Below are 55519 nucleotides of genomic sequence, written 5' to 3'. Positions count from 1 at the left end.
CGACCTTGCCACGGCGGTGCCGGCGACGGCGGAGGTCGCGTTCTACGCGATCATCGTGAGCCTCGCGGTCGCCATCGTGCTCGGCACGCTCGCCGCCTACCGCCGCGGCAAGGCCACCGACCAGGTGGTGCGCGTGGTGACCCTCATCGGTCTCAGCATCCCGACGTTCTGGATGGCGATCCTCTGCTACCAGCTGTTCTTCATGAACCTGCACTGGGTGAAGGGGTCGGGGCGGATTTCGCCCACCATCACCCCGCCGCCGCGGGTCACCGGTTTCTACACGATCGACTACATCCTCGGCGGAGACTCCGTCGGCTTCTTCGACGCCGCCAGCCACCTGGCGCTTCCGGTACTGGTGCTGAGCCTGTTCACGATCGCGACCCTGACCCGGTTTGTGCGGACCTCGGTGCTGGAGGTGCTCGATATGGACTACGCGCGCGCCGCGCGCGCGAAGGGCCTGTCCGGCCGCCGCGTCGTCGTCGGGTACGTCCTGCGCGGCGCGGCGCTGCCGATCCTCACGCTCGTGGGCATCGCCTTCGGCAGCCTGCTGTCGGGCACCGTGCTCGTCGAGGCGGTGTTCGCGTGGCCGGGTCTGGGCACCTACGCCTACAACGCCTCGAAGAACCTCGACCTGCTGGCCGTGACCGGCGTCGGCCTCGTGGTCGGCATCATCTACCTCGTCATCAACCTCGTCGTGGACGTGCTCTACGGCGTGCTGGACCCCCGGGTGAGGCTGTCATGAACCTCGTGATCCCCGAGAAGCTCGCTCCGAAGCGGCGTCGGCTGCCGATCCCGCGGGCCTGGCGCACGCCGCTGGCCGTGGTCGGCACCGCCATCGCGCTGCTCTGGATCTTCGTCGCGATCCTCGCGCCATGGATCGCGCCGCACGACCCGCTCGCCCAGGATCTCCCGCGCCTGGCGCCGCCGAGCGCCGATGCCCTCATGGGCACCGACGTCAACGGCCGCGACGTGTTCTCGCGGCTCATCATGGGTGCCCAGACCACCATCCCGCTCGCCCTCATGCTCGTGGTGTGCGCGATGGTCGTGGGCACGATCGTCGGTGCCGTGGCCGGCTACCTCGGCAGTTGGGTCGACGAGGTGCTCATGCGCATCACCGACATGGTGATGGCCTTTCCGACGGTGATCCTCGCGATGGTTATCGCCGCCTCGCTCGGCCCCTCCATCATGAACGCCGTCATCGCGGGCATCATCGTGGCGTGGCCGCCGTATGCGCGCATCACCCGCTCGCTCGTGCTTGGGCTCCGCAACCAGAACTACGTCGTCGCCGGACGTCTGCTGGGCAACTCGCCGCTGCGCTCCCTCGTGCGCGACGTGCTGCCGAATATCGCGGGACCGGTGCTTGTGCTCGCCTCCCTCGACATCGGCACCGCCATCCTGCTGCTGTCCGGACTGTCGTTCCTGGGCCTGGGCGCGCAGCCGCCCACGCCGGAGTGGGGCGCGATGATCTCCGCCGCCATGCAGAACACGTCGGCGTGGTGGCTGGGCGTGTTCCCGGGCCTCGCGATCCTCAGTGTCGTCATGGCGTTCAACTTCATCGGCGACTCCCTGCGCGACGCGCTCGACCCGCTCGCTGCGCGTGAGCGGGAGGCCGAGTCGCCCACCGCCGTGGAGGTGACGGCATGAGCGCCCTCGCCATCCGTGACCTGCACGTCGAGCTCGGCCAGGGCAAGCGCGATCGCACCGAGGTGGTTCGCGGCATCGACCTCGACCTCGTCCCCGGGCGCATCCAGGGGTTGGCGGGGGAGTCGGGCTCCGGCAAGAGCATGACGGCGATGGCGATCCTCGGACTCCTGCCCGCCGGCGGCACGGTATCCGGATCCATCCTCCTCGGCGGCGACACCGAGTTGGTCGGCCTGCGCACCACGGCGTATCGGAAGGTGCGCGGAGGCCGTATCGGTATGGTCTTCCAGGATCCCTCCGCCAGCCTGCACCCGCAGATCACCATCGGCGTGCAGCTCGCGGATGGTATGCGCGCGCATCTGGGCCTGTCGAAGGCGGATGCCCGTGCTCGCGCGGCCGAGCTGCTGGCGCTCGTGCGCGTGCCCTCGCCCGAGGAGGCGCTGACGAAGTATCCGCACCAGTTCTCCGGCGGCCAGCGCCAGCGCATCGCCATCGCGATCGCCCTCGCGTGCGACCCAGAGATCCTGCTCGCCGACGAGCCGACCACGGCCCTGGACGTGACGGTGCAGGCCGGCATCCTGCATCTGCTCCGCGACCTCGCCACCGAGCGTGATCTGGCCGTGCTGCTGGTCACGCACGATCTCGGCGTCATGAGCGCCGTCGCCGACGACGTCGCCGTCATGCGCGGCGGGCTGGTCGTGGAAGCGGGCAGTCGCCGGCAGGTCTTCACGGATCCGCAGCACGCGTACACGCGCGAGCTGCTGGACGCGATGCCAGACGCGCAGGATTCGCTCGTGGACGGCGGCGAGGGAGAGACGCGATGACCGAGCAGCAGCCGAAGCGGCCCGTCCTGCACGTCGCCGACCTGGTCGTCGAGTACGGCGGCCGCGCCGCGTTCCGCGCCGTCGACGGGGTGTCGTTCGACATCGCCCCCGGGGAGGTGCTCGCCCTCGTCGGCGAGAGCGGATGTGGGAAGTCGTCCACCGCGCGTGCCGTCATCGGCATGGAGAAGCCGCACAGCGGCACTGTGCTGTACCGTGACCGCTCGGTGCAGCCGCTGGGCCTGCGCACGCGGCCGAGCGAGCTGACCGCGATCCAAATGGTGTTTCAGGATCCGAACTCCTCGCTGAACCCGCGCATCCGCGTGGCGCAGCAGATCGCCGCGGGCTCGCGCGCCGCGCGGGCGCGGAGCCTCGACACCGAGGCGCCGTCGCACTGGCTGAACGCGGTCGGTCTCTCGCCGACGCTGGAGCGCCGCTACCCGTACCAGCTGTCCGGCGGACAGCGTCAGCGCGTTGCGATCGCGCGCGCGCTCGCCGCCCGACCCGACCTCATCGTCGCGGACGAGCCGATCTCGGCGCTGGATGCCTCGGCACAGGCCTCGGTCGCCGCGATGATGCGCGAGCTGTGCGTCGCCGCCGATGCGGCCATGCTGTTCATCTCGCACGACCTGTCGGTCGTGCGCCTCATGGCCGACCGCGTCGCGGTGATGTACCGCGGCCGGATCGTCGAGTCGGGGCCGACTCCGCTCGTGTGGGAACAACCGGTGCACCCCTACACCACGTCGCTGCTGGCTGCGATCCCGCACCCCGACGGCGAGGGTGTGCTGCCGGCAGCGCCGGCGTCGGAGGCACCGGCGTCGTGGTCGTCGGAGATTCCCGAGGCACTCGAGCGCACGCGCTGACCGGCGGACCACGCCGGCTTCGCGAGTGCGGCACGGTCAGCCCGCCGGCACCGCCCCGAAACTGTGCGCCGCGATGATCGTCGCCGCGGCATCCGAGGAGGACAGGAACTCGAGCACGGCGCGTGCCGTGGCCGGGTCGGCGGAGGTCGCGGCGACGGCCCCCGCGAACACCGTGTCGATCGCGCAGTCCGGCGGCAGCACGCCGAGGATCCGCACGCCCGGCTGGCCGACCAGCTCGCTCAGCTGCTGAAAGCCCAGGTCGACCTCGCCGGAGGCCACGGACTGCGCCACCGGAACCCCGGGCCGCGCCCGCACGAGCCGGTCGCCCAGCTCGGCGGTCAGCCCCCACTCGTCGATCATGCGCACGAGCGCCGTCCCGCTCGGGCCGGTCGAGTAGCCGATGCGGGATGCCGCGCGCAGCGCGGAGCGCAGCGCCGCCGCGTCCGGGTAGGCGGTGCCGTCGGGCCGCGGTGCGGCGGCATCCGTCCCCGACGGCACCGCGACCGCCGTCTGCGACAGCATGAGCGGGGCGACGGAAGCGGCATCGACGTGCCCGTCGGCGGCGAGCCGGGCGAGGGCGTCCGACGCGAGGAAGACGAGGTCGAAGGGCTCGCCGGCGGCCACCCGGCGGGCGGCATCCACCCCGCCCACCGACTCGATCTCCACGAGCGGGAGACCGGCGCCGACCGCAGCGGCGGCGAGGTCGGCGAGCACGTGCCGCGTCGCCATGGAGGAGATCGCGGTCGTCATCGGGCGCTCTCGAACGTCTCGGCGTCGACCTCCGCGGCGGGGCCGGGCGCATAGCGCTCTCCCGACACCGTCGCCGTGTCGATGAGCGCCCCGGCGCGCGCCAGCACGGCGGGGTCGACGTCGAGCGATGCCGCTGCCAGGTTCTCGCGGGCGTGCGCGCGCGAGGTCGTCCCCGGGATGGGCACGACATGCTCGCCACGCGACAGCAGCCACGCGAGCGCCAGCTGCGCCGGGGTGCAGCCGGCCTCGGCCGCGAGCGCGCGCCAGGCCGGCAGCAGCGCCGCGTTCGCGCGCCAGTGCTCCGGCTGGAACCGCGGCATCCCGCGCCGGATGTCCTTCTCGGCGAGATCCCCGGGCGCCGCGATCGCGCCGGCGAGGAAGCCGCGCGCGACCGGCGAGAACGCCACGAGCGCGACGCCCGACGAGCGGGTGGCCTCCAGCATCCCCAGTTCGGCGTTGCGCGTCCACAGCGAGTACTCGTTCTGCACGGCCGCGATCGGCGCGACGGCCTGCGCCTCGCGCAGCCGCGCGACCGACACCTCCGACAGCCCGATCGCGCCGATCTTCCCGGCATCCATCGCCTCGGCCAGCGCGCCGACGCTGTCACCGATCGGCACGCGCTTGTCCCAGCGGTGCAGGTAGTACAGGTCGATGTGGTCGACGCCGAGCCGCGTCAGCGAGACATCCACCTGCGACCGCAGCGTCTGCGGCCGCCCGTCGATGACCTTCACGCCGTCGACGATCGACATGCCGCCCTTGCTCGCGAGGTAGACCTCCGCACGTCGCCCGGCGAGGGCGCGCCCGACGAGCTCTTCGTTGCGGCCGCCGCCGTAGAGCGTCGCGGTGTCGAGGTGCCGGATGCCGTCATCCAGCGCCCCGCGCAGCATCGCTTCGCCCTCCGCGGCCGACGGCGAGACGCCGTAGGCGTGGCTCAGCGACATGCATCCGAGCCCGACGCGGGGAACATCCAGGCCGGAAGCGGTCACTGCAGCTGCTCCTCCAGAGCCCCCAGCACGCGGTAGCAGTCGATGACCTGCTGGATCGACGAGTTGGGCTCGCGACCCTCACGGATGGCGGAGACGAACTCGCGGTCCTGCAGCTCGATGCCGTTCATGCTGACGGCGACCTGCGACACGTCGATCTGCTCGTCCGTGCCGGTGAACAGGTCGTCGTAGCGCGCGAGGTAGGTCGCGGTGTCGCCGATGTAGCGGAAGAACGTGCCGAACGGCCCCTCGTTGTTGAACGACAGCGACAGCGTGCAGATCGCGCCCGTCTCGCTCTTCAGCTGGATCGACATGTCCATCGCGATGCCGAGGTCCGGGTGGATCGGTCCCTGAATCGCGTTCGCCTGCACGATCCTCCCGGCCTGGTACGCGAACAGGTCGACGGTGTGCGCGGCGTGGTGCCACAGCAGGTGGTCGGTCCACGACCGCGCCTCGCCCTTGGCGTTGGTGTTGGTGCGGCGGAAGAAGTACGTCTGCACGTCCAGCTGCTGCACGTGGAAGTCCCCGGCGGCGATGCGCGCGTGCACGTACTGGTGCGACGGGTTGAACCGGCGGGTGTGCCCGACCATCGCGATCTTCCCGGATGCCCGGGCCACCGCGAGGGTCGCCTCGGCGTCGGCGACCGAGTCGGCGAGCGGAATCTCCACCTGCACGTGCTTGCCCGCCGCGAGCGCCGCCTGCGTCTGGCTCGCGTGCAGCCCCGTCGGGGTCGCGAGGATGACGGCGTCCACGTCGTCGCGCTCCAGCACGGCGTCCAGCCCCACGACGGCGTTCGCGATGCCGTACTGCGCCGCGACGGCATCCGCCTTGTCCTGCGAGGTGGCACTGACGACCGTCACGTCGGCGTCGTCGATCTCGGCGAGGCCGTCGAGGTGCTTCATGCCGAAGGCCCCGGCGGCCCCGACGACGGCGACGCGCACGCGGTCGCTCATGCGTGGACTGCTTCGAGGGGCTGGCCGGCGTCGGCAGCCTCGGCGTCGGCGGCCTTCGGGGTGACCGGGTTGCTGATCACGAGGTGGCCGACGGCGGTGTTCGATGCCGGCACGTGGTAGAACCGGTGGTTCACCTCGGGCGCGCCGCCGCCGAACTGGTCGTCCATCGCGCCGCGCGCGATGAGCCAGTCGACGAGCTCGATGCCCTCGGAACCGGCCTCGTCCACGTACTCCATGTGCGGCCATTCGGTCAGGCCCATCGGGTCGGCGATGAGGTGGTCGAGGAAGGCGTTGTCCCACTCTTCGTTGATGAGGCCCGCGCGCGGACCCTGCAGCTGGTGGCTCATGCCGCCGGTGCCCCAGATCTGCACGTTCAGCTCGGGACCGTCCCACTTGTCGAGCGCGCGGCGGATCGCCCGACCCAGCTCGTAGCAGCGCCGACCCGACGGCACCGGATACTGCACGACGTTGACCGGCAGCGGGATGACGCGGCACGGCCACTCCTCCACGTCGCCGAAGACGAGCGACAGCGGCACGGTGAGGCCGTGGTCGACGACCATCTCGTTGACGAGGGTCAGGTCGAAGTCGTCCTGGATGACCGACTGCGCGATGTGCGCGGCCAGCTCCGGGTAGCCCTTCACGTCGGGCACCGGGCGCGGGCCGTAGCCCTCGTCGGCGACCGGGTAGTGCGCGCCCGTGCCCAGCACGAACGTGGGGATGATGTTCGAGTCGAACGCCGTCGCGTGGTCGTTGTACACGAGGATGATGACGTCGGGCGTGTTCTCCTTGGCCCATTTGCGCGTCCACTCGTAGCCGTCGAAGACCTTCTTCCAGTACGGCTCCTCGGTCTTGCCGAGGTCCATCGCGGCACCGATCGCGGGCACGTGCGACGTGAACAGCGCGGAGGTGAACTTCGCCGGCGCGTTCTCGCGCATGACGGTGGCCTTCTCGGCCTGTGGCGGCTCCCACCCGTCGAGATCCTTCAGGCGCACGCCCTCGGGCCGGCGGCCGCCGCCGATCATCATGTCGCGGTAGGCGGCCTCGCTCATGCCGGTCATCGAGCCCGCCATCTGCTGGAAGCTCATTCCGTGCGTCGCGCCGATCTTGCTGAGGAAGTAGATGTTGCCGCCCTCGGCGATGCACGTGTTCAGGTCGACGTCGAGCACGGCCTGACGCTGCCGGGGGTTCAGCGGCCACTCGTCGAGGTACGCCTCCTGGTCGGCGAGGAAGCGCTCGCGGTTCTCCGGCTTCATCAGCGACATGCAGAACTGGTTGAGGTGATAGCCCTTGCGGGCCTGCTCGGCGTCGAAGATGGTGGTGCCGGGGACGTTCTTGTACGGTTTGTCGAGAGCCATGGTCATACTCCTTCGGATGCGGGCCGGGCGGTCTCCTCCGGCCAGTACAGACGCGTGGGGTTGTCCACGAGCAGCTTGCGCTGCAGCTCGGGAGTCGGCGCGATCTGCGGGATGTAGTCGACCAGCAGCCCGTCGTCGGGCATGTGGTCTTTCAGGTTGGGGTGGGGCCAGTCGGTGCCCCACAGCACGCGGTCGGGGAACTCCTCGACCACGCGACGGGCGAACGGCACGACATCCGGATAGGCGTGCTGCTCACCGTTCAGCGCGCGCGGACCCGTGACGGAGAGCCGCTCGGGGCAGCTCACCTTGGTCCACACGTTGGGGTTCTCGCGCAGGAAGCGCAGGAACAGCCCGAACTCCGGGCCGTCGGCATCCTTCGTGACATCGGGACGACCCATGTGGTCGACCACGACGTCGGTGGGGATCGCCGAGAAGAAGTCGTAGAGGCCGGGCAGATCCTCGGCCTCGAAGTAGATGACGACGTGCCAGCCGAGCGGGGCGATCTTCGCCACGATCTCCTCGAGGGAGTCGGTCGGAACGCGGTCGACGAGGCGCGTGACGAAGTTGAACCGCACCCCGCGGATGCCGGCTTCGTGCAGCTCGGCCAGTTGCTCGTCGGTGACGTCGCGGCGGACGGTCGCGACGCCGCGGGCGCGCCCGGCGCTGTGGTGCAGCGCATCGACGAGGGCGCGGTTGTCGGCGCCGTGGCACGTGGCCTGCACGATGACGTTGCGCGCGAAGCCGAGGCCGTCGCGCAGGGCGAACAGCTGCGCGGCGGAGGCGTCGCACGGCGTGTACTTGCGCTCGGGAGCGTAGGGGAACTGCGCGCCCGGGCCGAACACGTGGCAGTGCGCGTCGACGGCGCCCGCCGGCACGCGGAAGGTCGGGGTGGACGGCCCGTCGTACCAGTCCAGCCAGCCGGGTGTCTTCTCGAACCCCCCGCTCACGGTGCCGTGCGTCATCAGTCCTCCACGTATTCCAGGCCGGCGGCGGCCAGCGGCGCGCGCATGCCGTAGAGGTCGAGGCCCAGCACGCCGTCGCGGAACTTCTGGCGCTTGCCCTCCTCGTTGTCCTCGCGCGTGCGGCTCGCGTCGGCGACGGCTCCCACGAGCGCGCGCGGCACGACGACGACGCCGTCGACGTCCGCCACGACGACATCGCCGGGGTTCACGACGGCGTTGGCGACGACGACCTGCACGTTCACCGAGCCGAGCGTCGCCTTGACGGTGCCCTTGGCGCCTATCGCGCGCGAGAAGACCGGGAAGTCCATCTTCTCCAGATCCGCGACATCGCGCACGCCGCCGTCGATGACGAGGCCCGTGCAGCCGCGCGCGGTCAGCGAGGTCGCCAGCAGCTCGCCGAAGAAGCCGTCCTCGCTCTCGGTCGTGCAGCCGGCGACGAGCACGTCGCCGGGCCGCACCTGCTCGGCGGCGACGTGGAACATCCAGTTGTCGCCGGGCTGCAGCAGCACCGTCACGGCAGAGCCGCACAGCTTCGCGCCCGGGTAGACGGGGCGGATGTAGGGCCGCAGCAGGCCGACGCGGCCCATCGCCTCGTGGATCGTTGCGACGCCGAACTGCGACAGGCGGGCGACGTCGGCCGGGTCGGGGCGCTGGATGTTCGTGCGGACGATGCCGAGGTCGTTCAGTCGCATGGTGGCTCCTTGGCTCACAGTCCGCGGGCGGCGAGGGCCCGGTGCAGGCGGGGATAGACGCGGCGGGCGTTGCCCTCGAACACGGCGCTGCGCTCGGCATCCGTCAGGTTCGGCGTGCCGTCGACGTACCGCTTCGTGTCGTCGAAGTAGTGGCCCGTGCGCGGGTCGACATCGCGCACGGCGCCGATCATCTCGCTCGCGAACAGGATGTTCTCGGTCGGGATGACCGCCGTCAGCAGGTCGATGCCCGGCTGGTGGTACACGCACGTGTCGAAGAACACGTTGCCGAGCAGATGCTCTTCGAGCTCGGGCTTGCCGAGCGCCATCGCGAGCCCGCGGAAGCGGCCCCAGTGATAGGGGACCGCGCCGCCGCCGTGTGGGATGACGAGCTTCAGGTCGGGGAAGTCGCGGAACAGGTCGCCCCTCAGCAGCTGCATGAACGCGGTCGTGTCGGCGCCGAGGTAGTGATCGCCCGTCGTGTGGTGCACGTCGGGTTTGCAGGTGGTGCTGACGTGGATCATCGCGGGGATCTCGTACTCGACCATCTTCTCGTAGATCGGGTACCACGAGCGGTCGGTCAGCGGGGGAGCGCTCCAGTGCCCGCCCGAGGGGTCGGGGTTGAGGTTGATCGTGACCGCGCTCAGCTCTTCGACGGCGCGGGTGAGCTCGGCGACGGTCGTGGCGGGGTCGACGCCGGGCGACTGCGGCAGCATCGCCCCCATGAGGAAGCGGTCGGGGAAGAGCTCCGCCACCCGCGCGCACAGGTCGTTGCAGATGCGCGCCCACGTCGCGCTGACCGCGAAGTCGCCGATGTGGTGCGCCATGAACGAGGCCCGCGGGCTGAACACCGTGACGTCGCTGCCGCGGTCGTTCATGAGCCGCAGCTGGTTGGCCTCGATCGTCTCGCGGATGTCGTCGTCGCTGATCCGCAGCGCGGCCGGGTCGGGCGCGGCGCCCTGCCCGGCGGCGAAGGCGATCTGCAGGTCACGCCACGCGCCGAGCTGGGCGGGAGCCGTGGTGTAGTGGCCGTGGATGTCGATGATCAACGCGTGTCGTCCTTGAACTCGTGGATGCCGGTTGCTTCGACTGTAGGCGCCGGATGCGGTGCGGTCCAATAGATGTGTGGACCGGCATCCATAGATAGCATCTATACATGGAGACGGCCGACCTGAACGCGCTGCGCACCTTCGTCGTGCTGTACGAGCTGCGCAGCCTCACGGCGACGGCGCAGCGCCTGCACGTGACGCAGCCGACCGTGAGCTACACGCTGTCGCGGCTGCGGCAGCGCTTCGGCGACGACCTGTTCCGGCGCGAGGGGCACGCCATGGTGCCGACCGCGCGGGCGACGCAGCTGTTCGGTCCGCTGCACGCCGCGCTCGCGCAGATCGACGCCGCCGTCGGGGTGCCGGACGCGTTCGAGCCCAAGCAGTTCAGCGGCGAGCTGGTGCTCGGGCTCACCTCGATCGGCGAGCAGACGTTCCTGCCCCCGATCATGGCGGCGCTGTCGCGGCAGGCCGCGCAGCCGCACCTGCGGGTCGAGCGGCTCGACTCCGACCAGGTCGAAGACGGCCTCATCCGCGGCACGATCGACCTCGCCGTCACCGTCTCGCCGCTGCGCGCCGAGGGTCTGTGGAGCACGGGCGTGCGCAGCGTGGAGTACGTCGCGCTGTCGTCGGGCGCGCACCCGCTGCCGCGGGTAGGCCCGGAGATGTTCGCCGGGCGGCGGTTCGTGCGGGTGTCGGCGCGCGGGGGGCACGTGTTCCCGATCCAGCTGCTGACCGCGCACGGGCTCATGTCGCAGGTCGCGCTCACGGTCGAGGAGTACGCGACCGTGCCGGCGGTGCTGGAGGCGACCGACCTCGTGGTGCTGCTGCCGCGGCACGTCGCCGAGGTGTTCTGCGGGTGGTTCCCCGGGCTGCGCATCGCCGAACTGCCGTGGCCGGGGCGCAGCGCGCCGGTCACGCTGTACACGCGCCGCGAGGCGAGCCTGTCGCCCGTGCAGGACTGGTTTCGCGCGCTCGTGCTCGAGGCCATCGCCTCGGACGAGTATCGCGAGTAGGTCGCCCGTCAGCCGTGCTTGTTGCGGTTCCAGCTGGCCTTGGCCGGCGCGAAGGGGCTGCGCACATGGATCGACCACGTCGAGTGCGGGTGGATCGACAGGATCGCCCGCTCCCACCACGCCCGTGCCTCCTCGGACAGGTGGGGGAAGGCGGCATCCTTGTCGGTCTCGTCCTCGGGGCGGGGGCGCAGAGCCTTCCACACGAGCTGCACCTCCGGTGCGCCGGTCGGGATGCCGCCGAGGTCGAGCACCGCCCGATCCCACGGGAGCTGCAGGCGCGGGTCGCGCAGGTACATCCAGGCGCGGGCGCCGCCGTCTTCGACATTGACCTGCAGCACCCAGACGTCGTCGGCGTCGCGCCGGATGCGGACGGGCTGCACGTCGGCGCTGTCGAGATCCGCCGCCGCGAGGGGGACGGGGGTGCCCTCGAAGCCCTCGCCGGCGGTGACCCAGGCGCTGTAGCCGGCGGGGAGGGCCGCGACCAGCTTCTCCAGGTCGCCGCGGATGGTGCTCACGTCGATGTTCGCCCGCGCGCGGATCGGCGCCCCGAGCCAGCGGTCGAGCGCCGCGCCGCCCGAGAGCCACCAGCGCGCATCCGTGCCGCTCAGCACCTCGGCGACCTGCTCCGGCGTGAGCGGCGCCCAGGGGGTGTCGGCGGTCGGGTCGGGCATGGCACGAGCGTACTCGGACGCGCGGCCTCCCGTCGCCGCGGCATCCATCGTCGGACCGGGCGCGTGGCCAGTAGGCTGGCCGCGTGCTGCTCAGCGACCGCGACATCCGTTCCGAGATCGAAACCGGCCGGGTCGGGCTCGACCCGTGGGATCCGGCGATGGTCCAGCCGTCGAGCGTGGATGTGCGGCTCGACCGCTACTTCCGGCTGTTCGACAACCACAAGTACCCGTTCATCGACCCGTCCGAGGACCAGCCCGACCTGACCCACCTCATCGAGGTGGCGCCCGACGAGCCGTTCATCCTGCACCCGGGCGAGTTCGTGCTCGGGTCGACGTTCGAGCAGATCACCCTGCCCGACGACATCGCCGCGCGTCTGGAGGGCAAGTCGTCGCTCGGCCGGCTCGGGCTGCTGACGCACTCGACGGCGGGGTTCATCGACCCCGGGTTCTCCGGCCACGTCACGCTCGAGCTCTCCAACGTCGCGACGCTGCCGATCAAGCTGTGGCCGGGCATGAAGATCGGGCAGCTCTGCTTCTTCCGCCTGTCGTCGGCGGCCGAGAACCCCTACGGCACGGGGCCGTACCTCAATCGGTATCACGGTCAGCGCGGGCCGACGGCATCCCGTTCGTTCCAGAACTTCCACCGCACCGACGTCGGCACGACCGACGCGGGAGCCCTCGGCGGCTGAGCCGCCGTCGCGTTCCCCGCGGCGGGCGTGCGCGGGTGGCGTGCGCGGCGGGCGTGCGCGGGCGGCGGCATCCGCCGAGACCCACTCTGTGCATCGAGACCCGCGCCCAGGGCGGCGGTCTCGATGCACGGAGGCGGTCTCGGTGATCGGCGTGGTGGGTGAGCGTCAGGCGGTGCGGTCCTCGCGGCCGCGGGCGAACCCGGCGTCGAAGCCGCGCTCGTAAGCGTCCTGTGCGGCGTGCTCGCCGTGGCCGCCGTGGCGCTTGCCGCCACGAGCGGCGTGGCGCTCGTGGTGCGCGAAGCGCTGCCCCCGCGGGTCGAAGCCGGGAGCGAATCCGGGCCGTCCGAACCCCCTGCCCGGACCGAATCCGGGGCGGAAGCCCGGGCCGAACGGGTGCTCGTCATCGGCTCGCTCCTCGCCCTCCGGCGCGAATGCGGGCCCGAACCCCGGGCCGAAGCCGCGGAAGCCGAACCCGGGGCGGAACCCCGGTCCGAAGCCGCGGCGCCCGAACCCGCGGCGCGGGCCGCGGGGAAGGCGCTCGTCGGGGTTCCAGCCGAGCTCGCGGGCGATCGCCTCGAGGCTCGCCAGCGTCGTGGCGAAGTCCCCGTCCGACACGGCGCCGCTTACGCGACTGCGGATGCCGGCGACGCTCTCGCTCAGGCGCGCCATCGCCGCGCGGCCCTCGTCGGTGAGCGCCCAGCGGCCGTCGGTGTCGACGATCCAGCCGCGCTCGATGAGCCCGTGCAGCTTCTTGGCGCGTAGGCGCGCGATCAGCTCCGGAGCGACGACGTCGCCGTCGATCAGGTTGAGCAGGCGCCAGTCGCGCCGGGTGATGCCCTCGGCCTCGAAGACCGTGGCGAACTCGCGGGCGAGCAGCCGATCGACGGCACGCAGCCAGTAGCCGAGCGGACGGGGGGAAGTGTCTGTGGTGTTCTCGGTGTTCATGAGAAGTCCTTTCATCGGGCGGCCGGCTCCGGAACGAAGTCCGGTCAGGCGGCGGGCTGCAATTTGCATGTCAATCAACATGTATATGCAGTATGACATGCGTTTCGGGAACATGTCAAGTTGCATGTAAATTCGAGGTATGACGGATGCCACCGCCCACGACCTCGACGCCATCGCCGCCGCGCTCGCCGCCCTGCGTGGACGCGGCCCCGGTCTCCGCGGCTTCGGACCGCACGGCCTCGGACCGCACGGCCTCGGTGCACAGGTCTTCGGTGCACAGGGCTTCGGGTCCAACGGATTCGACCCCCGCGACCCCCGCGACCCCCGGAACCACCGGAACCCCGGCGACCCGCGCGGCGGCGACGAACAGCACCGCGGCCGCCCTGCGCACGACGCCCCGGGGGAGCGCGGCGGAGGGGGCGCCGGCCCGGGCTCCTGGTTCGGCCCGGGCGGCCCGGGCGCTCGCGGCGGCATGAGCGGTCCGGCGCGGCTGCGGCTGCTCGAGGCGCTGGCGGCGGCATCCCACCCCCTCTCGGTCAGCGAGGTCGGCGAGGCGATCGGCGTCGATCAGCCGCGGGCGTCGCGGCTGATCCAGCAGGCCGTCGACCTGGGGCTGGTGCGCCGCGAGGCCGATCCCGACGATGCCCGCCGCACCCGCATCGCCCTCACGGATGCCGGCACCCAGCTCGCGCGGGGGTTCCGCGGTCAGCGCCGCGAGCACCTGGCGCAGGCGCTCGCGTCGTTCACCGACGACGAACGCGCCGAGCTCGCGCGGCTGCTCGGCAAGCTCGCCGCGGGCTGGCCGCAGGCCTGAGCCGCGGCATCCTCGCGTCGCTTCGCGTCACCTCCCGTCGCCCCACCCCGCCCCGCCCTCCGCCTCCTCGCGTCGCCTTCCGTCGCCGCGCCACGCCCTCCACCCCGGAGTTTCGGACGCTTCAGGCGTCCGAAACTCTTCCTCAGGCCGTTTCGGACGCTTCAAGCGTCCGAAACTCGCGCCGGTCCGCGCTGAGCCCGGGCCGCGCCGCGCCGGGCCGCACCGCATCGCGCCGGGCCGGATGGCGCGGGGCCGCGCCGCGCCGCGCCACGCCCTCCCATCCTCCACCCCGGAGTTTCGGACGCTTCAGGCGTCCGAAACTCTTCCTCAGGCCGTTTCGGACGCTTCAAGCGTCCGAAACTCGGTCCGGTCCGGGCCGCGCCGGTCCGGGCCGCGCCGCGCCGGGCCGCATCGCGCCGCGCCGGGCCGCATCGGGCCGGGCTGCATCGCGCGGGGCCGGGCTGAGCCGCGGCCGAAGCGCGCGCGCCGCGGCTACGACGTCCGCTCGTGCTTCGGCAGCTTGACGAACAGCAGCAGCACGAGGCCCAGGGCCAGGATGATGACGATCCCGAGGATGCCGAAGTGCGTCGCGCCGAACCATCCGATGAACAGCGCCCACAGCAGCGGAGAGAGGAAGCTCATCACGCGACCGGTCGTGGCGTAGAGGCCGAACACCTCGCCCTGCATGTTCCACGGGGTGACGCGCGCCAGCAGCGACCGGCTCGAGGCCTGAGCGGGCCCCACCGCCGCCGACAGGATGATGCCGCCGATCCAGAACACGGTCTTGCCGCCGTCGCGCGCGAGGAAGACGAACAGCGCGCTCGCGATGAGGATGACCAGTGCGGCGATGATCACGGCCCGGGCGCCGAAGCGATCGTCGAGCCTGCCCGCGATGATCGTGGAGACGCCGGCGACGAGGTTCAGCGCGATGCCGAAGATGATCACCTCGTTCGGGCTGAAGCCGAACGAGACGGCGGCGAGCACGCCGCCGAAGGCGAAGACGCCCGCGAGCCCGTCGCGGTAGACGGCGCTCGCGATCAGGAACCAGAACGTCGGCCGGTGCTCGCGGAACAGCCCCGCGACGTCCTTCGCCAGCACGGCGTAGCTCTCGAAGAAGCCGACGTGCTCGCGGTCGTCGCGCGCCGGCGTCTCGGGCACGTGGAACACGAACGGCAGGGAGAACACGACGGTCCACACCGCCGCGCCGACCGCGATCAGCCGATACGCGAGGCCCCCCGAGACGTCGAAACCGAACCAGTCGAGCTGATTCAGCACGACCACCAGGGCCAGTGCGACGATGCCGCCGATGTAGCCGAGCCCCCAGCCCAGACCGCTCACGCGACCGATCGTCCGAGGGGTCGAGACCTGCACGAGCATCGCGTTGTAGTTGACGCCCGCGATCTCCGAGACGACCGAGCCGAGCGCGACGACGGCCGCGCCGAACCAGAAGAACTGCGGATCGGCGTAGACGAAGAACAGCGTGAACTGCAGGAGCGCGAGCACGGCGGTGGCGCCCACGACCCAGCGCTTCTTGTTGCCGCGCGCGTCGGCGCGCTGCCCCAGCACGGGAGCCAGGAGCAGGATCAGGATGCCGGCGGCGAACGAGACCCATCCGTACGCCGCCGCGAGGTCGGAAAGACCCCGGCAGTATGCCGTCGCCTCGTCGGCGGCGCGCGAGCAGACCAGCGAGCCGTCCGCGTTCTGCTGCGCGACGTCATCCGGCAGGAAGTAGTCGGAGACCAGGTACAGCGACACCCAGACGAACGTCAGGATGACGGAGTTGAAGGGCTGCGTCGCCCAATCCCACAGGGCCCACGACACCACCCGTTTGCGGGGGACCGGGGTGTCGTCCGGGACCGACTGCATGGCCGCGGTGGACAGGTTCGGGGCTCCAGGCTCGGGGAGATCGCTGCCGCTCACACGGCTTACGGTACGGGAGAACCGGCGCGGATGTCATGATATTCGCATGCCAGTGCATGTCGAGCGTGCCGAACTGCCCGGAATCGGGGTTCGTCACGACATCCTCACCAAGGGCGGACGCCGCCTCTCGGTCGTCAACTATCGTGACGGCGAGCGTGAGATCGCGATCGCCGACGAGGACGATCCCGACCGCGCCGCCGACATGATCGAGCTCACCGACGACGAGGCCATCGCCCTGTCCGAGGTGCTCGGCGGATCGCTCATCCTCACGCAGATGGCGGGGCTGCGCGAGCAGATCGCCGGCCTGCACATGGAGCACATCCCGGTGCGCGCAGACTCGCCCTACGTGGGCCGTACGCTGGGCGATACCCGTGCCCGCACGCTGACGCGCTGCTCGGTCGTCGCGCTCGTGCGCGAGCACGGCGTGCTGCCGGCGCCCGAGCCGGCCGACCGGCTGGATGCCGGCGACGCGCTCATCGCCGTCGGCACGCGCGAAGGACTCGACAAGCTCGTACGAATCGTAGGCGGAGACTGACATGGAAGGAGGAGCGCTGGATCTCATCGAGATCGGTGCACTCCTTTTCGGCATTGCACTTCTCGCGCGGGTGGCGCTGCGGCTGGGCATCTCGCCCATCCCGCTCATCCTCATCGGCGGGCTCGCGTTCGGCCACGGCGGCCTCATCCCGTTCGACCAGTCCGAGGCGTTCATCGAGGTCGGGTCCGAGATTGGCGTCATCCTTCTGCTGCTGATGATGGGGCTGGAGTACAACGCGCGTGAGCTGTTCGGCAACCTCCGCTCGTCGAAGTACGCCGGGTTCATCGACATGCTGCTCAACGCCCTGCCGGGCGCCCTCATGGCGCTGCTGCTCGGCTGGGGGCCGGTCGCCGCGCTCACCCTCGCGGGCATCACGTGGGTGTCGTCGTCGGGGGTCATCGCGCAGGTGCTGCACGATCTCGGCCGCATCACCAACCGCGAGACGCCGGTCATCCTCTCGGTTCTCGTCATCGAGGATCTCGCCATGGCGTTCTACCTGCCGGTGCTCACGGCCGTGCTCGTCGGGCTCGAGCTCGGGCCGGCGGCACTGACGGTCGGGATCGCACTGGCGTCGGTCGGGCTCATCCTCTACCTCGCGTTCCGGCACGGCCGGCTCGCATCGCGGCTGCTGTGGTCGAAGGACGACCAGGTGCTGCTGCTGTCGGTGCTCGGCGTCGCGCTGCTGGTGGCCGGCGTCGCGTCGGAGGTGAAGGTGTCGGCTGCGGTCGGGGCGTTCCTCGTGGGCATCGCGATCTCGAGCAACACGGCCGCTCGGGCCGAGCATCTGCTGGCGCCGCTGCGCGACCTGTTCGCGGCGCTGTTCTTCCTCTTCTTCGGTCTGTCGACCGACCCCCTCGATCTCGTGCCTATGCTCGTCCCGGCGTTCGTCCTCGCGGTCATCACGATGGCGACCAAGCTCGCGACCGGATACCTCTCCGCCCGCCGCGCCGGCATCGGCGAGGCCGGCCGCTGGCGCACCGGGTTCGCGCTGCTGCCGCGCGGCGAGTTCTCCATCGTCATCGCCGGGCTCGCGGTCGCCTCCGGCGCCGACCGATCGCTCGCGGCCCTCGCCACCGCGTACGTGCTGATGACGATCGTCGCGGGCCCGCTGCTGGCCCGCATCCCCGACACCGCCGCGTTCTCGGCGTGGGCCGGTAAGCGCCAGAAGGCGCGCCGCGCGCGGCAGCAGGCCGCGGCATCCGGCGCATAGCGACCGCCGCGCCCTACAGGACGCGCTTGGCGATCGCGGCGATGTCGTCGTCGAGCACGTCGATGCGGGCGTTCACGGCGTCGAAGCGGGCGTTCATCTCTGTGCGCAGGCCGTCGAAGCGGGCATCCATCTCACCCCGCAGGCTGTCCATCTCACCCCGCAGGCTGCCCATCTCGCCCCGCAGGCTGCCCATCTCGCCGTGCAGGCCGTTGAAACGGGCATCCATCTCGCCGTGCAGGCCGCCGATCGCGGTCGTCAGCGTGCGCATGATGAGGTTCGTCGACAGTGTGAGACCGCCGAGCATGATCGTCGCGAAGATGCCGATGAGCACCCAGCTCTGCGGTTCGGTCACGATGTCCACCCTTCCATGATGCGCGTGGATTCACGATGATGCCACCGCAACGGTCGCCGTGGTGACGAGTTCGGCCGAAATGTGGACAGATTCCGCAATCCCGCACCTGTGCAGGAGGAGTCGGCATCCTGAAGAGCGCAGTCGTGCCCCGTCATGGGCTGCGGTGGATGCCGGTGCCCAGACCATGCTCGACCGGTTCTCGCGCGCGGCTCAGGGGTGATCCAGTGCGATCATCGCGGTCGCCGCGTCGCGGGGGATCGTGACGTCGAGGCCGGTGAGCTCGGTGAACCGGGAGAGACGATTCAGGACGGTGTTGCGGTGACAGAACAGCCGCTGCGCGGTGCGTTGCACGCTGCCGGTGGCGAAGTACTCCTCCAGCGTCTCGACGATACGGTCGCGTTCGTACGGAGGGCACGAAGCCCACCGGTCGGCGACGACGGGCCGGAGATCGACCTTCTGGTCGATCAGTGCCCGCCGGGCGAGCAGCGGGATGCTGTGCTCCAGATCGACGATCTGCTGCCGCAGAGCGTCTGTCGCATCGAGCACGCCCAGGAGGGTCCGGGCGGTGCCGGGGACGGCGGCCAGTCCTCGCACGCCGCGGGCGCGGGAGGCGCGAATCTCCTCCAGAGCGATGGCGGCGTCGCCGGCCGACGACGGCCAGAACACGACGGTGGCGCCGCTGAACCGGTGCGTGAAGACCGGTGCGGAGCGGGGCAGCCTCTCGACCGCGGCGGCGAGGCGGTCCTGCGAGTCGGACTGATCGGCGACGACGACGGTGAAGTGATCCGCGGCATCGCACCCGATCTGGAATGCGACGGTGCGGGCGAGCGATTCGTGCGGGACGGCGAACAGCCGGCCGATCGTCGCCTGGCGCAGGTTGGTCTCGTGCTGCGCCAGGCGAGAGGTCTCGCTGTTGTACGACGACATGACCGCGGCGGTGAACCGATCGATGATGCGCCAGGTGGGCTCCACCTGCGCCGTGAGGACGACGGCATCGCGCGGCCCGCAGATTTCCAGGAGCCCGCCCCAGATCACGCCGAAGTCGAGCTGCAGCGCGATCGCCACCGACTCGGCCGGCACGCGCTGGAACGCCCGCCGCCGGCCGAGGTCGCCGGCGGCGGCGTCCAGCCGATCGCCGCCGTGTCCGTCGCGGATGCTCTCGATCAGCAGCCCGATGCACGTGACCGCCGTCTCGCGCAGTTCCTCATCGCCCACGCCGCTCGATTCGGGCTCGTAGCCGGGCACCGCGCGCACGCGTCCGACGTACTGCGCGGCCAGATCGGGAACGAGCGCGTGCAGCTCGTCGATGAGCTCCCTCCAGCGGGTGGAAATCGATCCGCCCTCGGCGATCGTGCCGGTGCTCATGGGCGGCGTTCGCCGTCTCTGTGCAGGTGAACAGTCATCTTTCTCCTTGCTCGCGCTTGACACGAGTCTGACAGGAGTTGCTGAGCCGGCTCTCTCCTCCCTCTTGTGCGGTTGCACAGTCAGGGGCATTGAAGACGTGGCGTGCGTCTAGATGAGTGAGTCCGATCGTTTTCAGTGGTCGTAGGCGATGAGGGATCGTTTGTTGGGGGCGTCGGTGAGCCAGTTGTGCCAGATTCCGGCGGCGAGGGCGAGGAGGCGGGCGGCGACGCGGGAGTAGACCCCTGCGGGTGTTCTGCCGCCGTGGTCTTCGAGGGTGAGTTGTCCTTTCAATGTGTCGAACACGGACTCGACCCATTGCCGGATGCCGCCGAGCTTCCCGAACCTGGGGTTCTCGTCCTTCCGGTCGGGACGGATCAGGTGTCCGCCGAGTTCGTCGGTGATGAAGGCCTCGAACTCGCGGCCCGCGAACCCCTTATCGCCGACGATCACCTGTCCAGGGCGGACGAGATGCTGGTCGTGCCGGAGTAGTGCCTCGGTGACCTCGCGTTCTCCGATCTTCGGGTTCGCGAGCCCCCAGATCACGGGCATCCCGTCGGGAGTGCAGACAAGGTAGAGCCGGAACCCCCAGAAGTATCGGGAGTGGGATGCACAGTACCCGTAGCCGGCATGCCCGGCCAGGTCGGAGCGTTTCACGGTCTCCCTCGACGCGGCGCAGGGCACCGGGGTCGAGTCGACCAGCCGGGTGATCTCACCCCAGGACGGGGTGTCGCGAGCGAGCTCGGTGATCACCGCCGACAGCAGCCCAGTGGCTTGCCGGACGCGTTTGCCCCATCCGGACTGTCCAGGCAGGTTCGGGAACATCCCGATGAAGTGCTTCCGTGCGTGCCGGATCCACTTACGGTCCGACGCAATCCCGAGCAGATGCTGCGCGACCAGCAGACACAACAGCTCGACGTCGTTGAGCGCGGGCTTACGGCCCGGTGAACGATCCCGGGTGAAGCCGATCGCTGGAAGGATCCGGTCATCGAGGTGGACGTAGAGTGTGATCAGGAGGGTGTTGAGTTCAGTTTTCACACACCGGGGTTAACACCCTCCGCCTCGCATTAACAGCGTCCACGCCGCGTCAGAGCCAAACAAGCCAAACGGACTCACTCATCTAGTGACTCCCCGCCCGTGCGCCGACATCATCGGTACAACCCGATGAACGGAGTGCGATGAGCCCCACCCAGCACGACCCTCTCGCCGCGAGCTTCCTGCACGATTTCGCGACGATGAGCACGTTCGGTGCGACACCCGCGGGCGGCGTCGATCGGCAGGCGGCCTCCCCGGCGGACATCGCGCAGCGCAACTGGCTGCACGGGCTGCTGGAAAGCCACGGCATCGACGTGCGCTACGACCGCATCGGCAACCAGTTCGGCCTCGTGGAGCTCGCCCCGGGTGCGGCGTACGTCGTCGTCGGCTCGCACATGGACTCGCAGCCCACGGCGGGTCGGTTCGACGGTGCCTACGGGGTCATGGCGGCGGCGCACGCGGCGTTCCGGCTCATCGACGAATGGGCCCAGACCGGCCACGCGCCGCGCTACAACATCGCCGTCGTCAACTGGTTCAACGAGGAGGGCTCGCGGTTCATGCCGTCGATGATGGGCAGCTCCGTCTACACGGGGGTTCTGCCGCTCCCGGAGGCGCTCGCGACGACGGACCCCGGCGGCGTCACCGTCGAATCGGTGCTGGGACAGGCCGGGTTCCTCACCGAGTGGGAGGGGCCGGATGCCGTCTCGTGCGCGGAGATCCACGTCGAGCAGGGTCGCATCCTGGAGAACTCCGAAACGACGATCGGCCTCGTCACGGCCACCTGGGCCGCGAGCAAGTACGAGATCATCATCGAGGGTGCGCAGGCGCACTCGGGCGCGACGGTCATGGAGGATCGGCAGGATGCCCTCTACGCCGCATCGCTGCTCGTCGTGTTCGCACGGCAACTGGCCGACCGTTTCCCCGGTCAGCTGCACACCGCGGTGGGCAAGCTCGACGTGTACCCGAACTCTCCCGTCGTCGTGGCTTCGCGCGTGCGACTGCTGCTCGATCTGCGCTGCGCCGACGAGAGCGTCCTGGCGCAGGCCAACATCGCGTTGCGCGCCGAATGCGCCGAGATCGAGCGGACGGCGAAGGTGCGCGTCGAGCAGCGCCTCTCCCACGAGTGGGGGATCGACCCGTTCCAGCCCGCCGGGGTCGAGCTCGCTCGCGAGGTCGCCGCGTCTCTCGGGCACACCCACGGCGAGATCTTCACCGTGGCCGGTCACGACTCGGTCAATATGAAGCGCCGCGTGCCCACCGTCATGCTCTTCGTGCCGTCGGTCGACGGGGTGTCGCACAACGAGGCGGAGTTCACGCGCGACGACGACCTGTGCGCGGGAGTGGACGTATTGACCGAGATCGTGCGGCGCCTCGCCGACGGGGCGCTGACCCGGTGAAGAAGTGACGGAGACGAACATGACGGAAACGGCCGCCCCATCGGGGATGAACGAGGGACGCTTCCACCGCATCCTCGCCCCGCAACCCTCGCCGGCGTTCGAGTCGGAGTCGGAACTGGTTGCGGGATGGGGGCGCAAGTGGGGCGCCGCCGACGAGGTGAGCCGAGTCCGCACGATCATGCTGCGCCGGCCATCGCGACTCCTCGAGCGCGTCGCCCAGCTCGGCGAGTCGGCGTGGGAAGCCGACCTCGACGCGTACCTCGATCCGCAACGGCGCTGGTACTGGACGGGGCGCGAACTGCCCGACCTGGAGCGCGCGCATCGAGAGCACGACGCGCTCGCCGCGACGTTGCGCGACCACGGCGTCGAGGTCGTCTACGCACCCGATCTCGACGAGTTCTCCAAGAGCGTGTTCACGCGCGATCCGCTCGTGACGGTGCCCGGGGGCGCGATCATCCTGCGGCTCGCACCCCGCATGCGCCGCGGGGAAGAGCAATCGGTCACGCAGACGGTCGCCGCCGCAGGGCTGCCGATCCTTGCGACGATCGGCGGCACCGGCGTCGCGGAGGGCGGCAGCTTCATCAAGGTGCGCCCGGATCTCGCGTTGTTCGGCACCTCGGTGCGGTGCAATCCGGAGGGATACCGGCAGCTCGCGCGCATCCTGGAAGACCGCGGCATCCGCTGCGAGCGCTACCAGATGCCGGGGTACCAGATCCATCTCGACCTGTGCATGGCGATGATCGACGACGACCTCGCCGTCGTGAACCCGAGCATCGCGCCGTACGACCTCATGGCGCGGCTGTGGGAGCTCGGCATCGAGACGGTCGATGTCGCACCCGGCGAGGACTGGGCCTGCAACCTGCTCACGCTCGATCGGCGCAAAGTCCTGTTCCCCTCGCATCTTCCGCGCACCGCCGAGATCCTCGCGAACCGGCACGGCGTCGAGGTGATCGCGATCGACTATCGCGAGATCAACAAGAACGGCGGTGGCATCCATTGCTCGACGATGGAGCTGCAGCGTGACTGGTGACCGCGCGGGCGGTGATGCCGGCGCAGGGCAGTCCGGCGCGCTGATCGCTGCCGAGCTCCACCGCCCCGACTTCGCCGCGCTCGCCGGCGCATTCGACTTCCCGCCCACGAGGCATCGCTCCAGGGCGCAGGCGACACCCTTGCCCGCGCTATCCGCGAACCCGGCCCCTCGGTCGTGGTCGTGAAAGCACCGCTGCGCATGTTCGCACCCACGCATCACACCTGATCTCGAACGAAGGACACCGCAATGACCATCGACATCATCATCATCATCGTCTACCTCGTCGCCATGCTGGCGTTCGGATTCTGGGGCAAGACGCGAACGAAGAACTCCAGCGACTTCCTCGTCGCCGGGCGAAGGCTCGGCCCCGGGTTCTACACCGGGACCATGGCCGCCGTCGTGCTGGGAGGCGCGTCCACCGTCGGTGGCGTGGGTCTCGGCTACACGTATGGGATCTCCGGGATGTGGCTCGTCGTGGCCATCGCGGTCGGCATCATCCTGCTGAGCCTGTTCTTCGCCGGTCCGATCCAGCGGCTGAAGGTCTACACGGTCGCGCAGATGCTCCAACTGCGCTACGGCGTCAACGCGACGAGCGCCTCGGGGATCGTCATGGCGATGTACACGCTCATGCTCACGGTGACCTCCACCATCGCGTACGCCACGATCTTCAACGTGCTGTTCGGCACGCCTCGGCCCGTCTCCATCGCCATCGGCGCGGCCATCGTGATCATCTACTCGTCCATCGGCGGCATGTGGTCGATCACGCTGACGGACATGGTGCAGTTCATCATCAAGACGATCGGCGTCTTCTTCCTCCTCCTTCCCTTCGCGTGGTTCGGCGCGGGCGGCATCGACGGGATCATGGAGCGCCTCGGCGACGCCGCCCCGTCGTACTTCGACCTCGGCACGATCGGTGTCGACACGATCGTCACCTACTTCGTGATCTACTCGTTCGGCATGCTGATCGGGCAGGACATCTGGCAGCGCGTCTTCACGGCGCGCACGCCGCGGGTGGCGCGCTGGGGTGGCACGGCGGCCGGCGTCTACTGCCTGCTGTACGGCGTCGCCGGCGCACTCATCGGCACGGCCGCGGCCGTGCTGCTCACCGACGGCGAGGCCAAGGACGACGCCTACGCGGCGATCGCCGAGAAGGTGCTCCCGGTGGGCCTGTCCGGCATCGTGCTCGCCGCGGCGGTGGCTGCCATGATGTCGACCGCCTCGGGCGCGCTGATCGCCTGCGCGACCGTGACGCGCGCCGACGTCGTCCCGTTCCTGAGCCGACTGCTCAAGCGGAGCGAGGCGGACGGGGCCGAGGGCGGCAACCCCGAGCACGAGATGCGCGCCAACCGCATCTACGTCGTGGCCATCGGTGTTCTCGCCACGGTCATCGCGATGGCGCTCAGTGATGTCGTGACCGCGCTCACGATCGCCTACGACATCCTGGTCGGCGGACTGCTCGTGCCGATCCTGGGCGGTTTCGTCTGGAAGCGGGCGACGGGCGCCGGCGCTCTGGCGGCGATGGGTGCGGGCACGCTTGCGACGCTCGTCACGATGGCCTTCACCGATGTGCTCGCGAACGAGCCGATCTATGTCGGCCTCGGCGCCAGCCTCGCCGTCTACATCGCGGTGAGCCTCATGACGCCGCGCACGCCGGTGGCCGTCCTGGAGATCTGGGACGGGCGTCTCGCGGGCACGACGGTCGCCGAGTCCGACGACCCGCTGCGCGCCGTCCACTCGCAGGCCATCGACATCGTCACCGAGCGCTCCGACGGGTAGCCGCGCGGGGGCGTCGCGGCGCGATTTTGTGCGACCGGCGGCGGGGGACACGACCCCGGCCGCCGGTCGCCGTCGTGGTGCGGGAGGAGTCGGCATCCTGAAAACTTGATATGAGCTGTATCAACTTCATTTGACACGGCGGATGCCGGCCGTTATCGTGGAACCCGGACAAAGTTGAGCCGCATGGGCTCAACGTCGAAGACTTTCCACGAAAGGAACCACCATGGCACGTGCAGTGGGTATCGACCTCGGGACGACCAACTCCGTCGTCTCCGTCCTCGAGGGCGGCGAGCCGAAGGTCATCGCCAATGCCGAAGGCTTCCGGACCACCCCGTCGGTCGTCGCCTTCACCAAGGACGGCGAGGTGCTCGTCGGCGAGACCGCCAAGCGCCAGGCCGTCACCAACGTCGACCGGACGCTCACCTCGATCAAGCGCCACATGGGCACCGACTGGAAGACCCAGTCGATCGACGGCAAGAACTACACGCCGCAGGAGGTGTCGGCCCGCATCCTGCAGAAGCTCAAGCGCGACGCCGAGCAGTACCTCGGCGACAGCGTGACGGATGCCGTCATCACCGTCCCGGCGTACTTCAACGACGCCGAGCGTCAGGCCACGAAGGAGGCCGGCGAGATCGCGGGCCTGAACGTCCTGCGCATCATCAACGAGCCCACCGCGGCGGCCCTGGCCTACGGCCTCGACCGCGGCAAGGAGGACGAGCTCATCCTCGTCTTCGACCTCGGTGGCGGCACGTTCGACGTGTCGCTGCTCGAAGTGGGCAAGGACGACGACTTCTCCACCATCCAGGTGCGCGCCACCGCCGGTGACAACCGCCTCGGCGGTGACGACTGGGACCAGCGCGTCGTCGACTACCTGATCAAGCAGTTCAAGGACACCAGCGGCGTCGACGTCTCGGGCGACAAGATCGCCCTGCAGCGCCTCAAGGAGGCCGCGGAGCAGGCGAAGAAGGAGCTGTCGAGCTCGACGAGCACCTCGATCAACCTGCCGTACCTCTCGCTCACCGAGTCCGGCCCGGTGTCGCTGTCGGAGACCCTGACCCGCGCGAAGTTCGAGGACCTCACGAAGGATCTGCTCGACCGCACCAAGAAGCCGTTCGCGGACGTCATCCGCGAGGCCGGCATCACGGTCGACAAGATCGACCACGTCGTGCTCGTGGGCGGTTCCACCCGCATGCCCGCCGTCAGCGAGCTGGTCAAGCAGGAGACCGGCAAGGAGCCCAACAAGGGCGTCAACCCCGACGAGGTCGTCGCCGTGGGCGCGGCCCTGCAGGCCGGCGTCCTCAAGGGTGAGCGCAAGGACGTGCTGCTCATCGACGTCACCCCGCTGAGCCTCGGCATCGAGACCAAGGGCGGCATCATGACCAAGCTCATCGAGCGCAACACGGCCATCCCGACCAAGCGCAGCGAGACCTTCACGACCGCCGACGACAACCAGCCGTCGGTCGCCATCCAGGTCTTCCAGGGCGAGCGCGACTTCACGCGCGACAACAAGCCGCTGGGCACGTTCGAGCTGACCGGCATCGCGCCGGCACCGCGCGGCATCCCGCAGATCGAGGTCACCTTCGACATCGACGCGAACGGCATCGTGCACGTGTCCGCCAAGGACAAGGGCACCGGCAAGGAGCAGTCGATGACGATCACGGGCGGCTCGTCGCTGCCCAAGGACGACATCGAGCGCATGGTGCGCGAGGCCGAGGAGCACGCCGCCGAGGACAAGAAGCGCCGCGAGGCCGCCGAGGTCCGCAACCAGGCCGAGACCCTGTCGTACTCGATCGACAAGCTCATCAAGGAGAACGAGGACAAGCTCCCCGCCGAAGTGAAGGACGCGGTGCAGGCCGACGTCGACGCGCTGAAGACGGCCCTGGCCGGCGATGACGACGACGTCGTGAAGAACGCGTTCGACAAGCTCAACCAGTCGCAGTCGCAGCTGGGCGAGGCGATCTACGCCTCGCAGCAGGCGGCCGGCCAGGAGGCCGACCCCAACGTGGGTCAGCCGGGCAACGGCGAGACGCCGAACCCCGAGGAAGACGTCATCGACGCCGAGGTGGTCGAAGACGAGGACGACAAGAAGTAAGAGAATCAGAACATGACGAAGGACTTCGAGAACGAGGTCCCCGGTGAGGAGGGGTCGGATGCCACGGCATCCGGCCCCGAGTCGCAGGAGGACGAACTGACCGTCGACGACATCCTCGACGCCGCGCAGACCGACGAGGCCGCGGTGGCGGAGGCATCCCCCGAAGACCGGGATCTGCTGCTGGACCTCAAGCGCCTGCAGGCGGAGTACGCGAACTACCGTCGCCGCACCGAGGAGCAGCGCCACGTCGAGATCGACCGCGCCAAGGGCGCCGTCGCGAAGGGTCTGCTGCCCGTGCTCGACGACCTCGACCGCGCCGACAAGCACGGCGACCTGGTCGAGGGCTCGCCCCTGCTGGCGATCGCCGAGAAGCTGCGCGGCGTCGTCGCGAAGCTCGGCATCGAGCGCTACGGCACGGCGGGCGAGCCGTTCGACCCGCAGCAGCACGAGGCGATCTTCCACGCGCCCAACCCGGGTGACGTCGCGGACGGCACGATCCTCGACGTCGTCGAGGTCGGCTACCGCCTGGGTACGATCGAGCTGCGTCCGGCCAAGGTCGTCGTCGCCGGTCCGGCCGACTGACGGAGGGAGGGGACATGGCCAGTCAGGACTGGTTCGACAAGGACTTCTACAAGGTCCTCGGCGTGTCCAAGGACGTCTCCGAGGCCGACCTGAAGAAGACGTACCGCAAGCTCGCGCGGCGGTACCACCCCGACTCGAACGCCGGCGACGCCGCGGCGGAGGCGAAGTTCAAGGAGATCAGCGAGGCGTACTCGGTGCTCTCCGACACCCAGCAGCGCGAGGAGTACGACCAGCTCCGCGCGATGGGCGCCGGCAACGCGCGTTTCACCGCGCCGGGTGCCGGCGGCGGGTTCGAAGACGTCTTCAGCCGGTTCGGTCAGTCGCGCGGCGGTTCGTATCAGGATGCCGACTTCGACGACCTGTTCGCCATGTTCGGCCAGCAGGGGGGAGCGCGGTTCGGCTCCGGCCGGTTCGGGCAGTCCAGCGGCGGGTTCCGCGGCTTCGGCGGCCCGCAGCGCGGCTCGGACGTCACGGCGCGGACGACCCTCGACTTCCAGACCGCCGTGCGCGGCGAGACGATCACGCTGCAGGGCGAAGACGGCAAGCCGTTCAAGGTGAAGATCCCCGCCGGGGTCTCCGACGGGCAGAAGATCCGCCTGCGCGGCCGCGGCCGGCCCTCGCCCGACGGCGGCGAGGCGGGCGACATCGTCGTGAGCGTGACCGTGCGCCCCCATCCGGTGTTCACGCGCGACGGGCAGAACCTACGCGTCACCGTTCCGGTGACGTTCACCGAGGCGGCGCTCGGCGCCACGATCGAGGTGCCGACGCTCGGCGGCGACCCGGTCAAGCTGCGCGTCGCGCCGGGCACGCCGTCCGGGCGCGTGCTGCGCGTCAAGGGCCGCGGCGTCGCAACGGCCAAGAGCACCGGCGACCTGCTCGCCGAGGTGCAGGTGGTCGTGCCGTCGCACCTGGACGAGAAGGCGAAGGAGGCGCTGGAGCGGTTCCAGGGCCTCGAACCCAAGGAGAACCCGCGCGCCGACCTCATGGCCCGGTCGCGGGAGTAGGACGCCGACGAGATGACCGCCCAGCAGCCCGACGAGGAGGCGCCGATCTTCGCGATCGCCGTCGCCGCCGAGCTCGCCGGCATGCATCCGCAGACCCTGCGGCAGTACGATCGGCTGGGGCTCGTCGTGCCCGGACGCACCCCGGGCGGCTCGCGGCGCTACTCGCTGCGGCACGTCAAGCAGCTGCGCGAGGTGGCGGCGCTGTCGGCCGAGGGCATGAGCCTGCCGGCGATCTCGCGCCTCATCGAGATGGAGAACACCGTGCGGATGCTGCGGCGCCAGATCTCCGACCTCGAGCAGCGCCTGCGCGACGAGGTGTCGCAGCGCCGCGGCGCCCGCGTGTTCGCCGCCGGGACGACCGGGTCGGTCGTGACGCTGCGCCAGGGCACGCGCGTGCGCCGTGCCACCGACGTCGTCGTGTGGCGCCCCGCCCGCGACGGCGACGACGGCATCCCGCGCTGACAGCGCGGGTGACGCGTCCCGCCGGCGCGAGCGGTCAGGCCCGGCCGTGCTGGGCGAGGAAGGCCCGGTAGTCGGCGCGGGAGAGGTCGGCGTACGCGTACGACCAGTCCACGATCGCGTCGCGCACCTCGCGGCCGCCGCCGACGTAGCCGACCACTCTGGCGGCGTGGGGCGACTGGCTGTGCGCCCGCGCGAGGACGGCCCCGCACGCCTGCGCGTACCGCCGGAACGGGGCGTCGTCCAGCCTTTCGACCTCGATGCCGCCCTTCATGTCGCGGAACTGGCGCACGTAGAAGTCGTAGCGCTCACGCATGTGCCCCAGGAACGGGTCGGAAACGCCCTGCAGCACCCGCTGGAGGGCCACGACGCGCGCGCCCTCGCCGCCCGCGTCGATGATCTGCTCCAGCTCCGGCGGCTGCGGCCAGCCGCCGTACTCCGCGAGCACGCTGCGCCCCGCCTCCTTCGACTGCAGCAGCAGCGCCCGGCCGTCGCCGTCTTGGAAGACGGTCACGTAGCAGCGCGTCCCGACGCTGCCGACGCCCACGACGCGCCGGGCCGTGTCGGCCGGAACGTGCTGCGAGACGACGAGGCGCACGTCGACGGCGGCCGAGGCGAGGTACTGCTGCACGGCGTCGGTGATGCGCTCCTGGACGTCCGGCTCGACGTGCGTCATCGTCGGCGGCTGCTCGACGAAGCGCAGCCGGCCGTCGTCGCCGATCGCGGTGAGCTTGCTCGCCGCGCGCTCGCCGGTGCGCCGGGTCGCCTCCTTGATCGCCGCCTTCAGCACTTTGCGGCTCTGCGGGTCGGCGGTGGCCATCGTGCCCTCCGCGTCGAAGTGCTCGTAGTAGCGCGCCACCGCGCTGCGCTGCGACCCGGCGTCGAGTGCGCGGGCGTAGACAGTGACGGCATCCTTCGCGGCGGCGCGCACGATCGCCGGATCGCGGTCGGTCGCCTGCCCCGCGACGATGATGCTCGTCGTGAGCCGCTTCACGTCCCACTCCCACGGCGCCCACGCGGCCTCGTCGAAGTCGTTGAGGTCGAACACGAGGGTGCGCTGCGGCGAGGCGTAGAAGCCGAAGTTGGACACGTGCGCGTCGCCGCACGATGCGACGGGGATGCCGCTGCTCTCGCCCCGGCCGAGGTCGGCAGCCATGAGCGCCGCCGTGCCCCGGTAGAACGCGAAGGGGCTCGCCGCCATCCGCTCGACCCGCAGCGGCACGAGCTCGGGCACGCGCGTCGCGTTCTGCGCGTCGAGGATGCCGAGCGGGTCGCGTCCCCCGGTCGGAAGCTCCGCGAGGGCCCGGCGCGGGGCGGCGGCGCGTGCGGCGCGTCCTGCCTCGCGCTGCGCTGCGCGAGAGGGCGGGCTGCTCGGATCGATGCTGTTCATGCGCCCATCATGCACCACCGCTCACCCGAATGCGTGCCCCGCGTGCGAACCTCCCGAGAGGGTGCGGTCGACAGCAGCAGGCTGCCCGCGCCGCCACCGGGCTCACGCGTCGTGGGCGCAGCGGAAGCCGATGTGGCTCATCCCGGTGTCTTCGGCCTGCGCGGACCGGGCCGCGGGACGGAACCGCAGGCAGTAGTCGGGCGAGCACAGGTGCGACCCGCCCTTGAGCACGCGGCGCGGCATCGCCGCGAACCCCGGCTCGGCGAGGAGGTTCGCTCGTGCGCCCGTGTCGACCGCGCGGTCGACGGGGCGCTGGTGGCGCGGCGCGTAGTAGTCGCTCGTCCACTCCCACACGTTGCCGATCATGTCGAACAGGCCGTACCCGTTCGCCGGATACGAGCCGACGGGGGCGGCGTCGCCGACGCCGCGGTTGTCGTAGGGGAAGCGGCCGAGCCACGTGTTCGCGAGCACCCGGCCTCCGGGATGGGGCTCGTCGCCCCACGCGTACCGCGCGCCGACGAGCCCGCCGCGCGAAGCCCACTCGTGCTCGGCCTCGGTCGGCAGGCGCTTGCCGACCCACGTCGCGTAGGCGGCGGCATCCTCGTAGGCGACATGCACGACGGGGTGTGTCTCGCGCCCGTCCAGCGACGAGGCGGGCCCGAACGGATGCCGCCAGCTCGCGCCCGGCTGCCACCGCCACCACTGCCGCCAGTCGCTCAGGTCGACCGGCCCCGCGGTCGGGGTGAACACCATCGATCCCGGCACGAGGTCGGCCGGGTCCGCGCCGGGGAACTGACCCGCCTCGAGCGCACGTTCGGCGACCGTGACGTACCCGGTGTCGGTCACGAACGCGCGGTACTGCGCGTTCGTGACCTCGAACGGGTCGATGAAGAAGTCGGCGACCTCGCGCTCGTGGACGGGGCGCTCGTCGGGGTAGTGGTCGTCGGAACCCATGCGCAGCGTGCCGCCCGGGATCGACGTCATGCCGTCCACGGCAGTCGCGCCGAGCGCGTGCGCGTCAACCGAGGAGCTTCGCCTTGGCGGCGGCGAACTCGGCGTCGTCGAGGATGCCGGCCTCCTTCAGCGCGGCGAGCTTGTGCAGTTCGGCGACGAGGTCGAACCCGCCGGCCGGTGCTGCCGGCGCGGGCGCCGCAGCGGCCTGCGCCTGGGCGACGGCGGCCTGTGCCGCCGCGTCGATCTGCGCCTGCTGCTGCGCGGCCGCGTACTGCTGCTGCGCCAGCTGCTCCTGCGCCTGCCGCTGCTGACCTGCGGCGACGCTCCCGCTGACGGCGGAGGCGGTTCCCGCGACGACGGCGGTGCGGGCGGCGAGGCCGATGAGGCCGGGGCGACCTGCTCTTCTCATTTCTTCTCCTCAGTCATCCTCGCCGACGGCGTCGACGAGTCCATTCACGACGGATGCCGGGATGCGCTCGACGCTCAGCACCTCGGCGCCGGAGGCCGCGAGCTTCTCCGAGACCGCCGTGGCCCAGGTGAGCTCGAGCGCGACGACGGCCGCAGAGGTGCCGGGGGCGAGGTACGCGGCGAACTCGTCGAGGTCTTCATCCCCGGCCAGGCCCGGTGCGGCCAGTTCGAGGTCGCTGTCGACCTCGGTGGCGGTGACGTCGCCGGCATCCGACTTCGTGATGACGACGAAGTCGAGAAGGCGAAGAACGCCGGCGTCGAGCTGGTCGCCGAGAGCCTGGAGAACAGCCTGTGACGGCTGGCTGTCGGCGAGCGCGACGAGATAGAACTCGACCGGGCCGAACGTGAACTGTGCCATGGATTTCCCTTCCGCTCTCAAGTCTGGTCGCTCGGGGGCCGTACCGCCACACGACGGGCCGGAAATACCTCCTCGGGGGTGAGCGCTCGCGATCGCCACACGCCCGGGCCACCGCGGCGGGCGCGGAAGGCCTCGGGTAGACTCGACGGCGGCGGCGCCGTGATCTGCGGCCTGCCGCCGACGCACAGATTGGCCCCGTACCCCGTGACCGACTCCGCGACATCCGATCAGTCCGCCGCGCATCGCCCACTCACCGTCGTCATCGCCGCCGACACGTTCGCTCCCGACGTCAACGGCGCCGCCCGCTTCGCCGAGCGCCTCGCCGCCGGGCTCGCCGGCCGCGGCCACGATGTGCACGTCATGACCCCGAGCGTCACCCACATCGCCCACGGCACGTTCCGCGAGACGATCGAGGGCCAGACCATCACGGTGCACCGCCCGCCGGGGTGGCGCTGGTATCCGCACGACTGGCTGCGGTTCGTGCTGCCGTGGATGGCCAAGCACTACTCGCGACGCGTGCTCGACGAGGTGCCCGCCGACGTCGTGCACAGCCAGTCGCACATCATCCTCGGCCGCGCGCTGACCCGCGTCGCGCACCGGCGCGGCATCCCCGTCGTGGCGACCAACCACGTCATGGCCGAGAACGTCATCGACTTCACGACGCTGCCGCCGCTGCTCGACAAGGTCGCGCTGAAGCTCGCCTGGGACGACGCCAAGCGCACCTTCGACATGTCGCGCGCCGTCACGACGCCCACGGGCAAGGCGGCGGAGTTTCTGGAGAGCACGATCGACATCCACGGCGTCATCCCGATCAGCTGCGGCATCGACAAGCGCAACTACACGCCCGACCTCACCCCCCGCGCCCGCAGCCGGGTGCTGTTCGTCGGGCGCCTGACGACCGAGAAGCACATCGACGTGACGCTGCAGGCCGTCGCGAAGCTCGCGCCCGAGCTGCCCGACATCACCTTCGACATCGTCGGCGGCGGCGACCAGCGCCGCAACCTGGAGCAGCTCGCGCAGCGCCTCGGCATCCGGGATCGGGTCACCTTCCACGGGCGCGTCGACGAGGCGCAGCTGCGCGCCGCCTACACGAGGGCCGACGTCTTCGCGATCGCGTCGATCGCCGAGCTGCAGTCGATCGCGACGATGGAGGCGATGGCCTCGGGGCTGCCCGTCGTCGGCGCCGACGCCGTCGCCCTCCCGCACCTCGTGAACGACGGGGTGAACGGATACCTCTTCGTGCCGGGCGACGTCGACGACCTCGCCGACAAGCTGCGGACGGTGCTGACCGCATCGCCCGAGGAGTATCTGCGGATGCAGCGGGCCTCGCTCGCCGGCGTCGAGATCCACGACATCGAGAAGACGCTCGACACGTTCGAGAAGCTGTACCGCGGCGAACCGCTGGACTGACATGCGGCTGCTCTTCGACGCCCGGTACCTGCGCACCGACTTCCACGACGGCATCAGCCGGTACACGGCCGAGCTCGCCGCGGCGACCGTCGCGGCGGCGCCGTCGCGCGGGGTCGAGGTGGTGTTCCTCATCCACGACGATGCGCAGCGGGCCTTTCTGCCGTCGGGCGCCCGGGTGCTGAAGATCCACGCGCCCACCGCGCTGCGCGAGCCGTTCACGGCGCTGCTGCTGAACCGCTACCGCCCGGATGCCGTCTTCTCGCCCATGCAGACGATCGGCTCGCTCGGTCGGCGCTTCGGCCTCATCCTCACCCTGCACGACACGATCTACTACCGGCACCGCACGCCGCCGCGCGACCTGCCGTGGTACGTGCGACTGGGCTGGCGGCTGTTCCACCTGTCGTACGTGCCGCAGCGGCTCACCCTGGACGCCGCCGACATCGTCGCGACCGTCAGCGAGACGAGCGCGGCGGAGTTCGCCCGGGTGCGACTGACTCGCCGTCCGGTCGTGGTGATCCCCAACGCGCCGCAGCGGCTGGCGGCGCTCTTGCCCGGCGATGCGTCGGTCGTGCCGGGGGCTTCCCACCTCGTCTACATGGGCTCGTTCATGCCCTACAAGAACGTCGAGACGCTGCTGCGCGCGATGGCGGATCTCCCCGGCCGCACGCTGCACCTGCTGTCGCGCATCTCGCCGCAGCGGCGCGCGGAGCTGTCGGCCCTGGTGCCCGCCGGAGCCTCGGTCGTGTTCCACGGCGGGGTTTCCGACTCCGAGTACGCGGCGGTGCTGGCCGACCGGGCCGTGCTGGTGTCGGCATCCCTCGACGAAGGTTACGGGCTGCCGCTCGCCGAGGCGCTCGAGCTCGGGGTGCCCGCCGTGGTGACCGACATGCCGATCTTCCGCGAGGTCGCGGGCGACGGGGCGCTGTACGCGCCGGGGACGGATGCCGCGGCCTTCGCCGGTGCCATCCGGTCGCTCGACGACGAGGCGCTGCGTGCGGCGGTCGTCGCCGCCGGAGCCGAGCACATCGCCCGTTTCACGTGGCCGCGTTCCGCCGAGGCGCTGCTCGACGCCCTCGAGGCGCTGCCCGCCCGCTCTTCCTGACCCGCCCGCTCTTCTTGACCCGCCCGCTCTTCTTGACCCGCCCGCTCTTCTTGACCCGCCCCCGCTCTTCCCGACCCGCCCCCGCTCATTGCGCGTCGGCTCATTGCGCGCCCGGCCCACTGCCGCCCCGACCCACCGGCGCGCCGGCGAGTTTCGGACGCTTCAAGCGTCCGAAACTCCCCTGAACGCTGTTTCGGTCGCTTGAAGCGTCCGAAACTCCGCGCACGCTTCGGGCGCTTCGGTCGGTCGGTCGCTTCGGTCGGTCGGTTCGGTCGCGGCATATTGCGGGTGTGGCTGCGGTGCACCCGCAGATCGCCGCGACCGAACCTTCGTTCTCCTGTCACAAAGTGCCGCGTCGGGCGACCGTTTGCGACGGGGAGCGGACGATGGAGCGGGGCGAAGCGGACGAGGGAGTGGTCAGCACGGGTGAGGAAGGGTCAGCACGAGCACGAGCACGAGCACGAGCACGAGCACGAGCACGAGCACGGGTCAGGGGAGCCGGGTGGGGTCGGTGGGGATGCGGCGGTAGCCGTCGTGGGCGAGGGCGCGCACGGTGCCGGCGATGCCCGCCACGGCGAGAAGCGCGAGAGCGATGATGAAGGCCATGGCAGAAAAGCTATGCTCAACTTGAATCCGCCAAAAGTGGCAGAACTGACGGTATGTGTATGATTTCTGCCATGAAGACTGTCGCGTGCATCGTCCAGCCCGGCTTCGCGCCGTTCGAGTTCGGACTCGCGTGCGAGGCGTTCGGGCTCGATCGCGCCGACGACGGCATCCCGAACTTCGAGTTCCGCATCGTCACGCCCGAACCGGGCTCCATCCGCAGCAACATCGGCTTCACGATCAACGTCGAGGATGACCTCGCGTTCGCCGACGAGGCCGACCTCGTCGTCGTCACGCCGATCCCGCGCGAGGCGTGGAACCGCGTCGACGAGCGGGTGCTCGACATCGTCCGCCGCGCCGTCGACCGCGACGCCTGGGTGCTGACCGTCTGCAGCGGATCGTTCGTCGCGGCCGCCGCCGGCGTGCTCGACGGGCGGCGCGCCACGACCCACTGGAAGTACGCCGATGCCATGGCGCGCATGTACCCGCAGATCGACGTCGACCCCGACGTGCTCTTCGTGCACGACGGTCGCATCATCACGAGCGCCGGCACGGCGGCGGGGCTCGACGCGTGCCTGCACCTGCTGCGCATCGAGCTCGGCGCCGAGATGGCCAACACCATCGCGCGGCGGATGGTGGTGCCGCCGCAGCGTGACGGCGGGCAGGCCCAGTTCATCGAGACTCCGCTGCCGGTGACCGCGTCGCTCTCGCTGTCGCCGGTGACCGACTGGGTGCTGGAGAACCTCAGCCTCGACCTGTCGGTCGACCAGCTCGCGGCCCGCGCGCACATGTCGCCGCGGACGTTCGCCCGCCGGTTCAAGGCCGACTACGGCACGACGCCGGCCGCGTGGCTCGCGCGCCAGCGCACCATCCACGCGCAGCGGCTGCTGGAGCAGACCGACCTGGGGCTGGATGCCGTCGCCTTCGAGAGCGGCTTCGGCTCGGCGGCCGTCCTGCGCCAGAACTTCACCCGGATGCTGGGCTTGAGCCCGATGGCCTACCGCGCCCGCTTCGCGTGCCGTGACACCGAGGAGTTTCGGTCGCTTGAGGCGACCGAAACTCCCACAGACGCCGTTTCGGTCGCTTGAAGCGACCGAAACTCGTGCGCGCGCTGCGACGCGGACGGCCTTGCCGCCGGCATCCTGCCTTGCTAAACTTGAGCCTAGGCGACTCAAGTTTGAGCGTCGCGGATTTCAAGGAGCACAAATGAACGCACAACCCCAGCCCGGGCAGGAGGAGCAGAGCGCCCTCGAGCAGTTCGGGATCAACCTCACCGACCGCGCCCGGCGGGGAGGGCTCGACCCCGTCATCGGACGCGACAGCGAGATCCGGCGCGTCAGCCAGGTGCTCACCCGCCGCACGAAGAACAACCCCGTGCTCATCGGCGAACCCGGCGTCGGCAAGACCGCCGTCGTAGAGGGTCTCGCCCAGCGCATCGTCGCCGGCGACGTCGCCGAGAGCCTCAAGGGCAAAGAGCTCGTCACCCTCGACATCTCCGCCCTCGTCGCGGGCGCCATGTACCGCGGCCAGTTCGAGGAGCGCCTGAAGAGCGTCCTCAAGGAGATCACCGAGTCGGACGGCCGCATCATCACCTTCATCGACGAACTGCACGTGCTCATGGGCGCGGGCGGCGGCGAGGGGTCGGTCGCGGCCTCGAACATGCTCAAGCCCATGCTCGCCCGCGGCGAGCTGCGGCTCATCGGCGCGACGACCCTCGACGAGTATCGCGAGTTCATCGAGAAGGATGCCGCCCTCGAACGCCGTTTCCAGCAGGTGTATGTGGGCGAGCCGAGCGTCGAAGACACCGTCGCGATCCTCCGTGGACTCAAGGGGCGGTACGAGGCGCACCACGGGGTGACGATCGCGGACAGCGCGCTCGTGGCCGCGGCATCCCTCTCGAACCGCTACATCCCGAGTCGCCAGCTGCCCGACAAGGCCATCGACCTCATCGACGAGGCGATGAGCCGCCTCAAGATGGAGATCGACTCGAGCCCCGTCGAGATCGACCAGCTGCGCCGCAAGGTCGACCGCATGAAGCTCGAAGATCTCGCGCTCAAGAAGGAGAAGGACGAGGCGTCGAAGCAGCGGCGCGCGAAGCTGCGCGAGCAGATGGATGCCGCCGAGGCGGAACTGGCCGTGCTCGAAGCCCGGTGGGAGCGCGAGCGCGCAGGCCTCAACCGCGTGGGCGATTTGAAGAAGCGGCTCGACCAGGCGCAGACCGATCTCGAACGGGCGATCCGCGAGGCCGATTACGCGCGCGCGTCGAAGCTGCAGTACGAGACGATCAAGCGCCTCGAGCAGGAGATCGCCGACGCCGAGCGGGCCGAGGCCGTCGCCACCGACGAGCCGCGCATGGTCAACGAGCAGGTCACCGACGAAGACATCGCCGCAGTGATCGCGGCGTGGACCGGCATCCCGGTGGGAAAGCTGCTGCAGGGCGAGAGTGAGAAGCTCGTGCACCTCGAGGCCGAGCTGGGCAAGCGCCTGATCGGCCAGAAAGACGCGGTGAAGGCCGTGTCGGATGCCGTGCGCCGCTCGCGCGCGGGCATCAGCGACCCGAACCGGCCGACCGGATCGTTCCTGTTCCTCGGCCCGACCGGCGTCGGCAAGACCGAACTGGCGAAGGCGCTCGCCGAGTTCCTCTTCGACGACGAACGCGCCATGGTGCGCATCGACATGAGCGAGTACGGCGAGAAGCACTCCGTCGCGCGGCTCGTCGGCGCGCCTCCCGGATACATCGGCTACGAGGCCGGCGGCCAGCTGACCGAGGCCGTGCGCCGCCGCCCCTACTCCGTCGTGCTGCTCGACGAGGTCGAGAAGGCGCACCCCGAGGTGTTCGACATCCTGCTGCAGGTGCTCGATGACGGACGGTTGACCGACGGCCAGGGCCGCACCGTCGACTTCACGAACACGATCCTGATTCTCACGTCCAATCTCGGTTCGCCGATCCTCATCGACCCGCTGCTGACGGTGGAGCAGAAGCGCGAGCAGGTCTCGGCGCTCGTGCGCCAGGCCTTCCGCCCCGAGTTTTTGAACCGGCTCGACGACGTCGTGATGTTCGCGGCGCTGTCGGAGGACGATCTCGCGCAGATCGTGGAGCTCTCGGTCGACGCCCTGCAGCGACGTCTGCGCGACCGTCGGCTGACCCTTGCCGTCACTCCGGACGCCCGTGCGTGGCTCGCCGAGCGCGGGTACGACCCGATCTTCGGGGCGCGGCCGCTGCGGCGCCTCATCCAGTCGGAGATCCAGGATCGCCTCGCCATGGCGCTGCTTTCCGGCGGCGTGCGCGACGGCGACGTCGTGCGGGTGGATGTCGCGGCCGACGGCTCGGCGCTCGTGCTCACCAGCGCGGGGTCGGGGGAGGCGGACGACGACGTGATCGTCGCGGAGGTGCTCGACGACTGAGCTGGTCACGCGGCGGTGGTTGGCGCCGGTGTGCTGCCAGGCATCTTCAACTCTCCGTGACGGATCGATCACTTCCCACCGTGTGCGCGATCAGGCGCACTCGTTGATGTGCTCGATCGGGCACATCAAGCAGAGCCGATGAGAATCAGAACGGCACGAGAACTCGGTGGCTTCGTGCGCGACGAGCGGGAGAAGGCCGGGTGGTCGCGGCAGGCGCTCGCGGAGCGGTCTGGAACGAGCCGCGAGTGGATCGTGCGCCGGGAAGGCGGCGAGTCGAGTGTGCGCATGGATCGCGTCTTCGACGTATTGAGGGCACTCGACGTCGTCGTTGATCGGGAGAAGCGGTTCGGATGAGCATCGACGCGCTGAACGTCTTCCTTGACGGGGAGTGCTCGAGCAGAATGCCGGTGGCACCGTGACGTTCTCGTGCGACGACGGCCAGACGCCACGCCGCTGTCGCTGTCGATGCCCGTCTCGCGCGCGCGACACCCGCAACGCGCGGTTCTCCCCTTCCTTCAGGGGCTGCTGCCGGACAGTGCCGGGCGTCTCGACGAGCTTGCCCGTGAGTTCCACACGTCGTCGGTCAATCCGTTCGGGCTCTTGTGTAACGTCGGCCGAGATGTTGCGGGCGCGCTTGTTCGAGTAGGTGTAAGAGTAGGAATATCCTCACATCTTCGCTTGTGGGAAAATTACCACATCGCGTAGAGTGGGTATATTCCCACCTTGGAGGTGCGCGATGCCATCGCTCCAGGCCCGCAAACTCACAGACCTCGCGGCCGTCATCAAGGCCACGCGTGAAGACGCCGGCATCAGCCAGTGCGAGCTGGCCGAGCGGCTCGGGTTCTCGCGTGACTATATGGTGGAACTCGAGTCGGGCAGACCGAACACCTACACGACCCGCCTGTTTCGGGTGCTCCACGAACTCGGCATCACGCTCACCGTCGACTACCCCGACGACCATGCCGAGTCTTGACCTCTACCTGCACGAACAGCGGGTCGGTGTCGTCGAAGCGGCCGGTCGTGACCGCACGCGCGTGCAACTGGCGGTGGACCGCGACTACCGCCCCGAGATCCTGCTCAGCGAATCGTTCGCAGCCCTCCCGGGGCGCCGACCCTCGGCGGACGCGGTGTCGAACTTCCTCGGCGGGTACGTGCCCGAAGGCAACCACCGGGAGCGGATGGCGGCAAAGCGACGCATCGACAAGGACGACCTGTTCGCTCTGCTCCGCGAGTTCGGCGGATCGATCGCGGGCGCCGTGACGCTGCGACCGCCCGACGAGCCGTCACACCACCGGCCGACGTATGAGCCGCTCGAGGACCGCGCCCTCGCAGCCAAGCTCAGGCAGGCACTGGAGGAGAGCGACCAGGGTCTTCCCGACGACAGCCGTTCGACTCTTCCCGGCTACCAGCCCAAGGTGCTCGTCGCGGACTTCGGCAAGGGATGGGTGTACCCGCACGGGCGGGCGCACTCTACGCACATCCTCAAGCCCCAGGTGCCCAGTCGCCCCACCCGCATCTTCGACGAGCACTACAGCCACCTGCTCACGCGCCGGCTCGGGCTGTCGACCTACGCGAGCGAGATCCGGAAAGCCGGCCGCACGACCTACCTTGCGATCGAGCGGTTCGACCGGATGATCATCGACGGCGAGGTGCGCCTGCACCACCAGGAGGACCTTGCCCAGGCGCTCGGGTTGGACTGGCGCGACACCGACGTGAAGTTCCAGGAGCCAGACTGGCCGAACGACCCGAAGCGGGCGACCGGCCGGCGCATCGCCGAACTGCTCGGCTCGATCCCCGGCAGAGTCGCCGCCGTCGAGCAGTGGGTGCGGCAACTCACCTTCCACATCGCGATCGGCAACAACGACGCCCACGCGAAGAACGTCGCCCTCATGCACCTTGCCGGTGGCACCGAACTCGCTCAGGTCTACGACGCGCTGCCGAACCTTTTCCAGGAGGGTCTCGTGAAGTGGGACATGGCCCTCGCGATCGACGGCACGTTCGACCACCGGCGGATGTCGGTTGCGCGACTGCTCGCCGAGATCACGTCCTGGGGTGTGCTGCCTGAGCGGCGCGCCGCCGCCCTGGTTGACGAGACGCTGGCTCAGCTGGCCGCGGCCATCGATGAGGTGCAGCCGCCACAGGGCGTGTCTCCGGGCATGGTTGCGGCGATCCGATGGAACCTCGACCGCCTGACCGCCGGCTCGGAGATCAGCGAGCCGAAGCGGTAGCCTGCGTCTACCCTGGCTCGGACTTCGCGCGCTTCCGGTCGTACTCCAGGTGCTGCTGCATCGCGATGACCATCTCCTTGGAGTGCTGCACGACGGTCGCCTTTACGACATCGATGAGGAACGGCACCGAGGCGAGGCGAGCCTGACTCATCATCGTGACCGAACCGCGCGACGTTCGAGAGCTGCTCGAGCAGATGCTCCTGGCTGCGGATATACCAGCGCATCGACATCACCGCCTCCTCGTCATCCGCCGATGCGGTGCTCGCGACGGGCCCAGTCGCGGCGGCCGTGCTCCTGGGTCCACGCGGCGATCAGATCGTCCGTGCGCGCGTCGATCCCGGGCGCATCCTCCTGTCGGCCGGAGCGCATCAGGCGAAGGATCGTGACATGTCTGCGTGGGCGGCGACGGGACGCCGGTCAGATCAAGGATGCGATGATCTTCGGCGTGCCGTTCTCGCGAGTGGCGTGGAAGTTGCCGACGGTGTACTCGCCTCCCAGCGTCTCGACGATACGCAACGGCTCGCCGTCCACCGTGATCTCGTTGCCCAAGCGCACCTGCGCGCGACCGAAGCGGCGCAGGATCGGCTCGAAGTCGAGTGAGGTGTTGCGGCTGATGATGTCGAACGACTGGAACGACGCGCCGTTCACCTGTGGCACGGCGCGCACCTGCAGGTGAGGGGAGAACGACACGCCGCGCCACGCGGACGGGTCGGCCGTGTCGTCGAAGACGAGTTCCGCCTCGAATGCGGTCGTGCCCTCGAGCGCGACTCGTCCCCGAGCGCCGGATTCGTCATCGGTCAGCGAGATGACGGCGAAGTGCTTCGGGTACCCCCACAACTCGCGTCCGGCCGTGACCGAGATGTGGCTGTCCTCCCACTCGAAGTAGTAGGTGCCCCCGTGGTGACCGTCGTACTCGACAGCGAGGACGACGGCTGCGTCGTAGTAGACCATCCCGCTGTTGTTCGTGAAGTCGGCAATCGACACGAGGAACCGGTCGTCGGCGAGCTCGAAGGGCAACGGATCGAGCAACGCGCGCAGCTGGGCCTCGTCGCCACGGCAGTAGATCGAAAGGCTGCGCAGTCCGGGGCAGTCATAGGTCTGGTCGCCGGGGCCGTAACCGAGGAACTCGAAGAATGAGGTGGGGTCGTATTGCTTCATGCTCGTCTCCGATCGACGGGTTGACGGGCGTCGCGGCGCTCGTCACAATGAGAAGTAATCGGTAAGCGATAACCAATATACAGGAGTCCCCATGCGCGTCATCATGGTCGGTTGCGGCCGCATCGCACAGATCGCCCACCTCGTCGCCATCGATCGTGTCGAGAGCGTCGAACTCGTCGCCGTGGTCGACCCGAGCGCCGAACTGGGCAGGCGGGTGGCGCAGCGCTGGGGAGGCGTGCCGAGCTTCACAGCGACCGCCGACGCCTACCGTGACATCGTCGCCGACGCCGTCGTTCTCGCCGTGCCCGACCGCATGCATGCACCGCTGGCGAGAGAGGCGATGGATGCCGGGCTGCACGTGCTCGTCGAGAAGCCGCTCGCCGGCGGTATCTCCGACGCCGAGGCGATGCGCGATGCCGCTGTCGAGACCGGACGCGTGCTCAGGGTCGGCAACATGCGCCGGCACGACCCCGGGGTCGTGCGCGCCCACGAGGCGGTGCGTGATCGGATCGGTGAGATCATCTCCTTCTCCGCGTGGTACCGGCCGTCGATCTTCGACACCGACGAGTTCTGGCAGAACATCATCAAAGACCCGCAGATCACGACGCTGGAAGCCGGGTTCAAGTCCGACAAGGACCGCTACTGGCCGTACACGTACGGATCGCACCTGTGGGACACCGTGCGTTTCGTCCTCGGCGATGTGGCGTCGGTGACGACGAGTTTCCACCGCATCGGCACCCACGCCAGTTGGCAGTCGCTCATCGCCTTGCGCGGCGGCGCCATCGGTACCGCCGATCTCACCTGCTACGAGCACGGCGACGGTGGGGAGGGTCTTCATGTGCGCGGCACGGAGGGCACGGTCACCCTCGACCTCCACAACCCCTTTCTCTGGCGCGCCGCCGACGTGTCGGTGCACACCGATGCCGACCGCCTCGTGCACGTGAGCCCGCTGACCTACGCCAACGCGTACGAACGCCAGCTGCGCAGCTTCGAGGCCGCCGTCGCCGCGGTGACCGGCACCGGCGACGCGGAAGGCACCTGGGGCCGGCCCGCCACCCCCGACGACGGCGTGCGGACCGTGCGGCTCATCGAGGCGATGAGGCAGTCGGTCGACACCGGCGCGCGCGTGGAGCTGTCGTGAGTCTGCAACTGGGCGCCTTCGCGCGCATCTGGCGGCGGGGCTCCGCGGGCGCCATCGCGCAGGCGATGGCCGGCGAAGGGCTCACCGTCGCCCAGTGGAACTTCTCGGCCCTCGGCCTGCCCACCATCGATGCCCATCGCACGGCCGAGGAGCATGAACGGGTGCGCGGAGCGTTCCAGGCCGCGGGGGTCGAAGTGTGGGGCCTGTCGGCGAGCTTCAATCTCATCGAGCCCGACCTTGCCGAGCGGCGCCGCCTCGTCGAGGGGGCATGCCGCATGATCGGCATCGCCGGCGCGCTGGGCGTCACTGCCGTCACGGTCCTCACTGGATCGCGCAGCGACGACGGCTACTCGTTCGATCCACGCAACCGTGAACCGGATGCCTGGGAGGCGATGCTGCGTGCGCTCGAACCGCTACTGGCGGCGGCGCAGACCGCGGGCATGCTGATCGGTGTCGAGCCAGAGGGGGGCAACGTCGTGCGCGACGCCCGGTGCGGGCTCAGACTCTTCGACGAGTTCGGCGCCGACGCCCCCATCGGGTTCATCATCGACCCCTGGAACCTTGTCGAGGGGGATCTCTTGCCCGGCGCCCGCCAACGGTCGGCGGAGGTCGTCGTGGCCGAGGCGTTCGAGTTGCTGGGGTCTCGCGCCATCTGCCTGCAGGCGAAGGATCCACTGGGGCTGCAATACCCGCAGTTCGGCCTCGACTACCGCCAGGTGGCGCAGTGCCACTCGATCCTGGATCCCCGGCTGCCGGTCGTGATCCAAGACGTCGAAGAAGCGGACATCCCGCGCGTCGTGCGTGAGCTGCGCGCGGTCTGGAGCCGACCTGCCGGGCAGCAGAGCACGGCCGAAGCGACCTATTGACAGGGCGGGGCCGAGAGGACAAACTGTCACCTAGCAGTAGGTAATCGGTCACCGATTACTCACGGAAGATCGTGAAACGGAGCACATTCGATGAAGAAGCTGTACAAGATCGCCCCCGTCTTCGAGGCCCGACTGTGGGGTGGGCAGGCGATCCGGGAGAAGTTCGGCTATGTGACCGATCTGCCCAACATCGCCGAGGTGTACAACGTCGTCGCGCTTCCCGGCCACCTGGACAACGAGGTAGAGACCACCGACCTGACGCTCTCGGAGTTCTTCGCCGCGTATCCCGAGCTGTTCGACTGCGACTGGGATCGCGTGCCGGTCGAGACCTGCATGGCGTACGCCGAGCAGACGCTGTCGGTGCAGGTCCACCCCGACGACGAATACGGCCTGACCCACGACGGCATGCGCGGTCGCCCCGAGGGCGTCGTCGTGATCGACGGCCTCGAAGACAACCGCGTGCTCATCGGGCATCACGCGCAGACCCGCGAACAGTTCGAAGAGTGGGCCAACGCGCAGGAGTGGGATCGGCTGTCGCGCTACATCAATCTGAGGAAGGACGACTTCGTCAACATCCCGGCCGGCACGCTGCACGCGTTCGGCGCCGACTCCATCGCCGTCGCCTTCTCGCCGAACTCCGACATCACGTACCGCCTCTACGATTTCGACCGCATTGATCCCGCCACCGGGCGCACGCGCGATCTGCACGTACAGCAGGTCTTCGACACCGTCACGGTGCCCGATGACCAGGTCGTGGCGGTGACGCCCATGCCGGTCGATGAGAACGGCTGCGAGGTCACGCTGTACCACGACGATCCGGGCAGCTACACGGCCGGTCGGGTGCGCACCTCCGGGCGGGGCACGTTCACGCGCCCGGAGTTCGTCTTCTTCACGTGCGTCGCGGGCTCGGGCCGCATCGATGACATGCCGATCGCCGCGGGCGAGACGGTCTTCGTGCCGGCCCACTACGACGCCGTGACCATCGAGGGTGACCTCGACCTCATGTACGTGTCGTACAAGAACGCGGAACTGTGAGGTAGAGCCATCCGCTTCTTCGTCCTGGTCAGTCACGCGGACCTCGCCGCGGGCCTCAAGAGCGCTGTCGAGATGGTCGCCGGACCGCGCACCGACGTTCTCGCGCTCGGGATGCAGGCGGACGGCGGCGGGTCGCGTCGTTTCGAGGAACAGTTGCGCGCGCTGCTCGACCGGGTCGCTGCCGCCGACGAACTGGTCGTCTTCGCCGACCTTTACGGCGGGTCGCCGCTGACGACCACACTGGGGGTGCTGTCCGACCGTGGGCTGCTGTCCGGTGCTCGGGTCTTCGCTGGGGCGAACCTGCCCATGGTGCTCACGGCGGTGCTGTCCACCGAGGTGATGGATGCCGCCGCGCTCGGCGAGGAGATCCTCGCTGCGTCGCAGCAGGGATTCGTCGACGTCGTGATCGACGCCGCCCAAGCGCCGTCGTCAGACGACGAGGAGATCTAGCCGAGATGAGCATTTCATTCCTGCGCGTCGATGACCGAGTCATCCATGGCCTGATCACGACCCGGTGGGCGCGCGAGGTGCCGTGCGACGGACTGGTGGTCGTCGACGACATGATCGCGGCCAACCCCGTCCTCAAAGAGATCTACTCCGGAGCGACGAACCTGCCCACCTTCGTGTGGACCACGCAGGAGTGGGCGCAGAAGCGTGACCGTGTGCTGGAGAGCGTTCGGCGCTACTTCGTGATCACGAAGGAGCCGATTGGGATGAGCGAACTACTGCTCGCCGACAGCTTCGAACCCGGTATCGACCGCGTCGTCATCGGCCCGCTCAACGAGCGTCCCGGGACGACGAAGCTCGGCAAGAGCCAGTACCTCAGCGAAGAGGAAGTGGATGCCGTCGAACGCATGCACCAGGCCGGTTACCGGATCTGGTTCGCTCTGCTCAGCGACGACGCCGAAGGCTACTGGCCGAAGTTCCGCCCGCTTTTTGGGCTCACCTGAAAAACACACAGAAAACGGAGGTCGTCGCAGTGGAGATCACCTGGATCCAAGCAGTGTTGCTTGCGCTCTGCGCGCTGTTGTTCAACGATGTCGGTGCGCTGGGGCCGACCATCGGCACATTCACGTTCGCCCGACCCCTGGTCGGCTCCCTCCTGGTGGGCCTGATCGTCGGTGACGTGTCGAGCGCGATCCTGGTCGGTGCTGCCATGCAGATCATCTACATCGCACTGATCACACCCGGCGGCACGGCGTCGGCAGATGTGCGAGCGGTCACCTATATTGGCATACCCCTCGCTCTGGTGTCGATACACAGTTCGGGGCTCGAGCCAGGCTCTTCCGCCGCGAACGGGCTGGCCGTGTCGCTCGGTGCGCTCGTGGGATCCGTCGGCACCATCATGTACTACTCGACGGCGACCGTGAACATCTACCTGCCGAGCGCGGCCTGGCGCGGAGTCGCGAACTTCCGTCCCAACCGGCTGTACCTGGCGAACTTCGTGCTGCCGCTCGGGACCCACTTCGTCATTTCGTTCCTCCCGACGCTGTTCATCACGAAGTACGGTGCCGATGTCGTGCAGAACATCCATGAATGGCTGCCGATCGACAGCCTCTTCATGAAGACGATGTTCATCGTCGGCATGATGCTGCCGGCGGTCGGTATCGGCATCCTTCTCAAGCAGATGGTGGTGCGCGCCGTCGACCTGCTCACCTTCTTCTTCGGGTTCGTCCTGGCCGGATCGATGGGCATCAACATCGTCGCCGCAGCGATCGTCGGGGGCATGATCGCCTTCATCAACTACAAGATCCACATGAGCAAGGCGACACCGGAGACGGCAATGCGCGAGCTCGTCGAGGAGGAGATCTGAGATGACCACCGAAATGCTCCGCTCGGATGCCGAGCGCAGGTTGAGCAAGAAGGCTCTCAACCGATCATTCTGGACTTGGTACCACGGCAGCATCACCGGCTACAACCACCAGGTGATGGAGGGGATGAGCTTTGCGACGGCGATGGTGCCGATCGTGGAGGATCTCTACGACACTGAAGAAGAGAAGCGCGACGCGCTGCAGACGTACCAGCCGCTGTTCAATACCGAGATGCACATGGGCTTCGCGGTCGTCGGGATCACGGCAAGCCTCGAGGAGAGCAAGGCCCGGGGCAATGAGGCCGTCACACCCGACATGATCAACGGTGTGCGCACGAGCCTCATGGGGCCGCTGGCCGGAATGGGTGACTCGCTCATCCCGGGCACATACGTCCCCATCCTGCTGAGCATCGCGCTGGGGCTGTCGGCCGGCGGCTCGGTGCTGGGGCCGCTGTTCTACATCATCGCGTGGAACGTCACGATGCTGCTGTTCGTACGCTTCCTGTTCACGCGTGGTTACCGGCTCGGCGTGAACTCCGCCAAACTCCTCGTCGGCCGGCAAGCCATGGCCATCCGCGAATCGATGGTCATGCTCGGAAGCATCGTGATCGGCGCGCTGGCGGCGACCTGGATCACCATCACGACGAGCTTCACGATCGACCTCGGCGGCACTCACGTGGTCGACGGCGAGGAGGTGGCCAACCAGCTCCATCTGCAGGACACGCTCGACGGCATCCTGCCCGGACTGCTCAGTCTGCTGCTGGTGCTCTTCGCCTGGTTCCTGTTGGCGAAGCTGCGGATCAGCCCACCGCTGGTGATGCTGATCTTCGCGGTCATCGCGTTCCTGGGCGTGCTGCTCGGGTTCTTCGACCCGGGCCTGACGAGCTACTGACATGGCGTCGGATCGCATCGTCGAGCGGCTCGGCCAGGACATCCTGGCCGAGCACGCTCGGTTGCGGACGGTCCGGTGCATGCTGCTGTGCGCGACGGCCCTCTCGATCATTTCGGTGATCGCGTCGGCCGCCCTGCTTGCCGGATGGACGGGCGAGGGTGCCGGCACCCGGACGCTCGGCTGGGTCGCCGCCGGCGTCTCTGCGGTCGCCGTGCCGCTGTGCGCCCTGTTGGCGACAGGTGTGCGTCGGGGCCGCCGATATGTCCTGGCGATGATCGCGGAGTACGACCGTCTGCGTGCGCGTGCAGGAGCCGCGCAGTGAGGGCCGTCATCTTCGATATGGACGGTGTGCTCTTCGACAGCGAGCCTGTCTACCTGGCGTTGTTCTACGACTACCTGATCAGTCAGGGATCGACGCTGGCGAGAGAAGACCTGCACGTGGTGGTGGGCTCGTCGTCGCACGTCGTGTATGAGGACATCGCCCGCCGGTCGGGCACGGGTCTGGATGCCGCGACGCTTCGCGCCGGACTCGTCGAGCGGGCCGAGGCCGCCGACATCGACTATGGGCGCATCCTCGACCCCGACGCGACCGGCGTGCTCGACGGACTGCGGCGCCGCGGTCTGCGCGTCGCGCTCGCCTCGTCGGCACCGAGACGCTTCATCGACCTCGCGTTGCGCGCCGGCGGCATCGCCGACCGGTTCGACCTCGTCGTCAGTGGCGAGCAGTTCCGGGAGAGCAAGCCGAACCCCGAGATCTATCTGCACACGCTGCGGGCGCTGGACGTCGATGCGCGGCAGGCGCTCGTCGTCGAAGACTCGCAGTACGGCATTATGGCGGCGGCGGGCGCCGGTATTCGCGTCGCGGCCGTCCGCGATCACCGATTCGGCATCGATCAGAGCGCTGCAGACTTCCACATCGATCGGCTCACCGAGGTGTGGGGAATCATCGACAACGATGAGCGCGGCACGTGAGCTCGCGCGGGAGAGGGAGAGAAAATGACGTCGACCTTCGAGTCGCTGACTGACGGTATCGAGTTCGGCCTGGACGGTGAGCGGCTGTGTTTCGCCGACACCGTGCGCATCACACAGGAGGGGCACCGCACCGTCGGCGCGATGTCGTCCTTGTACCGCCATGTCGATCCTGCCGACGAGGCCGTGCTCTACGACACCTTCTACGATGTGCGCGACGAGGCCGACGAAGACCGGATGCTGTCTGGCAAGCTCGCCTACTCGCTCACATCGATCCGGCAGGCGCCGGTAGGTACGGAATCGGCCAAGACGCATGGCCATGTGCACTCATTCGAACCCGATGGATTTCCCCCCGCCGAGGCCTACGAGGTGCTGAGCGGCTCGGGCGTCTTCTTCTTGCAGGATCTTCACGCCGGCCCAGCGAGCCGCATGGTCGTCGCGGTGCACGCCGAGAAGGGCGACGTGGTGGTGATCCCCGGGGGGCTCTACCACTGCAGCGTCAACGCGGGCGAGGGCCGGCTGGTGTTCGCCGATCTGTGCCGCCGCGGCATGAGTGACGTCTACGGCGACGTGCGCGAGTTCGGCGGATTCGCCTATCTGCGTCACCTCGACGGGGAGTATGAGCCGAACCCGCGATACGCGGATGTCGCCGGGCTGAAGCATGTCACCGCGGAGGAGTGGGCGGGTGGGCGGATCGGCTCGCTGTACACGACGCTGCGGGATGATCCCGCACAGCTGGCATGGTTGTGGGACCGTGACGAGTTCGTCAGCCGGTTCCCGCACCTCGCCGAGTACGCCTACCCCGTGGGGCTGGCGCAGCCCTGAAGGGCGTCAGCTTTCGGCGTGTTCGCCCTGCTCGTGCCGGCGGAGGATCTCGGCGGCGACGGCGAGATCCTCCCAGGACATGCCGCAACTCTTGAAGACGCGCGGGCGTGTGAAGTCGATCTGCTCCCCGGGGGCGAAAAGCTGCGCGAGTGTGCGCAGCTCATCAGGCCGCAGGACGCCGGAGTCGATCGCCTGGTGGATGTCGCCGGCCTCGGTAAGGGCCGTCTCGAGCGTCTCGACATAGATCGATGCGCGCGAGATGATCGTATCGTCGAGCTCTCGGTGAGTGAGCTGGTACGTACCCATCGCGGCGATGGCCGCACCGGAGGAGACGAGGGCGCCGTCGAACAGCGGTGTACGTGCCGAGGTGCAACAGGCGATGACGTCTGCCTGCCGAATCGCGGGTTCGAGCTCGCCGACCTGTACGGAGCCGTCGGGGAACTCTTCAGCGAGCGCCTCGGCCTTGCGGCGGTCGCGTCCGACGACGGTGAACTCGCTGAAGCGGCCGAGGCCCATGAGCGTGTGCAGGTGTGCCCGGGCTTGCGTGCCCGTGCCGATCACCAACACGCGGGAGGCGGTGGGCGCGGCCAGGCGTGTGAGCGCGAGGGCGCTGACGGCCGACGTGCGCAGCGCCGTGAGAGCCGTGCCGTCGATGGTGGCGTGCAGCGCGCCGGTGGCCGGATCTACCACCAGGTACGTCCCAACGATCGCATCGCGTTGAGACGTGGTGGCGGCGCGGATCGAGAGCACCTTGATGCCCAGCCATCGTGCGTCAACGGCAGGCATGACGGCGAGAGTGCCCGCGCCGTCGGGCTCGGGGAGCATTGTGCGCGGTGCGTCGCTCTCGCTCGCGCCGGCAACCACGGCGTCGCGCAGCGCCTGTACGGCGCCAGCCGGCGGCAGCAGACGGAACACCGATGCTGCGTCGAAGGCGAGCAGTGGATGGACGGCCCCGTCGACGGTCATCGCATAGTCCTAACTAGTCGGTAGCCGATTACCGACTAGTTAGGACTATAGAGGAATGCCGCGCGGAACGAAAGGAAAGCGGCCGTATAGGCGCGGGTGTTGAGCGCGGGCCGCGCGGCGTACGGCCCGCGCTACTGCGCGATGCCCGACGACCAGTCGGAGCGGATGTGCGCAAGGTGGCGCGTCATCGCCGCCTCGGCGGCATCCGGATCGCCGGAATTGATCGCGTCGACGATCTCGAGGTGTTCTTCGCTGGTCTGCACAAGTTTGCCCGCTGCTGCCAGGGCGTGGATGCCGTAGAGGCGCGTCTGGTCGCGCATGTTCTCGACGATCCTGCTCAGGCGAGTGTTGTCAAGGTGTGCCAGAAGACCGAGATGAAAACTGCGGTCCGCGTCGAGGAACTCGGGGATCTCCTCGGCGCGCGCTTTCTCGATCGTCAGCTGCGCCAGTGGTCGGGAACTCTCGACGTTGATCTTTCGGGCGGCGAGTTCGCGCATAGCGCGGGCTTCGAGCCACAGGCGCACCTCGTACACCTCGTCGAGGTCATGATCGCTCATGGGCAGGACGCGAAAGCCGCGATTGCGTACGACTTCGAGGATGCCCTGCGAAACGAGCTCGAGCATGGCTTCGCGAACGGGGGAGTTGGACACGTTCAGGCGGCTCGCCATCGCCGCGGCCGAGATGATGTCGCCGGGCCGGTATTCGCCTGCGACCAGTGATTGGCGGACGATGGCCAGAGTCTGCTCGCGGAGATTCGAAACCTGCATGGTCACAGCTTTGCACCGGATGGAGCCTTGACAACACATTGAATGCGTCTACTCTGAGTGGCGAATGGTTACCGCTAACCGATAACCAAGCGGCAGAGGCAAGCGCGGGCCGGGCTTCATCTCGCGCCGAGAGAGGATGCAACTGTGCCCTTCACGCTTCACACCGTGCGTTCCCGGCATCTCGCGGGCAACGCCTGGGGCGATTCCGCCGATCGCGACCTCGTGGTGTACGTGCCGCAGCGGTCTGCGCAGGGCATGCGCCCGCGCCTCGTCGTGCTGCTGCACGGGTATAGCGGGCACGCCGTCAACTGGCTGAGTCCCGATCAGTTCCGCGGTTCGTCGATCAGGCCGGCGCTGGCGGCCTTGCTCGACGATGTGTTCGCCGACCCGGCCGTGCAGCCGGCGATCGTCGCGATGCCCGATGGCTGGACGCGGCTCGGCGGCGGGCAGTGGCTGAACTCGCCCGTCAACGGCGATTTCGTCGGGTATGTCGCAGAAGAGGTCGTCGGCGTCGTCGAAGAGGCGTACGGCACCGACCCCGATCCGGGCTCGCGCGTCGTGCTCGGCCACTCGTCGGGCGGGCTCGGCGCATGGGAGCTCGCGACGACAACCGACCGATTCGGAGCCCTCGGCGTGCTCGCCGGCGACGCGTTCTTCGAGCGCACTCAACTGGGCATGGTCACCGAGTTGCTGACACGGTACCGGGAGGAGGAGATCGATCCCTCCGACATTCCGAATGATGCGGCGCTTCCGCTCGCACTCGCCGCAAGCTACGCGCCCGATCCCACGGCGCGATTGCGCGGGCGGTTGCCGTTGGACTGGCGCACGGGCGCCCTCGTCGACGAGGTCTGGGCACAGTGGCTCGCGTACGATCCCGTCGTCAACGCGGCCGCGCGTCGCGATCGGCTCGCGGGGTTGCATGGCATCCTGCTGGACGTGGGAGCACGTGACGAGTTCGCCGCTCAATTGGGGCATCGCACGCTGTCAGCGCGGCTGGACGGGCTCGGCATCCGTCACGACGCCGTGGAGTTCGATGGCACCCACTCCAGTCATACGCACGAGCGTGTTGCGCGTGCGATCGGCGACCTGCTGCGCTCCCGCGCACCCTGGGCGAAGGGGATCGTGGCGTGAGGGTCGTCGTGGTCGGAGCGGGAATCGTCGGTCTGTCGACGGCGTACTTCCTCGCGGGCGACGGTCACGAGGTCGTGCTGCTCGACCGCGCCGAGCCGGGTGCGGGCGCCTCGAGCCACAACGCCGGCTGGCTTGCCCCGAGCATGGCCGTGCCGGTGACCGCGCCCGGAGCCCTCGGGCAGGCGATGCGATGGATGCTGCGACACGACACTCCTCTATACGTCCGTCCGAGGTGGGATCTCCGCTATGCCGCGTTCCTGCTGCGACTGCTCGCCTCGTGCCGGGCGGCGCCCTACGCGGCCGGCGTGCGCGCGCTCGCCCCGCTCGCGCAGGGCGCGCTTGACGCATACGACCAGCTTCGCGACGAGGGTCTCGCTGTCGAGCTGAGCGACCGGCCGCTGACGATGCTGTTCACGGACCCGGCGCAGCTCGACGCTCATGTCCGTGAGGTGCGCGAGCTCGAGCGCTCCGGCGCCGCGATCGCCTGGAGCGTGGACGATGCGGAGGAGCTGCGTCAACGAATCCCCGGCGTCTCGCAGTCGGTGGTCGGTGCCCTCGACACGTGGGGAGATCGCGTCGTCGATCCGGCGGTGCTCGTGAGGGAACTGACCCAGGCTTGCCGCCGCCGCGGGGTAGAGGTCGTCTGCGGGGTGGACGCGGCCTTCGAATCCACCCGGTCTCGGCCGCGCCTGCGGCATCGCGACGGCGTGATCGCCGGCGATGCCTATGTCGTCTCGGCCGGGGTGTGGAGCGACCGTGTCGTCCGTCCGCTCGGGCAGAGGCTTTCGCTCGCGGCCGGCAAGGGATACGGGTTCGACCTGCCCGTCGTGCCCGAGCTCGCCGGAGGGCCGCTGTATCTCGCCGAGGGGCGGGTGGCGATGACGCCGTACCCCGACCGGCTGCGACTTTCGGGCACGATGGGATTCGGAGCGGCCGATCACCGTATCGACCGCCGTCGGGCGGCAGGGATTCTGGCATCCGCCGACCGCTACCTACCGGGATTCGGGTTGGCGGCTGCGGCCGGTGAGCCATGGACGGGTCTTCGTCCGATGACGCCCGATGGGGTTCCGATCATCGGCCGGCTGCCGGCGACACGGTCGGTCGTCGTCGCGACGGGGCATCAGATGATGGGGGTGACGCTCGGACCGGTGACCGGACGGCTCGTCGCCGGACTGATCGCGAGCGACCGCGACGAGATCGACCCCGCCTACCGCGTGCGCTGACGCCACACGCGCCGCGGTTCGGGTCATCGTCACCACCGGGGGCGGTATGGGCAAGCTGGCCGCAGGGGGATGTCAGAGGGTCGCGAGAGACTCTTGCTATGGATCTCCCGTCTGAGGCGCCCGCCGAGGGGCAGCGCTGCGTTGCGCTCCCCGCGCGCCTCGGCGAGAGGTGGAGTGCAGCCGAGTACGCACAGCTGGTCGACGAGATCCGCTCTGGCTTGACCGTCGACGAGATCGCCAAAGCGCATGGTCGACCGCCGGGCGGCATCACCGCCGCCTGCAACCGACTCCTGCCGACGGAGCACCGGTCATCCAGTCGTCGGCACGCCCCCACAGTGCTGAGCCTTTATCTTCACGAGCATCCGGACGCGCCCCTCGCAGCGATCCCACTCCTGACGTCCAGAAGGCACCGCAAGCCCCGATACGAGGAGTGCATGCCGCTGCCGGTGCCCACCAGTCGGGGTCTGGATTTCGGCGCACAGCTCGAGCCGGGAGACGCCGCTGCTCTCGCCTTCGAAGCCGTGTCCTGGCTTGACGGGCGACCGCGTGAGAAGCAGGTGCTGCGCATGCGCCTCGGCTTCCAGGGTGCACCCCGCACGTTGGCGGAGATCGCTGGACGATTCGGTGTCAGTGGCGAACGTATCCGCCAGATCGAGGCCAGAGCGCTCGCCCTCCTCGTTCGCCAGGCGCGCAAGCCCGGCACCCCGGGGGCGACCCTCGCTGCGCTCCTTCACCTGCCCATCCCGGATGCGTTCGATGAAGCGTTTGCCGAGCGCGTCGCCACGATCGTCGCCTCTGAGTTCGAAGCCCCGATCGGCGTCGCCATCCCGTTTCTGCTGTGTGCTGCCGGCATCGCCTCCCCGGCTGCGCGCCGGGTCGCGTTCCTCGCCCGCGCAGCCGAGGAACGCCGCCGGGAGCTTGAGAAGGAGCAACTGCGAACCGCTGCCGCCGAGCGCCGCGCCGCCACTGTGGTCAGCCGCGCTGATGCGGTGGTCACTCGCTGGAGCGCGCACGCGTCGTGGCCCGCCACCGTGGAACCTCCACCCGAGCGGGGAACACTTCATGCGCTGCGGCTTGACGGCCCCGGTGAGCCAGCGGGAAGCTTCCACTCCCAGAAGCTCGATCGCGACGTGCTCTACGAATCGGGCCTCGAGCTCGTCGCGCTCACCGTCCTGGAGAACAGCTCCGAGGTCGCCTGGTACCAGGAGCAGCCGCTGACTATCCCGTACACATGGGAAGGTCGTCAGCGTGTTTACTACCCGGACATCCTCGCCGCGACCCGCGCGGGCCGGTGCCTGCTCATCGAGGTCAAGCCACTGATGAACATGCCCGTCGCCGTCAACCGTGCCAAAGCCGCCGCCGGGCGGGCCTACGCGCACCAGCTCGGCTGGGGTTGGATCACCGTCGATGGCATCCACACAGAGCGGGACCTCGAAACCCACGCCATCCCCGCTGAGGCGCGGCACGCCATCGCTGCCGGGCTCGAGGCCCACCACAGCCTCGGCTGGCGCGAGATCCTCGAACTGCGCACCGAATCCGGGGTCAGCCCGCGCGACATCGCTGCCTTCATCATCCAGACCGGTGCGCAGTTGACCCTCGAGCCTCGCTACCGTATCTCCGCTTCACGATGACCGGCTGGCACTGATGATTCGGTGACGTCTTACGTGATCCCGCCAGCAACTCGTCGACCCGGTCGGCCCTCGTGGCTTCGTCGCACCGCTCGACGGCGGGTGCCTCAGGAATCCGCATCCGCAGTCGTCGCCGCGGGCAGTTCCCGCATCCGCCAGAACGGGCCGATGGCGACGAACAGTGCCGCAAACAGCTCGC

60 protein-coding genes (2 of these 60 running past the window's edge) are annotated in these 55519 nt (G+C 69.4%); 37 read left to right on the top strand and 23 right to left on the bottom strand.

Going from position 1 to position 55519, the window contains the following annotated elements; translation table 11 throughout:
* The 4 genes in view from QM720_RS04850 to QM720_RS04835 are tightly spaced (each overlapping or abutting the next) and all read left to right on the top strand, a layout consistent with a single transcriptional unit that may run on beyond the window.
* Nucleotides 1-742 carry the 3' portion of an ABC transporter permease gene (locus tag QM720_RS04850; protein ID WP_415125028.1) on the top strand. 326 nt of this gene lie to the left of the window's left edge, so the window shows 742 of its 1068 coding nt (coding positions 327-1068); the start codon falls outside the window, past its left edge; its stop codon occupies nt 740-742.
* Nucleotides 739-1644 (top strand): ABC transporter permease, encoded by a 906-nt coding sequence (locus tag QM720_RS04845; RefSeq protein ID WP_415125027.1) that lies wholly within the window; start codon nt 739-741, stop codon nt 1642-1644. Before QM720_RS04850 ends, QM720_RS04845 begins: the two co-directional genes overlap by 4 nt.
* Nucleotides 1641-2465, top strand: a complete 825-nt coding sequence (locus QM720_RS04840; RefSeq protein WP_415125026.1) for an ABC transporter ATP-binding protein — start codon at nt 1641-1643, stop codon at nt 2463-2465. The genes QM720_RS04845 and QM720_RS04840 overlap by 4 nt, the downstream gene beginning before the upstream one ends.
* Nucleotides 2462-3325, top strand: a complete 864-nt coding sequence (locus QM720_RS04835) for an ABC transporter ATP-binding protein (RefSeq protein WP_415125025.1) — start codon at nt 2462-2464, stop codon at nt 3323-3325. Before QM720_RS04840 ends, QM720_RS04835 begins: the two co-directional genes overlap by 4 nt.
* A 36-nt stretch (nt 3326-3361) precedes the next feature.
* On the opposite strand, the gene QM720_RS04830 is transcribed toward QM720_RS04835, so the two are convergent.
* The 7 genes from QM720_RS04830 to QM720_RS04800 are packed head-to-tail and all read right to left on the bottom strand — an operon-like array spanning nt 3362 to nt 10066.
* Nucleotides 3362-4075 carry a substrate-binding domain-containing protein gene (locus QM720_RS04830; protein WP_415125024.1) on the bottom strand — a complete coding sequence of 238 codons (714 nt, stop codon included), beginning with the start codon at nt 4073-4075 and terminating at the stop codon, nt 3362-3364.
* A complete protein-coding gene (locus QM720_RS04825) occupies nt 4072-5061 on the bottom strand; it encodes an aldo/keto reductase (protein WP_415125023.1) in 990 nt (329 codons plus the stop codon). The genes QM720_RS04830 and QM720_RS04825 overlap by 4 nt, the downstream gene beginning before the upstream one ends.
* Entirely contained in the window at nt 5058-6011 is a 954-nt protein-coding gene (locus tag QM720_RS04820; RefSeq protein ID WP_415125022.1) for a Gfo/Idh/MocA family oxidoreductase, read from the bottom strand. The genes QM720_RS04825 and QM720_RS04820 overlap by 4 nt, the downstream gene beginning before the upstream one ends.
* Nucleotides 6008-7366 carry a protocatechuate 4,5-dioxygenase subunit alpha/beta gene (locus QM720_RS04815; RefSeq protein WP_415125021.1) on the bottom strand — a complete coding sequence of 453 codons (1359 nt, stop codon included), beginning with the start codon at nt 7364-7366 and terminating at the stop codon, nt 6008-6010. The genes QM720_RS04820 and QM720_RS04815 overlap by 4 nt, the downstream gene beginning before the upstream one ends.
* Nucleotides 7367-7368: 2 nt before the next feature.
* On the bottom strand, nt 7369-8328 hold the full coding sequence (locus QM720_RS04810) for an amidohydrolase family protein (protein ID WP_415125020.1): 960 nt from the start codon (nt 8326-8328) through the stop codon (nt 7369-7371).
* Entirely contained in the window at nt 8328-9020 is a 693-nt protein-coding gene (ligK, locus tag QM720_RS04805; protein WP_415125019.1) for a 4-carboxy-4-hydroxy-2-oxoadipate aldolase/oxaloacetate decarboxylase, read from the bottom strand. The genes QM720_RS04810 and ligK overlap by 1 nt, the downstream gene beginning before the upstream one ends.
* A gap of 14 nt (nt 9021-9034) precedes the next feature.
* The gene (locus tag QM720_RS04800; protein ID WP_415125018.1) at nt 9035-10066 is read right to left on the bottom strand and encodes an amidohydrolase family protein; all 1032 of its coding nucleotides are present in this window, start codon (nt 10064-10066) and stop codon (nt 9035-9037) included.
* A 107-nt stretch (nt 10067-10173) separates the two neighbouring features.
* On the opposite strand from QM720_RS04800, the gene QM720_RS04795 reads away from it, so the two are divergent.
* The gene (locus QM720_RS04795; protein ID WP_415125017.1) at nt 10174-11079 is read left to right on the top strand and encodes a LysR substrate-binding domain-containing protein; all 906 of its coding nucleotides are present in this window, start codon (nt 10174-10176) and stop codon (nt 11077-11079) included.
* 8 nt (nt 11080-11087) lie between these two features.
* On the opposite strand, the gene QM720_RS04790 is transcribed toward QM720_RS04795, so the two are convergent.
* On the bottom strand, nt 11088-11750 hold the full coding sequence (locus tag QM720_RS04790) for a nucleotidyltransferase domain-containing protein (RefSeq protein ID WP_415125016.1): 663 nt from the start codon (nt 11748-11750) through the stop codon (nt 11088-11090).
* Between the two features lie 83 nt (nt 11751-11833).
* Between QM720_RS04790 and dcd the strand changes: the two genes are divergently transcribed.
* Complete coding sequence (gene dcd / locus QM720_RS04785; RefSeq protein ID WP_415125015.1) at nt 11834-12439, top strand: dCTP deaminase; 606 nt, start codon at nt 11834-11836, stop codon at nt 12437-12439.
* 165 nt (nt 12440-12604) lie between these two features.
* On the opposite strand, the gene QM720_RS04780 is transcribed toward dcd, so the two are convergent.
* Complete coding sequence (locus tag QM720_RS04780; RefSeq protein WP_415125014.1) at nt 12605-13384, bottom strand: MarR family winged helix-turn-helix transcriptional regulator; 780 nt, start codon at nt 13382-13384, stop codon at nt 12605-12607.
* Between the two features lie 139 nt (nt 13385-13523).
* Between QM720_RS04780 and QM720_RS04775 the strand changes: the two genes are divergently transcribed.
* Entirely contained in the window at nt 13524-14198 is a 675-nt protein-coding gene (locus QM720_RS04775; RefSeq protein ID WP_415125013.1) for a MarR family winged helix-turn-helix transcriptional regulator, read from the top strand.
* 492 nt (nt 14199-14690) lie between these two features.
* Here the strand turns inward: QM720_RS04775 and QM720_RS04770 are convergent, their stop codons facing one another.
* Nucleotides 14691-16118 (bottom strand): MFS transporter, encoded by a 1428-nt coding sequence (locus tag QM720_RS04770; protein WP_415125012.1) that lies wholly within the window; start codon nt 16116-16118, stop codon nt 14691-14693.
* A 46-nt stretch (nt 16119-16164) separates the two neighbouring features.
* Between QM720_RS04770 and QM720_RS04765 the strand changes: the two genes are divergently transcribed.
* Together QM720_RS04765 and QM720_RS04760 are read left to right on the top strand one after the other, a co-directional pair.
* The gene (locus QM720_RS04765; RefSeq protein ID WP_415125011.1) at nt 16165-16653 is read left to right on the top strand and encodes a cation:proton antiporter regulatory subunit; all 489 of its coding nucleotides are present in this window, start codon (nt 16165-16167) and stop codon (nt 16651-16653) included.
* A gap of 1 nt (nt 16654) precedes the next feature.
* Entirely contained in the window at nt 16655-17863 is a 1209-nt protein-coding gene (locus tag QM720_RS04760) for a cation:proton antiporter (protein WP_415125010.1), read from the top strand.
* A gap of 13 nt (nt 17864-17876) precedes the next feature.
* Here the strand turns inward: QM720_RS04760 and QM720_RS04755 are convergent, their stop codons facing one another.
* From QM720_RS04755 to QM720_RS04745, 3 genes are all read right to left on the bottom strand, one after another.
* Nucleotides 17877-18215 (bottom strand): hypothetical protein, encoded by a 339-nt coding sequence (locus QM720_RS04755; protein WP_415125009.1) that lies wholly within the window; start codon nt 18213-18215, stop codon nt 17877-17879.
* A 210-nt stretch (nt 18216-18425) separates the two neighbouring features.
* Nucleotides 18426-19580: a PucR family transcriptional regulator gene (locus QM720_RS04750; RefSeq protein ID WP_415125008.1), complete on the bottom strand. Its 1155-nt coding sequence runs from the start codon at nt 19578-19580 to the stop codon at nt 18426-18428.
* Nucleotides 19581-19751: 171 nt separating this feature from the next.
* The gene (locus QM720_RS04745; protein WP_415124060.1) at nt 19752-20654 is read right to left on the bottom strand and encodes an IS982 family transposase; all 903 of its coding nucleotides are present in this window, start codon (nt 20652-20654) and stop codon (nt 19752-19754) included.
* Between the two features lie 140 nt (nt 20655-20794).
* Between QM720_RS04745 and QM720_RS04740 the strand changes: the two genes are divergently transcribed.
* The 7 genes from QM720_RS04740 to QM720_RS04710 all read left to right on the top strand — a co-directional run bounded on the left by QM720_RS04740 (nt 20795) and on the right by QM720_RS04710 (nt 28994).
* Entirely contained in the window at nt 20795-22048 is a 1254-nt protein-coding gene (locus QM720_RS04740; protein ID WP_415125007.1) for a M20 family metallo-hydrolase, read from the top strand.
* A gap of 19 nt (nt 22049-22067) precedes the next feature.
* Nucleotides 22068-23078 carry a dimethylarginine dimethylaminohydrolase family protein gene (locus QM720_RS04735; RefSeq protein WP_415125006.1) on the top strand — a complete coding sequence of 337 codons (1011 nt, stop codon included), beginning with the start codon at nt 22068-22070 and terminating at the stop codon, nt 23076-23078.
* Nucleotides 23079-23324: 246 nt separating this feature from the next.
* Nucleotides 23325-24854: a sodium:solute symporter gene (locus tag QM720_RS04730; protein ID WP_415125005.1), complete on the top strand. Its 1530-nt coding sequence runs from the start codon at nt 23325-23327 to the stop codon at nt 24852-24854.
* A gap of 223 nt (nt 24855-25077) precedes the next feature.
* Nucleotides 25078-26946: a molecular chaperone DnaK gene (gene dnaK, locus QM720_RS04725; RefSeq protein WP_415125004.1), complete on the top strand. Its 1869-nt coding sequence runs from the start codon at nt 25078-25080 to the stop codon at nt 26944-26946.
* A gap of 12 nt (nt 26947-26958) precedes the next feature.
* A complete protein-coding gene (locus QM720_RS04720) occupies nt 26959-27528 on the top strand; it encodes a nucleotide exchange factor GrpE (protein ID WP_415125003.1) in 570 nt (189 codons plus the stop codon).
* A gap of 14 nt (nt 27529-27542) precedes the next feature.
* The gene (locus QM720_RS04715; RefSeq protein WP_415125002.1) at nt 27543-28532 is read left to right on the top strand and encodes a DnaJ C-terminal domain-containing protein; all 990 of its coding nucleotides are present in this window, start codon (nt 27543-27545) and stop codon (nt 28530-28532) included.
* Nucleotides 28533-28544: 12 nt separating this feature from the next.
* Nucleotides 28545-28994: a heat shock protein transcriptional repressor HspR gene (locus QM720_RS04710; protein WP_415125001.1), complete on the top strand. Its 450-nt coding sequence runs from the start codon at nt 28545-28547 to the stop codon at nt 28992-28994.
* Nucleotides 28995-29028: 34 nt separating this feature from the next.
* On the opposite strand, the gene QM720_RS04705 is transcribed toward QM720_RS04710, so the two are convergent.
* The 4 genes from QM720_RS04705 to QM720_RS04690 all read right to left on the bottom strand — a co-directional run bounded on the left by QM720_RS04705 (nt 29029) and on the right by QM720_RS04690 (nt 32161).
* Nucleotides 29029-30381: a DUF2252 domain-containing protein gene (locus tag QM720_RS04705; RefSeq protein WP_415125000.1), complete on the bottom strand. Its 1353-nt coding sequence runs from the start codon at nt 30379-30381 to the stop codon at nt 29029-29031.
* A gap of 102 nt (nt 30382-30483) precedes the next feature.
* Entirely contained in the window at nt 30484-31365 is an 882-nt protein-coding gene (locus QM720_RS04700) for a formylglycine-generating enzyme family protein (RefSeq protein ID WP_415124999.1), read from the bottom strand.
* A 34-nt stretch (nt 31366-31399) separates the two neighbouring features.
* The gene (locus QM720_RS04695; RefSeq protein WP_415124998.1) at nt 31400-31744 is read right to left on the bottom strand and encodes an SHOCT domain-containing protein; all 345 of its coding nucleotides are present in this window, start codon (nt 31742-31744) and stop codon (nt 31400-31402) included.
* A 9-nt stretch (nt 31745-31753) separates the two neighbouring features.
* Nucleotides 31754-32161, bottom strand: a complete 408-nt coding sequence (locus tag QM720_RS04690) for a DUF6325 family protein (protein WP_415124997.1) — start codon at nt 32159-32161, stop codon at nt 31754-31756.
* A 204-nt stretch (nt 32162-32365) separates the two neighbouring features.
* On the opposite strand from QM720_RS04690, the gene QM720_RS04685 reads away from it, so the two are divergent.
* The 8 genes from QM720_RS04685 (at nt 32366) to QM720_RS04650 (ending at nt 40909) form a co-directional block, all read left to right on the top strand.
* Nucleotides 32366-33571 (top strand): glycosyltransferase, encoded by a 1206-nt coding sequence (locus tag QM720_RS04685; RefSeq protein WP_415124996.1) that lies wholly within the window; start codon nt 32366-32368, stop codon nt 33569-33571.
* A gap of 1 nt (nt 33572) precedes the next feature.
* Nucleotides 33573-34673 (top strand): glycosyltransferase, encoded by a 1101-nt coding sequence (locus QM720_RS04680; RefSeq protein WP_415124995.1) that lies wholly within the window; start codon nt 33573-33575, stop codon nt 34671-34673.
* A 677-nt stretch (nt 34674-35350) separates the two neighbouring features.
* The gene (locus QM720_RS04675; protein WP_415124994.1) at nt 35351-36364 is read left to right on the top strand and encodes a GlxA family transcriptional regulator; all 1014 of its coding nucleotides are present in this window, start codon (nt 35351-35353) and stop codon (nt 36362-36364) included.
* Nucleotides 36365-36482: 118 nt separating this feature from the next.
* Nucleotides 36483-38681, top strand: coding sequence for an ATP-dependent Clp protease ATP-binding subunit (locus tag QM720_RS04670; RefSeq protein ID WP_415124993.1), 2199 nt, complete (start codon nt 36483-36485; stop codon nt 38679-38681).
* 138 nt (nt 38682-38819) lie between these two features.
* Entirely contained in the window at nt 38820-39035 is a 216-nt protein-coding gene (locus tag QM720_RS04665; RefSeq protein WP_415124992.1) for a helix-turn-helix domain-containing protein, read from the top strand.
* A 72-nt stretch (nt 39036-39107) separates the two neighbouring features.
* A complete protein-coding gene (locus tag QM720_RS04660) occupies nt 39108-39386 on the top strand; it encodes a HipA N-terminal domain-containing protein (RefSeq protein ID WP_415124991.1) in 279 nt (92 codons plus the stop codon).
* A gap of 31 nt (nt 39387-39417) precedes the next feature.
* On the top strand, nt 39418-39654 hold the full coding sequence (locus QM720_RS04655) for a helix-turn-helix domain-containing protein (RefSeq protein ID WP_415124990.1): 237 nt from the start codon (nt 39418-39420) through the stop codon (nt 39652-39654).
* Nucleotides 39641-40909 (top strand): type II toxin-antitoxin system HipA family toxin, encoded by a 1269-nt coding sequence (locus QM720_RS04650; RefSeq protein ID WP_415124989.1) that lies wholly within the window; start codon nt 39641-39643, stop codon nt 40907-40909. Before QM720_RS04655 ends, QM720_RS04650 begins: the two co-directional genes overlap by 14 nt.
* A gap of 7 nt (nt 40910-40916) precedes the next feature.
* Here the strand turns inward: QM720_RS04650 and QM720_RS04645 are convergent, their stop codons facing one another.
* The 3 genes from QM720_RS04645 to QM720_RS04635 form a co-directional block, all read right to left on the bottom strand.
* Complete coding sequence (locus QM720_RS04645) at nt 40917-41060, bottom strand: hypothetical protein (RefSeq protein ID WP_415124988.1); 144 nt, start codon at nt 41058-41060, stop codon at nt 40917-40919.
* 92 nt (nt 41061-41152) lie between these two features.
* On the bottom strand, nt 41153-41278 hold the full coding sequence (locus QM720_RS04640; RefSeq protein ID WP_415124987.1) for a hypothetical protein: 126 nt from the start codon (nt 41276-41278) through the stop codon (nt 41153-41155).
* A gap of 48 nt (nt 41279-41326) precedes the next feature.
* Complete coding sequence (locus QM720_RS04635) at nt 41327-42067, bottom strand: acetoacetate decarboxylase family protein (RefSeq protein ID WP_415124986.1); 741 nt, start codon at nt 42065-42067, stop codon at nt 41327-41329.
* A 91-nt stretch (nt 42068-42158) separates the two neighbouring features.
* Between QM720_RS04635 and QM720_RS04630 the strand changes: the two genes are divergently transcribed.
* The 10 genes from QM720_RS04630 to QM720_RS04585 all read left to right on the top strand — a co-directional run bounded on the left by QM720_RS04630 (nt 42159) and on the right by QM720_RS04585 (nt 49605).
* Nucleotides 42159-43208, top strand: coding sequence for a Gfo/Idh/MocA family protein (locus QM720_RS04630; RefSeq protein ID WP_415124985.1), 1050 nt, complete (start codon nt 42159-42161; stop codon nt 43206-43208).
* Nucleotides 43205-44074 carry a sugar phosphate isomerase/epimerase family protein gene (locus QM720_RS04625; protein WP_415124984.1) on the top strand — a complete coding sequence of 290 codons (870 nt, stop codon included), beginning with the start codon at nt 43205-43207 and terminating at the stop codon, nt 44072-44074. Before QM720_RS04630 ends, QM720_RS04625 begins: the two co-directional genes overlap by 4 nt.
* A 90-nt stretch (nt 44075-44164) precedes the next feature.
* Nucleotides 44165-45109 carry a class I mannose-6-phosphate isomerase gene (locus tag QM720_RS04620; RefSeq protein ID WP_415124983.1) on the top strand — a complete coding sequence of 315 codons (945 nt, stop codon included), beginning with the start codon at nt 44165-44167 and terminating at the stop codon, nt 45107-45109.
* Between the two features lie 9 nt (nt 45110-45118).
* Entirely contained in the window at nt 45119-45559 is a 441-nt protein-coding gene (locus QM720_RS04615; RefSeq protein WP_415127807.1) for a PTS sugar transporter subunit IIA, read from the top strand.
* A 5-nt stretch (nt 45560-45564) separates the two neighbouring features.
* Complete coding sequence (locus QM720_RS04610) at nt 45565-46059, top strand: PTS system mannose/fructose/N-acetylgalactosamine-transporter subunit IIB (protein WP_415124982.1); 495 nt, start codon at nt 45565-45567, stop codon at nt 46057-46059.
* 29 nt (nt 46060-46088) lie between these two features.
* The gene (locus tag QM720_RS04605) at nt 46089-46922 is read left to right on the top strand and encodes a PTS sugar transporter subunit IIC (RefSeq protein WP_415124981.1); all 834 of its coding nucleotides are present in this window, start codon (nt 46089-46091) and stop codon (nt 46920-46922) included.
* 1 nt (nt 46923) lies between these two features.
* On the top strand, nt 46924-47811 hold the full coding sequence (locus QM720_RS04600) for a PTS system mannose/fructose/sorbose family transporter subunit IID (protein ID WP_415124980.1): 888 nt from the start codon (nt 46924-46926) through the stop codon (nt 47809-47811).
* A 1-nt stretch (nt 47812) separates the two neighbouring features.
* Nucleotides 47813-48133 (top strand): hypothetical protein, encoded by a 321-nt coding sequence (locus QM720_RS04595; protein WP_415124979.1) that lies wholly within the window; start codon nt 47813-47815, stop codon nt 48131-48133.
* Nucleotides 48130-48783, top strand: coding sequence for an HAD family hydrolase (locus tag QM720_RS04590; RefSeq protein WP_415124978.1), 654 nt, complete (start codon nt 48130-48132; stop codon nt 48781-48783). Before QM720_RS04595 ends, QM720_RS04590 begins: the two co-directional genes overlap by 4 nt.
* A gap of 24 nt (nt 48784-48807) precedes the next feature.
* Complete coding sequence (locus QM720_RS04585; RefSeq protein WP_415124977.1) at nt 48808-49605, top strand: glucose-6-phosphate isomerase family protein; 798 nt, start codon at nt 48808-48810, stop codon at nt 49603-49605.
* A 6-nt stretch (nt 49606-49611) separates the two neighbouring features.
* Here the strand turns inward: QM720_RS04585 and QM720_RS04580 are convergent, their stop codons facing one another.
* Nucleotides 49612-50571, bottom strand: a complete 960-nt coding sequence (locus QM720_RS04580) for an ornithine cyclodeaminase family protein (protein WP_415124976.1) — start codon at nt 50569-50571, stop codon at nt 49612-49614.
* A gap of 131 nt (nt 50572-50702) precedes the next feature.
* On the bottom strand, nt 50703-51338 hold the full coding sequence (locus QM720_RS04575; protein WP_415127805.1) for a GntR family transcriptional regulator: 636 nt from the start codon (nt 51336-51338) through the stop codon (nt 50703-50705).
* Nucleotides 51339-51482: 144 nt separating this feature from the next.
* Between QM720_RS04575 and QM720_RS04570 the strand changes: the two genes are divergently transcribed.
* From QM720_RS04570 to QM720_RS04560, 3 genes are all read left to right on the top strand, one after another.
* A complete protein-coding gene (locus tag QM720_RS04570) occupies nt 51483-52469 on the top strand; it encodes an alpha/beta hydrolase-fold protein (protein WP_415124975.1) in 987 nt (328 codons plus the stop codon).
* Nucleotides 52466-53692, top strand: coding sequence for an NAD(P)/FAD-dependent oxidoreductase (locus QM720_RS04565; protein ID WP_415124974.1), 1227 nt, complete (start codon nt 52466-52468; stop codon nt 53690-53692). Before QM720_RS04570 ends, QM720_RS04565 begins: the two co-directional genes overlap by 4 nt.
* 98 nt (nt 53693-53790) lie before the next feature.
* Nucleotides 53791-55323, top strand: coding sequence for a sigma factor-like helix-turn-helix DNA-binding protein (locus QM720_RS04560; protein ID WP_415124973.1), 1533 nt, complete (start codon nt 53791-53793; stop codon nt 55321-55323).
* A 104-nt stretch (nt 55324-55427) separates the two neighbouring features.
* On the opposite strand, the gene QM720_RS04555 is transcribed toward QM720_RS04560, so the two are convergent.
* On the bottom strand, nt 55428-55519 hold the 3' end of the coding sequence (locus QM720_RS04555; protein WP_415124972.1) for an MFS transporter. The gene runs 1210 nt beyond the window's last position; the window shows 92 of its 1302 coding nt (coding positions 1211-1302); the start codon falls outside the window, past its right edge — the gene reads right to left on this strand; it ends in the stop codon at nt 55428-55430.

Source organism: Microbacterium sp., from assembly GCF_047602155.1.
In the GTDB taxonomy this organism is placed as follows: domain Bacteria; phylum Actinomycetota; class Actinomycetes; order Actinomycetales; family Microbacteriaceae; genus Microbacterium.
The sequence above is the reverse complement of the archived record's forward strand: the minus strand, read 5'-3'. Positions and strand labels throughout refer to the sequence as shown.

Coding starts and splice junctions, on each gene's coding strand:
- QM720_RS04765 (WP_415125011.1), top strand. CDS start 16,165: ATGCCAGTGCATGTCGAGCGTGCCGAACTGCCCGGAATCGGGGTTCGT.
- QM720_RS04630 (WP_415124985.1), top strand. CDS start 42,159: ATGCGCGTCATCATGGTCGGTTGCGGCCGCATCGCACAGATCGCCCAC.
- QM720_RS04645 (WP_415124988.1), bottom strand. CDS start 41,060: ATGAGTCAGGCTCGCCTCGCCTCGGTGCCGTTCCTCATCGATGTCGTA.
- QM720_RS04675 (WP_415124994.1), top strand. CDS start 35,351: ATGAAGACTGTCGCGTGCATCGTCCAGCCCGGCTTCGCGCCGTTCGAG.
- QM720_RS04840 (WP_415125026.1), top strand. CDS start 1,641: ATGAGCGCCCTCGCCATCCGTGACCTGCACGTCGAGCTCGGCCAGGGC.
- QM720_RS04705 (WP_415125000.1), bottom strand. CDS start 30,381: ATGAACAGCATCGATCCGAGCAGCCCGCCCTCTCGCGCAGCGCAGCGC.
- QM720_RS04720 (WP_415125003.1), top strand. CDS start 26,959: ATGACGAAGGACTTCGAGAACGAGGTCCCCGGTGAGGAGGGGTCGGAT.
- QM720_RS04670 (WP_415124993.1), top strand. CDS start 36,483: ATGAACGCACAACCCCAGCCCGGGCAGGAGGAGCAGAGCGCCCTCGAG.
- QM720_RS04600 (WP_415124980.1), top strand. CDS start 46,924: ATGACCACCGAAATGCTCCGCTCGGATGCCGAGCGCAGGTTGAGCAAG.
- QM720_RS04595 (WP_415124979.1), top strand. CDS start 47,813: ATGGCGTCGGATCGCATCGTCGAGCGGCTCGGCCAGGACATCCTGGCC.
- QM720_RS04735 (WP_415125006.1), top strand. CDS start 22,068: ATGACGGAAACGGCCGCCCCATCGGGGATGAACGAGGGACGCTTCCAC.
- QM720_RS04775 (WP_415125013.1), top strand. CDS start 13,524: ATGACGGATGCCACCGCCCACGACCTCGACGCCATCGCCGCCGCGCTC.
- QM720_RS04640 (WP_415124987.1), bottom strand. CDS start 41,278: ATGCGCTCCGGCCGACAGGAGGATGCGCCCGGGATCGACGCGCGCACG.
- QM720_RS04610 (WP_415124982.1), top strand. CDS start 45,565: ATGAGCATTTCATTCCTGCGCGTCGATGACCGAGTCATCCATGGCCTG.
- QM720_RS04760 (WP_415125010.1), top strand. CDS start 16,655: ATGGAAGGAGGAGCGCTGGATCTCATCGAGATCGGTGCACTCCTTTTC.
- QM720_RS04695 (WP_415124998.1), bottom strand. CDS start 31,744: ATGAGAAGAGCAGGTCGCCCCGGCCTCATCGGCCTCGCCGCCCGCACC.
- QM720_RS04820 (WP_415125022.1), bottom strand. CDS start 6,011: ATGAGCGACCGCGTGCGCGTCGCCGTCGTCGGGGCCGCCGGGGCCTTC.
- QM720_RS04795 (WP_415125017.1), top strand. CDS start 10,174: ATGGAGACGGCCGACCTGAACGCGCTGCGCACCTTCGTCGTGCTGTAC.
- QM720_RS04730 (WP_415125005.1), top strand. CDS start 23,325: ATGACCATCGACATCATCATCATCATCGTCTACCTCGTCGCCATGCTG.
- QM720_RS04845 (WP_415125027.1), top strand. CDS start 739: ATGAACCTCGTGATCCCCGAGAAGCTCGCTCCGAAGCGGCGTCGGCTG.
- QM720_RS04740 (WP_415125007.1), top strand. CDS start 20,795: ATGAGCCCCACCCAGCACGACCCTCTCGCCGCGAGCTTCCTGCACGAT.
- QM720_RS04665 (WP_415124992.1), top strand. CDS start 38,820: ATGAGAATCAGAACGGCACGAGAACTCGGTGGCTTCGTGCGCGACGAG.
- QM720_RS04575 (WP_415127805.1), bottom strand. CDS start 51,338: ATGCAGGTTTCGAATCTCCGCGAGCAGACTCTGGCCATCGTCCGCCAA.
- QM720_RS04700 (WP_415124999.1), bottom strand. CDS start 31,365: ATGACGTCGATCCCGGGCGGCACGCTGCGCATGGGTTCCGACGACCAC.
- QM720_RS04790 (WP_415125016.1), bottom strand. CDS start 11,750: ATGCCCGACCCGACCGCCGACACCCCCTGGGCGCCGCTCACGCCGGAG.
- QM720_RS04710 (WP_415125001.1), top strand. CDS start 28,545: ATGACCGCCCAGCAGCCCGACGAGGAGGCGCCGATCTTCGCGATCGCC.
- ligK (WP_415125019.1), bottom strand. CDS start 9,020: ATGCGACTGAACGACCTCGGCATCGTCCGCACGAACATCCAGCGCCCC.
- QM720_RS04655 (WP_415124990.1), top strand. CDS start 39,418: ATGCCATCGCTCCAGGCCCGCAAACTCACAGACCTCGCGGCCGTCATC.
- QM720_RS04830 (WP_415125024.1), bottom strand. CDS start 4,075: ATGACGACCGCGATCTCCTCCATGGCGACGCGGCACGTGCTCGCCGAC.
- QM720_RS04650 (WP_415124989.1), top strand. CDS start 39,641: ATGCCGAGTCTTGACCTCTACCTGCACGAACAGCGGGTCGGTGTCGTC.
- QM720_RS04810 (WP_415125020.1), bottom strand. CDS start 8,328: ATGACGCACGGCACCGTGAGCGGGGGGTTCGAGAAGACACCCGGCTGG.
- QM720_RS04585 (WP_415124977.1), top strand. CDS start 48,808: ATGACGTCGACCTTCGAGTCGCTGACTGACGGTATCGAGTTCGGCCTG.
- QM720_RS04680 (WP_415124995.1), top strand. CDS start 33,573: ATGCGGCTGCTCTTCGACGCCCGGTACCTGCGCACCGACTTCCACGAC.
- QM720_RS04560 (WP_415124973.1), top strand. CDS start 53,791: ATGGATCTCCCGTCTGAGGCGCCCGCCGAGGGGCAGCGCTGCGTTGCG.
- QM720_RS04715 (WP_415125002.1), top strand. CDS start 27,543: ATGGCCAGTCAGGACTGGTTCGACAAGGACTTCTACAAGGTCCTCGGC.
- QM720_RS04815 (WP_415125021.1), bottom strand. CDS start 7,366: ATGGCTCTCGACAAACCGTACAAGAACGTCCCCGGCACCACCATCTTC.
- QM720_RS04835 (WP_415125025.1), top strand. CDS start 2,462: ATGACCGAGCAGCAGCCGAAGCGGCCCGTCCTGCACGTCGCCGACCTG.
- QM720_RS04580 (WP_415124976.1), bottom strand. CDS start 50,571: ATGACCGTCGACGGGGCCGTCCATCCACTGCTCGCCTTCGACGCAGCA.
- QM720_RS04620 (WP_415124983.1), top strand. CDS start 44,165: ATGAAGAAGCTGTACAAGATCGCCCCCGTCTTCGAGGCCCGACTGTGG.
- QM720_RS04780 (WP_415125014.1), bottom strand. CDS start 13,384: ATGAACACCGAGAACACCACAGACACTTCCCCCCGTCCGCTCGGCTAC.
- QM720_RS04635 (WP_415124986.1), bottom strand. CDS start 42,067: ATGAAGCAATACGACCCCACCTCATTCTTCGAGTTCCTCGGTTACGGC.
- QM720_RS04750 (WP_415125008.1), bottom strand. CDS start 19,580: ATGAGCACCGGCACGATCGCCGAGGGCGGATCGATTTCCACCCGCTGG.
- dnaK (WP_415125004.1), top strand. CDS start 25,078: ATGGCACGTGCAGTGGGTATCGACCTCGGGACGACCAACTCCGTCGTC.
- QM720_RS04690 (WP_415124997.1), bottom strand. CDS start 32,161: ATGGCACAGTTCACGTTCGGCCCGGTCGAGTTCTATCTCGTCGCGCTC.